The organism is Desulfogranum aggregans (assembly GCF_055398265.1).
The window spans coordinates 4,747,828-4,805,498 of record NZ_AP042447.1; the positions used below are offsets into that span (position 1 = coordinate 4,747,828).

At 52.9% G+C, this 57,671-nt stretch carries 42 protein-coding genes (1 of these 42 running past the window's edge); 22 read left to right on the top strand and 20 right to left on the bottom strand.

Going from position 1 to position 57,671, the window contains the following annotated elements:
- Positions 1 to 554 precede the first annotated feature (554 nt).
- From ACZ52Z_RS20760 to ACZ52Z_RS20795, 8 genes are all read left to right on the top strand, one after another.
- On the top strand, positions 555 to 2,390 hold the full coding sequence (locus tag ACZ52Z_RS20760) for an extracellular solute-binding protein (protein ID WP_464268680.1): 1,836 nt from the start codon (positions 555 to 557) through the stop codon (positions 2,388 to 2,390).
- Between the two features lie 143 nt (positions 2,391 to 2,533).
- Positions 2,534 to 3,505, top strand: coding sequence for a nucleoside/nucleotide kinase family protein (locus ACZ52Z_RS20765; protein ID WP_464268681.1), 972 nt, complete (start codon positions 2,534 to 2,536; stop codon positions 3,503 to 3,505).
- Between the two features lie 845 nt (positions 3,506 to 4,350).
- Entirely contained in the window at positions 4,351 to 5,508 is a 1,158-nt protein-coding gene (gene sucC / locus ACZ52Z_RS20770; RefSeq protein WP_464268682.1) for an ADP-forming succinate--CoA ligase subunit beta, read from the top strand.
- 107 nt (positions 5,509 to 5,615) lie between these two features.
- The gene (gene sucD, locus ACZ52Z_RS20775) at positions 5,616 to 6,485 is read left to right on the top strand and encodes a succinate--CoA ligase subunit alpha (protein WP_464268683.1); all 870 of its coding nucleotides are present in this window, start codon (positions 5,616 to 5,618) and stop codon (positions 6,483 to 6,485) included.
- Positions 6,486 to 6,595: 110 nt separating this feature from the next.
- Positions 6,596 to 8,152: an acyl-CoA carboxylase subunit beta gene (locus ACZ52Z_RS20780; protein WP_464268684.1), complete on the top strand. Its 1,557-nt coding sequence runs from the start codon at positions 6,596 to 6,598 to the stop codon at positions 8,150 to 8,152.
- A gap of 72 nt (positions 8,153 to 8,224) precedes the next feature.
- The gene (locus ACZ52Z_RS20785; protein WP_464268685.1) at positions 8,225 to 8,425 is read left to right on the top strand and encodes a hypothetical protein; all 201 of its coding nucleotides are present in this window, start codon (positions 8,225 to 8,227) and stop codon (positions 8,423 to 8,425) included.
- 64 nt (positions 8,426 to 8,489) lie between these two features.
- Entirely contained in the window at positions 8,490 to 10,469 is a 1,980-nt protein-coding gene (locus ACZ52Z_RS20790; RefSeq protein WP_464268686.1) for a pyruvate carboxylase subunit B, read from the top strand.
- 350 nt (positions 10,470 to 10,819) lie between these two features.
- Positions 10,820 to 10,981 carry a hypothetical protein gene (locus ACZ52Z_RS20795; protein ID WP_464268687.1) on the top strand — a complete coding sequence of 54 codons (162 nt, stop codon included), beginning with the start codon at positions 10,820 to 10,822 and terminating at the stop codon, positions 10,979 to 10,981.
- A gap of 8 nt (positions 10,982 to 10,989) precedes the next feature.
- Here ACZ52Z_RS20795 and ACZ52Z_RS20800 read toward each other — a convergent pair whose 3' ends face one another.
- A complete protein-coding gene (locus ACZ52Z_RS20800; protein WP_464268688.1) occupies positions 10,990 to 12,396 on the bottom strand; it encodes an NAD(P)/FAD-dependent oxidoreductase in 1,407 nt (468 codons plus the stop codon).
- 340 nt (positions 12,397 to 12,736) lie between these two features.
- On the opposite strand from ACZ52Z_RS20800, the gene ACZ52Z_RS20805 reads away from it, so the two are divergent.
- A complete protein-coding gene (locus ACZ52Z_RS20805; RefSeq protein WP_464268689.1) occupies positions 12,737 to 14,185 on the top strand; it encodes a sigma-54 interaction domain-containing protein in 1,449 nt (482 codons plus the stop codon).
- A 29-nt stretch (positions 14,186 to 14,214) separates the two neighbouring features.
- Here the strand turns inward: ACZ52Z_RS20805 and ACZ52Z_RS20810 are convergent, their stop codons facing one another.
- The 8 genes from ACZ52Z_RS20810 to ACZ52Z_RS20845 form a co-directional block, all read right to left on the bottom strand.
- Positions 14,215 to 15,009: an alpha/beta hydrolase gene (locus tag ACZ52Z_RS20810; RefSeq protein WP_464268690.1), complete on the bottom strand. Its 795-nt coding sequence runs from the start codon at positions 15,007 to 15,009 to the stop codon at positions 14,215 to 14,217.
- A gap of 283 nt (positions 15,010 to 15,292) precedes the next feature.
- Positions 15,293 to 16,681, bottom strand: a complete 1,389-nt coding sequence (locus ACZ52Z_RS20815; RefSeq protein WP_464268691.1) for an MmgE/PrpD family protein — start codon at positions 16,679 to 16,681, stop codon at positions 15,293 to 15,295.
- Between the two features lie 48 nt (positions 16,682 to 16,729).
- On the bottom strand, positions 16,730 to 17,494 hold the full coding sequence (locus ACZ52Z_RS20820; RefSeq protein ID WP_464270832.1) for an amino acid ABC transporter ATP-binding protein: 765 nt from the start codon (positions 17,492 to 17,494) through the stop codon (positions 16,730 to 16,732).
- A 39-nt stretch (positions 17,495 to 17,533) separates the two neighbouring features.
- Entirely contained in the window at positions 17,534 to 18,970 is a 1,437-nt protein-coding gene (locus ACZ52Z_RS20825) for an amino acid ABC transporter permease (RefSeq protein WP_464268692.1), read from the bottom strand.
- 2 nt (positions 18,971 to 18,972) lie between these two features.
- The gene (locus ACZ52Z_RS20830; RefSeq protein ID WP_464268693.1) at positions 18,973 to 20,172 is read right to left on the bottom strand and encodes an amino acid ABC transporter permease; all 1,200 of its coding nucleotides are present in this window, start codon (positions 20,170 to 20,172) and stop codon (positions 18,973 to 18,975) included.
- Positions 20,173 to 20,432: 260 nt separating this feature from the next.
- Positions 20,433 to 21,449, bottom strand: coding sequence for an amino acid ABC transporter substrate-binding protein (locus ACZ52Z_RS20835; protein ID WP_464268694.1), 1,017 nt, complete (start codon positions 21,447 to 21,449; stop codon positions 20,433 to 20,435).
- A 118-nt stretch (positions 21,450 to 21,567) separates the two neighbouring features.
- Entirely contained in the window at positions 21,568 to 22,782 is a 1,215-nt protein-coding gene (locus ACZ52Z_RS20840; protein ID WP_464268695.1) for an NAD(P)-dependent oxidoreductase, read from the bottom strand.
- A 494-nt stretch (positions 22,783 to 23,276) separates the two neighbouring features.
- Positions 23,277 to 24,224, bottom strand: a complete 948-nt coding sequence (locus tag ACZ52Z_RS20845) for a toll/interleukin-1 receptor domain-containing protein (RefSeq protein ID WP_464268696.1) — start codon at positions 24,222 to 24,224, stop codon at positions 23,277 to 23,279.
- A gap of 553 nt (positions 24,225 to 24,777) precedes the next feature.
- Between ACZ52Z_RS20845 and ACZ52Z_RS20850 the strand changes: the two genes are divergently transcribed.
- Positions 24,778 to 25,074, top strand: coding sequence for a hypothetical protein (locus ACZ52Z_RS20850; RefSeq protein ID WP_464268697.1), 297 nt, complete (start codon positions 24,778 to 24,780; stop codon positions 25,072 to 25,074).
- Between the two features lie 324 nt (positions 25,075 to 25,398).
- Here the strand turns inward: ACZ52Z_RS20850 and ACZ52Z_RS20855 are convergent, their stop codons facing one another.
- Together ACZ52Z_RS20855 and ACZ52Z_RS20860 are read right to left on the bottom strand one after the other, a co-directional pair.
- On the bottom strand, positions 25,399 to 29,493 hold the full coding sequence (locus ACZ52Z_RS20855; protein WP_464268698.1) for a hypothetical protein: 4,095 nt from the start codon (positions 29,491 to 29,493) through the stop codon (positions 25,399 to 25,401).
- A 288-nt stretch (positions 29,494 to 29,781) separates the two neighbouring features.
- Complete coding sequence (locus tag ACZ52Z_RS20860) at positions 29,782 to 30,579, bottom strand: hypothetical protein (protein WP_464268699.1); 798 nt, start codon at positions 30,577 to 30,579, stop codon at positions 29,782 to 29,784.
- 156 nt (positions 30,580 to 30,735) lie between these two features.
- Here ACZ52Z_RS20860 and ACZ52Z_RS20865 point away from each other — a divergent pair, with 156 nt between their 5' ends.
- From ACZ52Z_RS20865 to ACZ52Z_RS20880, 4 genes are all read left to right on the top strand, one after another.
- Complete coding sequence (locus ACZ52Z_RS20865) at positions 30,736 to 32,358, top strand: ABC-F family ATP-binding cassette domain-containing protein (RefSeq protein WP_464268700.1); 1,623 nt, start codon at positions 30,736 to 30,738, stop codon at positions 32,356 to 32,358.
- A gap of 91 nt (positions 32,359 to 32,449) precedes the next feature.
- A complete protein-coding gene (locus tag ACZ52Z_RS20870) occupies positions 32,450 to 34,069 on the top strand; it encodes an ABC-F family ATP-binding cassette domain-containing protein (RefSeq protein WP_464268701.1) in 1,620 nt (539 codons plus the stop codon).
- Positions 34,070 to 34,223: 154 nt separating this feature from the next.
- Entirely contained in the window at positions 34,224 to 34,385 is a 162-nt protein-coding gene (locus ACZ52Z_RS20875) for a hypothetical protein (protein ID WP_464268702.1), read from the top strand.
- Positions 34,386 to 34,491: 106 nt separating this feature from the next.
- A complete protein-coding gene (locus ACZ52Z_RS20880) occupies positions 34,492 to 35,043 on the top strand; it encodes a class I SAM-dependent methyltransferase (RefSeq protein WP_464268703.1) in 552 nt (183 codons plus the stop codon).
- A 20-nt stretch (positions 35,044 to 35,063) separates the two neighbouring features.
- Here ACZ52Z_RS20880 and ACZ52Z_RS20885 read toward each other — a convergent pair whose 3' ends face one another.
- Positions 35,064 to 36,002 (bottom strand): alpha/beta hydrolase, encoded by a 939-nt coding sequence (locus ACZ52Z_RS20885; protein WP_464268704.1) that lies wholly within the window; start codon positions 36,000 to 36,002, stop codon positions 35,064 to 35,066.
- A gap of 382 nt (positions 36,003 to 36,384) precedes the next feature.
- Here ACZ52Z_RS20885 and ACZ52Z_RS20890 point away from each other — a divergent pair, with 382 nt between their 5' ends.
- Entirely contained in the window at positions 36,385 to 37,395 is a 1,011-nt protein-coding gene (locus ACZ52Z_RS20890) for an asparaginase (protein WP_464268705.1), read from the top strand.
- Positions 37,396 to 37,580: 185 nt separating this feature from the next.
- On the opposite strand, the gene ACZ52Z_RS20895 is transcribed toward ACZ52Z_RS20890, so the two are convergent.
- The 3 genes from ACZ52Z_RS20895 to ACZ52Z_RS20905 all read right to left on the bottom strand — a co-directional run bounded on the left by ACZ52Z_RS20895 (position 37,581) and on the right by ACZ52Z_RS20905 (position 41,538).
- Positions 37,581 to 38,495 (bottom strand): HpcH/HpaI aldolase/citrate lyase family protein, encoded by a 915-nt coding sequence (locus ACZ52Z_RS20895; RefSeq protein WP_464268706.1) that lies wholly within the window; start codon positions 38,493 to 38,495, stop codon positions 37,581 to 37,583.
- A gap of 263 nt (positions 38,496 to 38,758) precedes the next feature.
- Positions 38,759 to 40,318, bottom strand: a complete 1,560-nt coding sequence (locus tag ACZ52Z_RS20900; RefSeq protein ID WP_464268707.1) for a sensor domain-containing diguanylate cyclase — start codon at positions 40,316 to 40,318, stop codon at positions 38,759 to 38,761.
- A 173-nt stretch (positions 40,319 to 40,491) separates the two neighbouring features.
- Positions 40,492 to 41,538, bottom strand: a complete 1,047-nt coding sequence (locus tag ACZ52Z_RS20905; RefSeq protein ID WP_464268708.1) for a KamA family radical SAM protein — start codon at positions 41,536 to 41,538, stop codon at positions 40,492 to 40,494.
- Positions 41,539 to 41,711: 173 nt separating this feature from the next.
- On the opposite strand from ACZ52Z_RS20905, the gene ACZ52Z_RS20910 reads away from it, so the two are divergent.
- From ACZ52Z_RS20910 to ACZ52Z_RS20935, 6 genes are all read left to right on the top strand, one after another.
- Positions 41,712 to 43,538 carry an ATP-binding protein gene (locus tag ACZ52Z_RS20910; protein WP_464268709.1) on the top strand — a complete coding sequence of 609 codons (1,827 nt, stop codon included), beginning with the start codon at positions 41,712 to 41,714 and terminating at the stop codon, positions 43,536 to 43,538.
- A 9-nt stretch (positions 43,539 to 43,547) separates the two neighbouring features.
- Positions 43,548 to 44,903, top strand: coding sequence for a sigma-54-dependent transcriptional regulator (locus ACZ52Z_RS20915; RefSeq protein WP_464268710.1), 1,356 nt, complete (start codon positions 43,548 to 43,550; stop codon positions 44,901 to 44,903).
- Positions 44,904 to 45,202: 299 nt separating this feature from the next.
- The gene (locus ACZ52Z_RS20920; RefSeq protein ID WP_464268711.1) at positions 45,203 to 46,195 is read left to right on the top strand and encodes a TRAP transporter substrate-binding protein; all 993 of its coding nucleotides are present in this window, start codon (positions 45,203 to 45,205) and stop codon (positions 46,193 to 46,195) included.
- Between the two features lie 91 nt (positions 46,196 to 46,286).
- Positions 46,287 to 46,832 carry a TRAP transporter small permease gene (locus ACZ52Z_RS20925; RefSeq protein ID WP_464268712.1) on the top strand — a complete coding sequence of 182 codons (546 nt, stop codon included), beginning with the start codon at positions 46,287 to 46,289 and terminating at the stop codon, positions 46,830 to 46,832.
- Positions 46,829 to 48,226 (top strand): TRAP transporter large permease, encoded by a 1,398-nt coding sequence (locus ACZ52Z_RS20930; RefSeq protein ID WP_464268713.1) that lies wholly within the window; start codon positions 46,829 to 46,831, stop codon positions 48,224 to 48,226. The genes ACZ52Z_RS20925 and ACZ52Z_RS20930 overlap by 4 nt, the downstream gene beginning before the upstream one ends.
- A 79-nt stretch (positions 48,227 to 48,305) precedes the next feature.
- Positions 48,306 to 48,794, top strand: coding sequence for a universal stress protein (locus tag ACZ52Z_RS20935; protein WP_464268714.1), 489 nt, complete (start codon positions 48,306 to 48,308; stop codon positions 48,792 to 48,794).
- Between the two features lie 246 nt (positions 48,795 to 49,040).
- Here ACZ52Z_RS20935 and ACZ52Z_RS20940 read toward each other — a convergent pair whose 3' ends face one another.
- From ACZ52Z_RS20940 to ACZ52Z_RS20960, 5 genes are all read right to left on the bottom strand, one after another.
- The gene (locus ACZ52Z_RS20940; RefSeq protein WP_464268715.1) at positions 49,041 to 50,636 is read right to left on the bottom strand and encodes a L,D-transpeptidase family protein; all 1,596 of its coding nucleotides are present in this window, start codon (positions 50,634 to 50,636) and stop codon (positions 49,041 to 49,043) included.
- 124 nt (positions 50,637 to 50,760) lie between these two features.
- Positions 50,761 to 51,981, bottom strand: coding sequence for an L-serine ammonia-lyase, iron-sulfur-dependent, subunit alpha (locus tag ACZ52Z_RS20945; protein ID WP_464268716.1), 1,221 nt, complete (start codon positions 51,979 to 51,981; stop codon positions 50,761 to 50,763).
- Between the two features lie 184 nt (positions 51,982 to 52,165).
- Entirely contained in the window at positions 52,166 to 52,930 is a 765-nt protein-coding gene (locus tag ACZ52Z_RS20950) for a succinate dehydrogenase/fumarate reductase iron-sulfur subunit (protein ID WP_464268717.1), read from the bottom strand.
- A 77-nt stretch (positions 52,931 to 53,007) separates the two neighbouring features.
- A complete protein-coding gene (locus ACZ52Z_RS20955; protein WP_464268718.1) occupies positions 53,008 to 54,936 on the bottom strand; it encodes a fumarate reductase/succinate dehydrogenase flavoprotein subunit in 1,929 nt (642 codons plus the stop codon).
- 140 nt (positions 54,937 to 55,076) lie between these two features.
- Positions 55,077 to 55,739 (bottom strand): succinate dehydrogenase cytochrome b subunit, encoded by a 663-nt coding sequence (locus ACZ52Z_RS20960; protein WP_464268719.1) that lies wholly within the window; start codon positions 55,737 to 55,739, stop codon positions 55,077 to 55,079.
- A 704-nt stretch (positions 55,740 to 56,443) separates the two neighbouring features.
- Between ACZ52Z_RS20960 and ACZ52Z_RS20965 the strand changes: the two genes are divergently transcribed.
- Positions 56,444 to 57,671 carry the 5' portion of a hypothetical protein gene (locus ACZ52Z_RS20965; protein WP_464268720.1) on the top strand. 311 nt of this gene lie beyond the right edge of the window, so the window shows 1,228 of its 1,539 coding nt (coding positions 1-1,228); its start codon is at positions 56,444 to 56,446; the stop codon falls past the right edge of the window.

Here is a 57,671-nt window from a genome sequence, read left to right on the forward strand (position 1 = left end):
TGCAGGCCGGGCCCAGTGGATGTTGCGTAATAGAGCAACAGTAATTACACAGAGACTGAAAATTCGTCAATTTTTTCCTGTAAAACAACCATGCCTTACGGTGAGCTGTCTGTACAGAAACCGTCTGATTGCGTATACTGTGTAACAGATAAAGACCTGCATCAGAAAGCGTTCACCAGCGGAGCAGGCGTGAGGTAAAGACAGACGGCGCTGTCGGTACCATTGGAGGGTGCCGTGAGTAATCGGACGGTTCACAATGATCGGGACTATATTGAAGGAATGCCCTCTGGGCAGGTGCGCCGATGCGGGGTCGCTGCCCAGGGCAGGTAGGGGAGTATGCGTTTTATCGTTAGGTACATTTGTCTCGCGAAAGAACAGACAATAAGTTTAAGGCAGACTCCATGTTGTCAATGATTCAGGGGTAAGGTAGGAGGTGTGGCACCTCCGCCGGTGGAAGTGGTAAAGAGAGGCAATGGAAGGGCAACAACGGGCTGCGGCAGCCCCCGCAAGCCCAGTCAACAGAACAGAATGCAATTGAACTCAGGGAGTACGTAATGTCTCATTCCCCTATTCGTCAGTCTGTATGCCCGAGGAGTGCCCTGGGGTGTGCGGTGCTGCTGTGGTATTTGCTTGTAGCAGGAACCGGGACCGGTTTGGCCGAGCATGGTATGAGCCTTGACGGTGAACTCAAATATCCTCCTGATTTTCAACGATTTGATTATACTTCTCCTGAAGCACGCCAGGGTGGTCACCTGATCCTCCATGACCTGGGGAGTTTTGATAAGCTCAACCCGTTCACCCTCAAGGGTGCGGCCCCTCTGGGGCTTTCATCCTATGTTTTTGAGACCCTTACCGTTTCCAGTCTGGATGAACCCTTTGCCGGATATGGACTTGTTGCCAAAGATATTTTCCTGGCCGAGGACAGGAAATCGGTGACCTTCACCCTTGATGAACGTGCGCGGTTTTCCGACGGTACCCCGATCACTGCAGAAGATGTGGCTTTTTCGCTGCAGACCTTGAAAAGTGATGCTGCCCACCCATTCTACCAAATGTATCTGCGCGACATAAGCGGGGCTGAGATTCTGGAGCCTGGGAAAATTCGTTTCACCTTTTCACAGGTCAACAGGGAGTTGCACATGATAGCCGGCCAGCTGCCTGTGTTAAATAAGCGTTTTTATGAACAGCATCCATTCAACAGGATGGAGGGAAAAGGGGGGCTGGTGGCGCCGATCGGTTCCGGGCCGTATGTAATTGCTGAGATCAATCCAGGGAAATCCATTCGTTACCAGAAAAACCCCGATTATTGGGCCCGTAACCATCCAACCAGGGTTGGAATGTTTAACTTTGACTCCATAACCGTCAAGTACTTCAAAGATCAGGTGGTCAGTGTAGAGGCGTTCAAGGCAGGAGAATTTGACGTGATGTATGTCAATATTGCCAAGCAATGGGCAAGGGACCTGGTCGGTCGACGGTTTTCCAGTGGGGAGCTGGTGAAAAAAACCTTTCCTCATAAGAATAATGCCGGCATGCAGGGGTTCGTATTCAACACGAGAAAGGAGCTTTTCTCCGAACGCGAGGTCCGACAGGCGCTTGGATTGGCGTTTGATTTTGAGTGGACCAACAAGGCGCTCTTTTATGATCAGTACACCCGCAATACCTCCTATTTCTCTAATTCAAACCTGGCAGCCACTGGGCTGCCGAGTCAAGCGGAGCGTGCATTGCTGGAACCCTTTCGCGAGGTATTGCCGCCGGAGGTGTTCACGACGCCACTGAGCTCCCCCTCTACCGCTCCGCCAGACAGCCTGCGCAACAACCTGCGCAAAGCCAAAAAGATGCTTGTCGACGTGGGGTGGCGTGTGGAAAATGGAGTGTTGGTCAATGCAGACAATCAGCCTTTCCGCTTTGAAATACTGCTTGCCAGCTCGGCTTTTGAACGGGTTATGGCGGCCTATGTCAATAATTTGAAAAAACTCGGTATCGATGCGGTTTATCGTACCATCGATCCTGCGCTATATACTGACAGGATAAAAAATTTCGACTTTGATATGACCGTTGCGGTGTTCGGTCAATCGCAATCACCGGGAAACGAGCAGCGTGATTTCTGGTCATCTGCGGCAGCCGAGCACAAAGGGTCGAGAAACATTGCCGGGGTGAATAATCGGGTTGTTGACCACCTGGTCGATAAAGTAATCTATGCCGGGAGCCGCGAGCAATTGACTGCTGCGTGTCGGGCTCTTGACAGGGTCCTCTGGTATGGATACTATGTGGTGCCTAACTGGTATTTAGCCAATCACCGGCTTGCCTTTGATGCACGGCTGCGTTTTCCGCAAACCCTTCCTTTGTATTACAGTTATGAGCAATTTCTCCATACCTGGTGGGTGGAGGAGTAAAAACACGAGGAATTGGCACCTATTTTGATAGATAAGGTATATGCAGGAAGCATGTCTCCTGCCGCATCAGCATTCTCTGCACAACGCATGGCCACTGTCGGCCCTGCAGGATATATAAGCTCGGACCTTGAAAAGAGAGGCCCATGACTGTTTCAGCCCAGAAAGAAAATAAAGAACAAGAGCAGTGGATATACCTTACCGGCAAGGAGATATATCAATTTTTCCATAAGGTGAAGGGACGGCTTCAGGGGATTTCCGTGTATGCGCTGGTCGGTAAAAGCGGTACCGGAAAAAGTTTCCGTGCCAAGCTGTTGGCTGAGAAAATCGGCATCCCCTACATCGTTGACGACGGTCTGCTGATTCATGACACGACCATACTCGCCGGCAGGTCCGCCAAGCAGGAGAAGAACTATATAAGTGCCATCAAAACAGCCCTTTTTACCGATTCGGTGCATCGCGACCAGGTGGTGGAGGCCATTCAGAAACACCGAGTGAAAAAAATCCTTCTGCTGGGCACTTCCGATAAAATGGTTGCGCGAATGGCCAAACGCCTTGAACTGCCTCCTATCAGTCAGATTATCAAAATAGAGGAGATTGCCAGCAAGGAGGATATCGAGAACGCCATCAAATCGCGGTTCGAAGAGGGCAAGCATGTAATTCCCGTGCCGGCTATTGAAATCAAAAGGGACTACGCGCAGATCCTCTCTGACTCCATTCGCATTTTTTTCAAAGGGGGCAGGAGTTCCGCTGGAGTGAAAAAGGCCCGTTTTTTTGATAAATCTGTGGTCCAGCCAGACTTCCATACAGATGAAAAAGAAAAAACGCCGGGCAGGGTGCGAATTTCAGAAGCAGCGCTTACGCAAATGATCCTTCATTGCATTGACGAATACGACAGTGAAGTCGAAGTGCGCAAAATAAAGGTGAAAAGTTCCCGCTTAGGCTATGGGATACAACTTTCTGTTTCCGTCCCGTATGGGAAAACCCTTGCCGGTGGCCTTCACGAGCTGCGCAGCTACATTCAGGGCAGACTGCAGCGCTATACCGGCATTATTCTCGACTCACTCGAGATCTCCATCGATAATGTCTCCCAGAGAAAAAAGGAGTCTGAGGAGTAGACAGCATTTTATACCGATGGGCTGAGGAATATCTCTCCCGTATCTCCAGCGCTTTCAGCTCCATTGCCTTATAAGGAGTCTCTTCCGTTATTTAACCCTTGACTGGCACTTCGGAATGTTGTTATAAAACTTGAGTTTTGAGTGATTTTGGTAAGGATTGTGCTGGGCGTAATATTCGATCTTGAGGGGTGAAGACGGGGTTCAGCGTACTGGATACGTCCGATACAAAACGTTATAAGGGTAAGGAGACGTTTTGTTGATTCTCTTCGCTTGCCATAAGGTCTCTGTTTTTTTTCTCCCACGTCATTCTTTAATGATCGCTTGACTCGGAACACGTTCGCCCTGTGCGGTGAGCGTTTTTGAGTGGTTTTTTCGGATATGGCAGCGGTACAATGAGCGTTTGTGTAGGGGGAGGCACTCTGTCGTAAGGAGCCTCTACAGACGTGGGATTCCCCGGGTTTCTGCATCATGCAGAGATCTTCACTGTTTTTCTCGCATCCAATATTTTCTGAAAAAACAGTTAGTTACGGAGTTGATCCGCTTTTTTGACCACTATGTGGTGGTGCGCATTGATGCGCTACCGCAAACGGCCGCAAAGGCGTTGTCATCGCCTGCAAACTGTTGGGAAAATGTTGCATCTTTTTGAGAACCTGCTGCACAGGAAGTTAATGGCGGTTCGTTGTCATGATCGCAGGCTTGTGCATCGTAGCACGCCGCATCCATCCCCGAAAAAGCGAGTGATCGTCACTCGAGACATGGTGTAGTGGTTTTAGTAGTTGAACAACTTTACTTCTCTAGGAGACCGCCGTCGTATTACGAACGGTACTCCGCAAAAGGATGCGTCTATGAAAATTCATGAGTATCAGGCCAAGGAATTATTCCGAAAATACAATGTACCGACCCCTAATGGCAAGGTCGCTTACACAACAGAAGAAGTTGACAAAATTGCGGACGAATTTGGACTCCCGGTAGTCGTAAAAGCTCAGGTCCATGCTGGTGGGCGTGGCAAGGGCGGCGGCGTTAAGCTTGCGAAAACTAAAGAAGAAGTCAAAGAAGTAGCAGATGCCATTATCGGCATGACCCTTGTCACCAAGCAGACCGGTGCAGAAGGCAAAAAAGTAAACAAGGTGTTGGTTGAGCAGGGTGTCACCATCAAGAAGGAACTCTACCTCTCAGTTATTCCAGATCGTGAGACCGCATCTGTTGCCATCGTCTGCAGTCAGGACGGCGGTATGGATATCGAGGAAGTGGCAGAGAAAACTCCCGAGCGCATCATCACCGTGAATATAAGCCCGGCAACCGGTATTCAACCGTTCCATATGCGTCAGGTATGTTTCGGCCTCGAACTGCCTAAGGAACTGATGAAGCCGATGTCCGCGCTGGTGAAAAACCTCTATAACCTGTTTGTTGATTACGATTGCTCCATGCTGGAAATCAATCCGTTGATCATCACCGAAGAAGACGACATCATTGCTCTTGACGCCAAAATCGACGTGGACGGCAACTCCATGTATCGTCATGCTGACGTAAAAGAAATGCACGATCCGGACGAAGAGGATCCGATTGAACTCGAAGCAAGCGAGTATGGCCTCAATTACATCAACCTTGACGGCAACGTTGGCAACATCGTCAACGGTGCAGGTCTTGCCATGGCCACCATGGATATCGTCAAGATGGCGGGTGCCTCTCCTGCCAACTTCTTGGATGTAGGAGGCGGAGCAAATGCCGAAGCCATTGAAAACGGTTTTCGTCTCATCATGAGCGATGATAACGTCAAAGGTATTCTGATTAACGTTTTTGGTGGTATCCTTCGCTGTGATATCCTGGCACAGGGTGTGGTTCAGGCCGCTACCAAACTGGGGCTTTCCGTACCTGTTGTTGTCCGTATGGAAGGAACCAACGTTGAAGAAGGTCGCAAGATCCTTGCAGACTCCGGTCTTGACCTTGTCAACGCTGTTGACCTTGCTGACGCAGCTGAGAAGGTTGCGGCACTTGTAGCCTGATATCGCGAGCGCTCTTCGTTATCTCTCCAACCGAACAATGAGCAGTCGGAGAGTGAAGAAAAACTCGAGTTCAGCGGAATTAACAACCAGATTCATAGAGGAATACAATGAGCGTTTTCGTAAATAAAGACACCCGATTACTAGTACAAGGTATTACCGGCCAGGAAGGCCAGTTTCATGCAAGATCCTGTATTGCGTACGGAACCAATGTCGTTGCCGGTGTTACGCCAGGCAAAGGCGGTCAGAAGATGGACGATGTGCCCATCTACAACTCCGTAAAGGCAGCCAAAGCAGCATCCGATGCCAATGCATCCATGATTCTCGTTCCACCTCCATTCGCAGCCGACGCCATCATGGAAGCGGCCGATGCCGGCATCGAGCTCGTCGTCTGCATCACCGAAGGTATCCCGGTTATGGATATGATGCGGGTGAAAAACTATCTCGCAACCAAAACCGGCACCCGTCTGATCGGTCCCAACTGTCCGGGTATCATGACCCCTGGAGAGTGTAAAATCGGCATTATGCCCAACACCATGGGTAAGCCTGGCAATGTTGGTGTTGTTTCCCGTTCCGGAACCCTGACATACGAAGCGGTTCATCAGCTGACCTCCGTCGGCTTTGGTCAGACAACCTGTATCGGTATCGGTGGTGACCCCATCAACGGCACCAACTTCATTGACTGTCTGGAAGCGTTCGAGGCGGATCCTGAAACCAAAGCCATCGTCATGATCGGTGAGATCGGTGGAAATGCGGAAGAGGATGCCTGCGAATGGATCCAGAAGAACACCGATAAGCCTGTTGTCGGCTTTATTGCTGGACTTACAGCTCCTCCGGGTCGTCGTATGGGACATGCCGGTGCGATCGTAAGTGGTGGTAAAGGTACTGCTGAAGCCAAGATCGAAGCGATGAAGGCCAGTGGTGTACATCATTGCGAGAACCTTGGCAAAATGGGTGAGCTTTGTAAAAAAGTTTTCTGATCCTTTCATTTACCTTTTAGGCGAGGGGAGTGGCCGGTATACCGGTCGCTACCCTTGTGCTCATAGTTGAAGCACGGAATCATCACTGAATTCTGCAGCAAGGAGACAGCATGAGTAGTACAACAAAAGAAAAATTAGAAGAGCTGAAAAAGCGCAGAGCGGAAGCCCTTCTCGGCGGCGGCCAAGACAAGATTGATAAAATTCATGCCAAGGGAAAGAAAACGGCGCGTGAACGTATCAATCAACTCGTAGATCCCGGTTCTTTCGAGGAGTACGATTGCTTTAAACTGCACCGATGTGTCAACTTCGGTATGGAAAAAATCAAGTTTGCCGGTGATGGTATCGTGACCGGTTGCGGTAAGATCAATGGTCGCCCTGTGTATATCTATGCACAGGATTTCTCCGTTCTTGCCGGTTCCCTGTCCGAGACCCTTGCCGAAAAGATTGTCAAGGTCATGGAACTCGGGATGAAGAATGGTATCCCGGTTATCGGTCTCAACGATTCAGGTGGCGCCCGTATCCAGGAAGGTATTGAAGCTCTTCGCGGGTATACCGATATTTTCCTGAGAAACATTCTAGCTTCCGGTGTTGTACCGCAGATTTCAGGTGTATTCGGTCCCTGTGCTGGTGGTGCGGTATATTCTCCGGCGCTTACCGACTTTATCATCCAGGTCAAGTTACAGTCTTACATGTTCCTTACCGGTCCAAAGGTTGTTAAGACGGTGCTCAATGAAGATGTAACGGTTGAACAGCTTGGTGGTGCATCCATGCATACCACCAAATCCGGTGTTACTGACCATGGTGCGGAAAATGAAGATGATGCAATCTGGTATATCAAGACCCTGCTCTCTTACCTGCCGCAGAATAACATGGAAGATCCACCAGAAGAAGAGTGTGATGATCCAGTAACTCGTCGCTGTGAAGCGCTCAATGAGATTATCCCTGATAATCCGAATGCAGCGTACGACATGAAGAAAGTTATCAAAGAATCCGTTGATAACGGTGTGTTCTTTGAAATCAAAGAAAATTTTGCAGCAAATATTATTGTCGGTTTCGCCCGCTATGGTGGCAAGTCTGTCGGTATCGTAGCCAATCAGCCTGCTCACTACGCTGGCGTACTGGATATCGATGCATCAAAGAAAGGTGCTCGTTTTGTTCGTTTCTGTGACTGTTTTAATATTCCTGTCATTACCTTTGTCGACGTGCCCGGCTTCCTGCCTGGAACCGATCAGGAATTTGGCGGGGTTATTACAAATGGTGCTAAGCTGATGTATGCATTTGGTGAAGCAACAGTACCTAAGATCACCATTATTACCCGTAAAGCCTATGGTGGAGCCTACTGTGTTATGTCCTCCAAGCACCTCCGGTGTGACATTAACTACTCCTGGCCTACCGGTGAGATTGCGGTAATGGGTAGTAAAGGGGCCGTTGAAGTGCTTTACGCAAGAGGGGCCAAGAACGAAGAAGATCCGGCAGCATTTTTGGCGGAAAAAGAGCAGGAATACAACACCAACTTCTCGAATCCTTACTGTGCCGCTCAGCGTGGTTACATTGATGATGTTATTGAGCCGGCTGAAACCCGCTCTCGTATTATCAATGCTTTAAATACCATCAGTACCAAGCGTGACACCAACCCGGCGAAAAAACACGGCAACATTCCTCTGTAAAAGGTATCCACTTAATGGAACTCTTTTGTTCGATGGGAAATGCAGTGCTAAATCTAATCATCAAAGGGTGATATGATGGGAAAAAAAAGCAAGAAAATGGCAGCGGCTCTGGCCGCAGTAAACGCCTACCTGCAGCAGGAAGCTGAAGCAGCATATCTGGAACAACAGGCTGCAGCAGCAGCGGCGGCAAAAGCCGGTCCCAGCATGTGGGCTATCAGCGGTCGTCAGGAAATGATGACCTTCCGTAGAATGTTGCAACTCAGAGCGTTTTAATTGCTTCACTATAGATTTCTAGATTTCGAAATTTAACGACCAAGAAATAGAGGAGAAACGAACAATGAGCGACCAAGTAAAAATGACCGCCATGAATTACGATGCTGACAGGCCTGCAGCTGAGAATCCTGTTAAAGTCATGGATCTCAGTCTTCGTGACGGACATCAATCCCTGTTTGCTACCCGCGGCCGCACCGAAGATATGATCCCGGTGGCGGAACTGATGGATGAGGTTGGCTTCTGGGCAATCGAGACTTGGGGTGGTGCAACCTTCGACACCATGCACCGCTTCCTCAACGAAGATCCATGGGAGCGTCTGCGGACCCTGAAGCGCTACATCAAGAAAACCCCGTTTTCCATGCTTCTTCGGGCCCAGAACCTGGTTGGTTACCGGAACTACGCCGACGACCTGGCATTGAAGTTTGTTGAGCGTGCCGCAGAAAACGGCATGGACATCTTCCGTACCTTTGACGCACTCAACGATTATCGTAACTTTGAGACCGTTGTCAAGCAGATCAAGGCTTCCGGCAAGCATTTCCAGGGCTGTATCTGCTACACCCTGACCGAGCCCCGTCTCGGCGGCGATGTGTACAACCTTGACTACTATGTGAACAAGGCCAAGGATCTTGATTCCATGGGTGCAGACTCCATCTGTATCAAAGACATGGCCGGCCTGATTGCTCCGTATGATGCCTATGCCATCGTTAAGGCAATCAAGGAAGTGACCGATACACCGGTACATCTGCACAGCCACTTTACTTCCGGTATGTCTCCGCTGTCTCACCTCAAGGCCATTGAAGCCGGCGTTGACATCATCGATACCTGCATGTCTCCGTACGCGTATCGTACAGCCCATGCTGCAGTTGAGCCGTTTGTTATGGCCCTGCTCGGCACCAACCGCGACACCGGTTTTGATATCAAGAAGCTCGCGGAAATCAATACGATTCTGGAAAAAGAAGTCATGCCTAAATACAAGCACCTGGCTGACGATTCCAAATTCTCCATCATCGATATTAACGTTCTGCTCCACCAGACACCTGGCGGCATGTTGTCCAACCTGGTCAACCAGCTCCGCGAAATGGATGCCCTGGATAAGATTGACAACGTCTACAAAGAACTGCCGATCGTTCGTAAAGAACTTGGTCAGATTCCGCTGGTTACCCCGACCAGTCAGATTGTTGGTATCCAGACCGTGAATAACGTCCTCTTTGACGATGAAAATGAGCGCTACAAGATGATCACCGCTCAGGTAAAAGACCTGTGCTACGGTCTCTACGGTAAGACCGCTGTACCGATCGATGCTGAGGTACAGAAGAAGGCGCTGAAAGGTTACTCTCGTGGTGAGGAACCCATCACCTGCCGTCCTGCCGACGTACTTGAGCCGGAACTGGAAAAAGCTAAAGAGGAAATCGGCGATCTCGCTAAAGATATCGACGATCTCGTACTCTATGCCATCTATCCCACAACCGGTAAGAAGTTCCTCGAGTGGAAATACGGTGTGTCCGAGCCGCCGCCAGAAGTTATGCCGCTTACCATGGAGCAAGTCAAAGCCAAGGAAGCACTGGTTGCCAAGGCCAAAGCCGGAGAAGCTCTCGCTATTAAGGCCGATGCCCCTGAGAAGTCTGCAAACGTCCGCACCTTCAACGTGTTTGTTGATGGCGAATACTTCAACGTAGAAGTAGATCCGACCGGTGATATGCCTGTCATGGCTGCACCTGCTGCGGCTCCTGCTGCACCTGCTGCCAAGCCTGCTGCTGCTCCGGCCGCTGCTCCGGCAGCCGCACCTGCTGCAGCCCCGGCCGCAGCCCCGGCACCAGTTGCCGTTGAAGGCGGCACCCCGCTGACCGCTCCTATGCCTGGCCTGGTCATTCGCTACGAAGTACAGGTCGGCGATACTGTTGCTGCCGGCGACACCGTTGTCATCCTCGAAGCAATGAAGATGGAAAATGCGCTTGCCGCACCGTGTGACGGTGAAGTGAAAGCCCTTGGTTTTGCTTCCGGTGATACCGTGGTCAAAGACGCTGTTCTTGCTGTAATCGGCTAAATTGTAGCTGTGTAACACCAAAGGGGTATCCCGCGTGAGGGATACCCCTTTTTTTGGTCGGGATGACGCTCTGTCGCCTTCCTCCTCTCCGACCCGTCTATACCTCGAACTTAGTCCTCCCTCCCCCTCTCCCCACCTGTAAGCCGTCACTGCAGGATGGTGGTGGTCGCCTGCCTTTTGCACAAAGAACCGCAGCAGCGCATATGGAGAAAAGCTCTCAAGAGGGAACTTCTGGCAATCTCCTGTGTTGGCTTTACACTGGGAATTAATCGCTCAACGACCTTTGCTATACACAACAGGCGGGTACTCTTTACACGGAAGTTTGATGCCTATTTGGGCAGTGCAACAAGTTGAAATACGATTATTTTATCGTGATAAGGGCGCGGATAGCGCGTGGATTGGAGCGCATCCTGGGATGCTGCGCAGCTCCGGTGGGAAGAATCATCGACGTGTACACCCTGATGTGCTGGGTCAACGCCTTTATCCGAAAGTCGGATAAAGGCGTTGGGTAGATCTCCACTTAAGCAACCAGCAATGTTGATTGTTCACGCATGGAATGTGGAGCGAGATGCACAGCCGCATTCTCGGCTGCCAGCATGATATGGTAGGTGAGGGGAGAGGCGGTCAAAAGGGGATGGGTTGCATACTGCATGGTGGCCAGGTCTTCAGCGGTGGCCCCTGTCTGTATGGCAACGGCAATTTCATTAACCATGTCGGCTGAAGAGTCGCCTCCAAGGATATGGCCACCAATTATTCTGCCATTATCTTTTCGAAACAGGAGTTTTGCTTTCATTTCAGCTGTACATTCGGGGAGGGAAGCCGGGTGCCGATTAGGGCTTATTGCCTCTCCAACCACAACCTCAATACCTTCTTCGGCAGCAGCTTTTAGCGTCAATCCGGCAGCAGCAATGGAGGTGTTTCCCACCTTGGTGGCAAATGCCCCAAGGGCACCGCGATTTTTTCGTTTGCCAGCACTATAAAGGTTGCTGGCGGCAATCATCCCTTCACTGCTGGCCACTGAGGCAAGCCTGATGCCGCTGGGCTTTCCAGTGATAAATGAAGCTTTTGCAGCACAGTCGCCGGAGGCAAAAATATTCGGATCCTTGGTCTGCATGTATTCATCGACCAGCACCCCTTGACGGGAATCAGTCTCAAGACCGCATTTCTTCGCCAGTTCAACATTTGGGACCGCCCCGATACAGACCAGCACCAGGTCAGCATCCAATTGGGCACCATTGGTCAGTTGGACAGCTGTAACCTTGTCCTGTCCACTGATTGCCTGCACGCCGTGATTGACCATGACCTTGACGCCAAGTGTCTTCAACTCATTTTCTGCCTGGATGCAAAATTCCTCTTCACATGCCATCATCAGGCAGTGAGGGAGCATTTCAACGATGGTAACGCTGGTATCCTCAACGCCTGGCCTGGATTTGGACATCAGGGCGATCTGTTCAGCCATTTCAACCCCGATAAAACCACCGCCGATGACAACGACGTTTTTGGCTGACAGCAAAGCGCTATGCAGGGCCTGCAACCGAAGAGGATCTTTTTCAACCACAAAAACATTCTCTTTGTCGATACCCTCTATAGGCGGTACAAAAGGTTTTGATCCGGTAGCAAGAACAAGTTTTTCATATCCAAGTACAGATCCGTCTGCAAAAGAGACGGTTTTGCTGTTGCGGTGAATGTCCTCTACTTGCTGGTAGAGGATTCTAATCCCCATGCTGATGAACATCTGGTCCGGGATGATATTTTTCTCTATTTTTTTCAGCGTTCCGTAAATATAGGGGATTCCGCACGGAACAGGCGTTTGCTGTACGTTGCGAATGACAGTGACGGACTTGTCCGGGGTTCGTTTTCGCAGGGTAAGAGCAGCCATCAGGCCAGCAGCGGAACCGCCGATAATTGCAACATCTGTTTTTTTCATTGTTTACTCCCAACATTCTGTAATTGTTTTCAAAGGATATTGCTATGCATACAGATGGCACCAGGTAGTCTCTCTTTCAGATACGGCGAGAAACTTGACTTGAACAAGGAGGCCATTTGCTGCACTTCTGGTTCTCTGGAAGAAGTTTTCCTTTTTGTGTCTATCAGGAACAAACAATTTTTGTTCCATATTTGTTCACTTTATTTTATGCCGTATATCGTATCGTTTATATTGGGGAAAATAATCGGTTGACCATTGTCGCATGTGTTGCAATAGTAATTGGTTAATCAAGTAACGTTACCTTCGGTAACGGAAACGTTCCCTTGAACAGAGGGCTAGAATGTCACTCAGCAAACCGGATTTATGGGATAATAGGTTTTTCAGCCGAATCGTCGATTCCATGGCGGACGGTGTCTTTATCATGGACAAAAACGGCCGTATAGCGTCGTGGAATGGAGCCATGGAACAGATCAGCGGGTATACCGCTGAAGAAGCCATCGGGAAGACATGTGCCCTGCTTAACTGCAGCCGTTGTTTTGGTAAGAACTGCCCTGCGGATATACACAAATGCAAAGTCGTTGAACAGGGGTCCTCCGGGGCTAAGGAATGTCATCTGCAGCATAAAGAAGGGCATGACGTGCCGGTCATCAAGCACGCCAGTGTGGTTAAGGACGATGAGGGGAACGTTCTTGGCGTTGTTGAAACGGTTACCGATGTCAGTGAATTGAACCGGGCCCGTAGGAAAGCGGAAGAGGCTTCCTTGAAATTGGGAGCGATCCACCGGCTGGATAATATCATCGGGAGAAGCAGGGTTATGTCGGATGTCTTCAGGGCCGTGCGCATGGCAGCTGCCAGTGATGCCACCGTGCTGATCCATGGAGAAAGTGGCACCGGCAAGGAACTGATCGCCGGGGCAATTCATTATAACAGTGAACGGAAGGAATATCCCCTGGTGACCATGAACTGCAGCGCCCTTCCGGAAAGCCTCCTGGAGGCTGAGCTTTTTGGCCACGTTAAGGGCGCCTTTACCGGTGCAATTCATGCCCGTGCAGGAAGATTTGAGGAGGCTCAGAACGGGACCCTTTTTCTTGATGAAATAGGTGAACTCAGTCCCTTTATTCAGGTGAAACTCCTCCGGGTTGTTCAGGAACGGGAGATCGAGCGGATTGGTGAGTCGAAAAAACGGAAAATCAACCTCCGTATCGTTACGGCAACCCATAAAGATCTTCAATCCATGGTGAAGCAAGGCACCTTCAGGGAAGACCTTTACTACCGGCTGAATGTTTTTCCGATTCGAATACCTCCACTACGTGAGCGGAAGGAGGATATCCCCTTGTTGGTGAGTCATTTCATCAGGTCACTTAATACGCGAACCGGAAAACGGGTGATGGATTCCTCGCGAGAGGTGATGCGTATCTTCATGAATCACCATTGGCCGGGAAATGTGAGGGAGCTGGAGAATGCATTGGAGCACGCGTTTGTCCTCTGCAGCGGCGATAGAATTGAAAAGGAGGATCTGCCGGAGAGTCTTCGCCAGCCAAACCAAAGCACCCGTCACCCCCAGGTACCGCTATCCTCCAAGGCCAGCCGACAGCACACTCTCTCCAAGGAACAGCTGGTCGCGCTGCTGGAGGAGTGCGGCTGGAACAAGGCGGAAGTTGCTCGACGACTGGGAGTCAGCCACACCTCGGTGTGGAAATATATGAAGAAATGGCAGATTCCCCTTAGGCGACCAGAGCAGACTGCACCCAATCCCGAAGCTGGGGAGATCAATGACAGAGACGAATAGGCTCTCACCATCATGCTTGGCAGGCAGATTCATGTACCGTCCTCCAGAAACGATTGCATCTGGCTCATTAACCACAGCCACTGGTGTTCACTTAATCCCTGTCTGTCGATGATCAGGTGGTTATAGGGCGGCAAGAACGCTTTTTGACTGTTGACCGGTACGGTCCGTATCTGGTAGGCATGTACTTGTTTCTTCAGTAGTAAGCGTTTCAGGCCTCTGTAACTGATGAATTCATCGTTACTGCGCATGAAGATGCGCGTGGGGCATGGGGGGAAGGTATACTGCTGTTCTTTTCGCAGCGTTTGTTCAAGTTCAAAAAGTGCCCGGTAACCTGCGGCGGAAACACCGTTTTTATTTGCTCGGTAATATTCGGGTGAGCTTGAGGGTATGACCGGAAGGAATTTGGAGATGAGCAGAACAAGTCGTGTGTAGGGTTTGGTAACAATCGCCGGAGCAAGCAGCACCTGACGTTCAAACAGTGGTCTGGCTAGCTTGCCCTGGGCAACAATGGCTACCAGAGCGCCCAACGAGTAGGCAACAAGCAGCTGCGGGAGCAGGGGAAAGCGGGAGGAGGCCTCATGGTAACCATCAAGGAAATTCTGCAGCCATATTTCTGCATTGACATGGAACATACCATTTTTGGTTAACCCGCGATGACCCTTGAGGCAGAGCAGGTAGACATGGTACCCCCAGCTGTTTAAGGCGGGGAGCATATCTTTCCAGGAGGCAGGATGCTGGTTCAAACCGTGGACGAGCACCACCACCCCCCGAGCCGTTGCCGACGGCGTGCAATACCATTTGTTTGCGGCTGTCGGATGCTCCATGAAGGCCGACTCAACAATGGTGGGGAGTGGAACAGAGTGATTTCATACCAGGGCCTTTACTTCTTTTTTTGTAGTTGCGTTGTTGGCTGCTCAGCACCACTTGCGTTTTTTACCTGTTGTCGATCAACATAACCCATGCTGATAAGGGGCGTTACTGGCGATTTCAGCGGGCGGGGTTGACTGTCTGTGGTATGCCTCCCCTTGCCCTGTTTCCTTTTGGAACGGGTAGTCGATAATTGGTAACCTGTGGGTTGCCCCTGATTCAGGGGCTAACCCGTGGCGATCAAATGCGTTGCAGGCAGGCTGTCAGCGACCGGACATCCTTTAGCTTTTCCACCTCCAGAACAGCGGCTTTGAGCTGTTTACATTGATCTGGCGGAAGGCACCTGGAAGCCAGCGCATCGAATTTACCGATAATTCTCTCCTGGGAGAGTGGGTTCTGCGGGGCTCCTGAGGCAAAATCCACATGCCCCTCTATAACCTGGCCGTCGGTGGTGATGATACACAGGTAGGGTTCCGAGTCAAAGGGTAGTTCCGGACTTTCTATCAGCTCCACCTTGGCTGCTGCCTGGGCAATCGCTGGTGAGTGGAGGAAGGGAGGCTCGTATTCAGCGATAAAGGCTCGTCCCGTGACCAGAGCAACCGCGATGCTGTAGGGGAGGTTAAGTTGGGCCTCAAAACGGTTTGTCGGCAGGGAGGTACTCCCGATCATCTGCAGCATTTCCGGGATCAGTTTCACCTGCACTGCTGCTACCTTTTCAGGAGTGAGATCGTGGCGTGCTTTTGCCTCCAGGATAACGTCAAGGCTGCTATGGATATCCCTACAGGCAGCATAGGGTTTGATACCGCTGCGCATGATCCTGAAGAGAGTGCCAAGATTGGCGACAAGGGCTTCGGGGCGACACACTTCACGCGCATAGGTGCCCAGGAAACCACCCCATTGGGCCTCGAATACCCGGGCAGGACCAGTGAAACCGCTCTGTGCCAGGAGGGCGGCCGTAATTCCTGTTTCAGCGGCACGACCGACGGTGAACCGTTTAGACATGGCTCCGTCTTCGGTAAAGGCCCAGGTTCCGCCAGTGAAACCGCCGGCAAGGCCCAGTGCCCAGGTGGTCTGCCGGGCCGGCAGGTCAAGCAGTTTTGCCACCGCTGCAGCCGCACCGAAACTGCCGCAGGTGCCGGTGGAGTGAAAACCGTCACCATGATTGTGGGGACGGTAGCCGCCAGCGCTGTCCAGAACCCTGCGTGCCACATCAAAGCCGACGATGATGGCTTCAAGCAATGTTTTTCCCGATACCGCAGGAAAGGCCTCTGCGGCCGCCAGGGCAGCAGGTATGACCACGGCCCCACTGTGGTCGGCTCCGCCGAAATCATCCAGCTCGCGGGCATGGGCTATTATACCGTTATAGAGAGCGGCTCCATTGACCGTTCCGGTTTGCCCGGTTCCCCAGAGCGTACAGCTGCCGCGGCCCGGCGCCATATGCTCCACAGCGGTAAGCGCGGCCTTGGCCTCCGGGGTGTCAACTCCCGCCAGGGCGGCCCCCAGAAGATCCAGGAGCAGGTTGCGTGCATGGTTGACCACCTTGGAGGGTATCGTCGACAGATCAAAACCGGTGATATACTCGGCTAACTGTTCGGCATAGCTGGGGGAGTGTATTTTTCGGGGTTCCATGGCGTGCAGCAGGGGGGGCGCTCGGATTGGCGACCACAATCGGTCCGGTTAATGGGAAATGATCTGGCTGAGGAAGGCGATGGTCCGGTCGTATTGCGGATGCTTAAAAAAAGTTTCCGGGTCGTTTTCTTCGACTATTTCCCCCTCGTCCATAAACACGACTCGGTCAGCAACGGTCCGGGCAAAGCCCATCTCATGGGTTACGCAGAGCATGGTCATGCCGGAATTGGCCAGGTCAGTCATTACCTCTAACACTTCCTTAATCATTTCCGGATCCAATGCCGAGGTCGGTTCATCAAAGAGCATCACCTTGGGGTTCATGCACAGGCACCGGGCAATGGCGATCCGCTGCTGCTGACCGCCGGAACATTGATTTGGGTACTTATCCGCCAGCTGGGGAATCTTTACCCGCTCAAGGTAGTGGAAAGCCAACTCCCGGGCTTTATGCAGCGGCATCTTCAGAATCCACATCGGGGAGACGGTGAGGTTTTCCAGGACGGTCATATGGGGGAAGAGGTTAAAATTCTGAAACAGCATTCCTACATCCCTTCTCACCTGGTCAATGCGTTTGACATCATTGGTCAACTCTACTCCGCCAACAAAAATCTGTCCTTTCTGGTGGGTCTCCAGGCGATTGATGCAACGGATCAGGGTGGATTTACCGGAGCCGGAAGGCCCGCAGATGACCAGCTTTTCTCCTTTTTTTACAGATAAGCTGATATCCCGGAGCACATGAAACTCGCCAAACCACTTGTTGACCTTATCCATTACGATGATCGGATCATCGTTTTTTTGTTCACTGTTATGTTCCATAATAGCCATTTGGGACCTACGCAGAAAATAAGGAATAAATTAATGGTAACTGGTGTGGTACTTCTTCTCCAGGTGGACACTGTAGCGCGAGATGGCAAAGCAGAAGACCCAGAACACCAAAGCGGCGAAAACGTACGACTCCTTGGTAAAGCCGAGCCAGTCGGAGTCGGCCATGGCGGCTTTGGCAATGCCCAGGAGATCAAGCAGGCCGATAACCGCCACCAAGGTGGTATCTTTGAGCAGGGAAAGGAAGTTGTTTGCCAGCCCGGGGATGACCAGGCGCAGGGTCTGGGGCAGGATGATCACTGACATCATTTTCCAGTAAGGCCAGCCAAGTGCTCTGGCAGCCTCGTACTGTCCTTTGGGGATAGCCTGGAGCCCGCCGCGTATCACCTCTGCCATATAGGCGGCATAGAAAAAGGCGACTCCGACAAGTGCGCGCAACAGTTTGTCGAAGGTGACGTTTTCCGGGAGAAATAAGGGGAACATCACGCTTGCCATGAACAGAACGGAAACGAGCGGAACCCCACGGACAAATTCGATAAAGGTAATACAGAGTGTTTTAACCACCGGCAATTCGGAACGCCTGCCCAGCGCCAGCACGATGCCGATGGGCAGTGCGGTGGCCATGCCGGTCCCGGCAACCACCAGGGTGAGAAAGAGACCGCCCCAGTAGTGGGTCTCCACATGGGGCAGGCCAAGTACGCCGCCGACCAGCAGATAGAAGCAGCAGACCGGGTAAACGGTAAAGAGCAGCAGCCAGCGCCAACCGATAGTGGACAGGCGACGGATAAACAACAGTGCCAGGGTCAGCAGGCTGGCAAGGAGTCCGGCTGCGAGTGCAATATCCGTACTGATAAGGAGAGTGAACACCCCAAAGGTGAGGACGCCTGCCAGCACTCCTCCCATGGCGCGCACTGCAAGGGTCTGCAGGGCGGCTCCTGCCGGCGCCACCATGGATTGGTGGCTGGAAAGCGCGCCCAGTGCCAGAGGGGTGAAATAATAGAGCGCCATGAACACGCCCGGCACCATGCCATACAGCCAGAAAACGAGCGCTGTCCCTATGATGCCAGAGAGGCTTTGACGCACAGTCCCTTTCAATATACCGGAGGCCAGAATCGGAATGAGGTTAAAAGCCAGCACCAGCAGTGCCAGGTTTATCCGCCAGCGTTCGGGCTCCGGATAAAACCCATAAAGAAAAACTCCCATGCGGACGTTGATAAAGGTCCAGCATGCCCCTGCCTGGCCGTCTGCGGCTGCTGCATCGCAGACCGCGCGGGAATCCCCGAGCCACGTCGCTTCAATGAGCGTCCAGCGAAGGAATGGGGGAATGGTCAGGTAGAGGGCTGCACAGCCGAGAAGAGTCAGGCAGGTGTTGAACCAGTTGGAGAAAAGATTTTCCCTCAGCCAGCCGATAATTCCTGTGGTGCCTTCGGGCGCGGGTTGGGCGACCTTTGGTGTCCACTTCTGTGCCATGTTCACCTCTCCTGGCCGCGAAGGGCAATCTTGTTATTGTACCAGTTCATGAGAAAGGAAATCGCCAGGCTAATGCTCAGGTAGACCGCCATGGTAAGGGTGATGATCTCCACCGCCTGGCCTGATTGATTGAGCGCCGTCCCGGCAAAGACGTGCACCAACTCCGGGTAGCCGATGACCACGGCCAGGGAAGAATTTTTGATCAGGGTGAGGTACTGGCTGATCAGCGGCGGGGTAACGACACGCATTGCCTGGGGAATGATGATGAGCCGATACATCAGGCCGGGCCGATAGCCAAGGGCAAATGCTGCCTCGCGTTGCCCTTTGTCCACCGCTAAAATGCCGGAGCGGACATACTCTCCGATAAAGGTAGCTGAGTAGAGGGTGAGAGCGAGCCACAGGGCGATCAGCTCGGGCAGCACCGTGATGCCCCCGGAAAAGTTAAAGCCGCGAAGAGTCGGTATCTCCCAGTGCAGGGGTGACCCGGTCAGGAGAAAGGTGATGAGCGGGCACCCCAGGGTAATGGCGCAGCCAAGCAGATAGGCGGGAATGCGTTTTCCGGTTTTTTTCTGTCGCTGCCGATTCCAGACGATCAGCATGCAGGAGACCAGAAGGCCGATAGCGGCGGCGAGCAGGGTGAGGCCAAATCCCGGCTCAAGCTGGGGTTTGGGGATCTGCAAGCCGCGATTACACAGAAAAAAAAGGCCATTGAATTGAAGCGCCTGTCGGGGACCGGGCAGAGGAGCGAGAATGGCCAGATACCAGAACAGGACCTGCAGGAGCAGCGGGATGTTACGGATGATCTCGGTATAAGCCGCAGCCATACGAGATACCAGCCAGTTGTGGGAGAGACGGATAACACCGAGAAAAAAACCGAGAATGGTGGAGAAAAAGATGCCCAGAACCGAGACCAACAGGGTATTGAGAATACCCACTACCAATGCGTCGGCATAGGTGCTCTTGCTGGAATATGGAATCAGGGTCTGGCTGATGTCAAAGCCCGATGGTTCTCCCAAAAAACCGAAACCAGTGGTAATGCCTGCCTTGTTGAGATTCTGCCCGATATTGAAGAGAGCATAGCCAGCTACGATGAGCAGGAGGAGCAGCACCAGGGCCTGGGCCATCCAGGCACGAACCCGGGTGTTGTGAAAAAAACGTACAGCGGCACTGGTTTGCCCGCGCTCCTTGTCAGTCTGTTGCATTGGTGTCCAGTCTGCGGTTTTTAGTTAGGCCTGCATCCGAGGAGGCCAGGGGCCGGAAGTGTATGCGCTGTCTGTTGTCAGCAAATACCGATGTGCTTGAAGCTGCAACTCAGACTGCTCCGGCTGCCCTGGACTGTCGTGAGCGGATGCTGGCTGTGATTGGTGGAAACGGCGTACGTACAGGAGGAACCCTCCACCACCGCAATAAGACGGCTGCGGTGATGGAGGGTATGCACTACCACACGCTGAACCGTATACAGTCAGCGAATGGGCGGAGCATAGAGCAGGCCGCCTTTGCTCCACAAGGCGTTAACGCCTCGTTCCAGCCCCAGGGCGGTATTTGGCCCCACATTGCGTTCATACATTTCGCCGTAGTTGCCCACGTGCTTGATAATTCTGTAGGCCCAGTCTTTGGTGAGGCCAGTATACTGACCGTAGTCTGCGGAAACACCGAGCAAACGTTTTATTGCAGGATTCTCTGACTTGAGCATTTCGTCAACATTTTTCGAGGTGACTCCCAATTCCTCAGCATTGATAAGAGCAAACAGGGTCCAGCGAACGATATCGCTCCACTGCTGGTCACCCTGGCGTACCGCCGGTCCCAGAGGTTCCTTGGAGATGACTTCCGGCAGAATAAGATGGGCATCGGGGTTGCCAAGGGTGGTACGGCGGGCGGCAAGACCAGAGGTATCTGTGGTGTAGACATCGCAGCGGCCGGAATCGTAGATAACGGTCGCCTCATCGGCGCTCTCGTAAACCACTGGTTTGTAGGACATCTTGTTGGCGGTAAAATAATCCGACAGGTTTAACTCGGTCGTCGTACCGGACTGGGTACAGACGCTGGCGCCGTCAAGTTCGCGCGCGCTTTTGACGCCCAGCTCTTTTTTGACCATAAAGCCCTGGCCATCGTAGAAGAGGACGCCGACAAACTCGAGGCCGAGCTTGGTGTCGCGCTGGTACGTCCAGGTGGTATTCCGGGTGAGGATATCGATCTCCCCCGACTGGAGGGCGGTAAAGGCTTCTTTAAAGGCCACCGGGGTAAAACGTGCCTTAGTGGGGTCATCAAAGATGGCTGCGGCCACGGCTCGGGCAAAGTCCACATCCATGCCTGTCCAATGCCCTTTCGCATCCGGAGCGGAAAAGCCGATAACTTTCCCGGAGACACCGGCATTAACATACCCTTTTTCCTTCACTGCATCCAGGGTGCCGGCCCAACTGGTGGACACCATTGTAGCAACGGCTGCAGTAATAACAGCAAGTGATCTCAATGATTTCATATTTCTCCTCTTATTATGGTTGTGATTACCGGTACCCGGAACGGACACCGCACAAGTCGCCGAAGTCATCCTTCGGCAAAACAGCTGAGGTCTCCCACTCCCTCTGCAGTGCTTCAGCCTATTCACCATCAACATAGTCCTGCAGGTAGCGGAAGTGGGTGGTAAGCTCACCGCCATCAGCGATGGTGGCACGGGCGATGATCGATTCCTCATCCTTGCCAAGCAGTGGCGGCATCACGCTGGCGACAAACTGGTCGCCAAAGCTGATGGAGGCATCGCGGGCCAGCTCACAGGGGAGGTTGTCCACGGCCATGACTGTTATATTGCCTTCATCGGACAAGGGGGGCTCCACCTCGTCATCGCAGGGGTTATAATCATACAGCGGCTCATCAATGGTGCTCGGTCGCTTGGTCGAGGGAATCGACCCCTCGATATCGCAGGTGATATCAGCGATGACGCTGATTTTGAAGTCGTCCTCCAGTATATCCTTTCGCTCAAACAGTACCGGCGCCTGGGGATCCCAGAAGGCGGAGGCCAGCAGGATATCGGCAGTGCGGCAATAGTTCAAAAAGTTGCCTTCGTACAATTGGGGTGTCTGATAGAATTGTCTTCTGCTGAACTCGGCGCCATCGGCACGTTGATTGTAATTCCTCGCGTTCAGCTGGCAGAAGACCGGGAAATCAAAGAATTCATCAAGAAACTGGCGCGGCGTCACTTTGCGGATGCCCATTCCTATAAGAACCTCCATGGCCCCCTTGGCAACCCGGCCACCGCCGGTTAACACTATCTTTACCGGCGGCAAACGCACTTTGGTGAACTCTGTTTTAAGGTCCTCAAGGTCAAAACACGTATGAGCCCTTCGCAGGTGAAAAAGGTTATACCGTTTGCCGTATGCCCAGATGCCGTTGTAGGCACCGACAATACCGGCCCACCTGCCAAAGGCGATAATTCGTTTACGGTCAGGCGTGGTCAGTGCTTCATAATCGATCAACCGTATTTTTTTCCGGAGAATATCTTGGAGCAGTCCCCGGTTGTAGGGTTGCTTCTTGATGGTATGGCTGAAAAAGAAATAGGTTTTCTCCGGGAGCAAGGCATCCAGCGGCACCTCTTTGACCCCGATGATGACCTGGCAGTCCTCCAGGGAGTCCGCCACAGGTATACCTTCATTGATATAGTCCTGATTACTGAAGCATCTGATGTCGCTTTGTTGAGCAACAATTTCCACCCCAGGAAAGCGTTCCATAACCTGCCGGGCATGTGCCGGGGGCAGGGCAACCCGTCTGTCGATCGGTACTTTGCCTTCCCGAATCAGGCCGATTTTTACAGTTGTCATAAGTTGTATCTAGTAAACGGTGTTGGTAAAAAAGTCTCGGTTATTGGTTGAAGTGCGGCCTCTGTTGCGTTTACCGTGGCTACGGATGAGGTCGGCCCTGCATGCGCAGCACTGTACACGCAAGGGCGGGATCGCTCAGGGCATCGCTAAACCCCCCAGCGGGTTTGACGCATCAGGTAATCCCGCATCTGCTGGCGTCCCAATTTTTCACCGTCACAGATGGGGGCACGTTTTCCGATCTATCCGGCTGCATCCCTGGTCGCTCTCTAGCGCCGGCAAAGGCTTGTCTTTTCCATGAAGCTTAGTGCACTTTCTCCGCTGGAATGTATACCCTGCACGGTCAGCAATCAAGTAATATATTGGATGCATTAGCGATTATACCCGCATCTGTGCGCGTCGAAGACCATAAAGAAGCACAGCAGGGAGGGGGAGGGAATGAGGCTGGCAATCAGGGTTGTTCACGGTTGAATGATTGAGCAACGAAAAAGTGCTGGTCAGGGTTTAATGCCGGTAATGCCCCATTCCAGTCTGTCCATGCTCTCATCGGTGAGGCCGTTGCGCAGGTCCACCCACGTCAATTCCTGCAGGAAGAGGGGCAGCGGAGGGCGGACAGGAGCGCCGGGCAGCAACACCGGGATCACCGCCATATCCCGTTTGATAAACTGGGAAAGACAGGCCCGCATTTCAGGAACTTCCCACGGCCCCAGGCCATCTCTGCCAACCAGGACAACAGCCGTGCGTGAAGTTTGGATAATCTTTTCCAGTTCCTGCTGCCAGGGCCGGCCTGGCACCAGCTGGTCCTCGTCCAGCCAAACTCGTATTCCTCTGGCCTGTAATGCAGCGGCTAATTGACGGACCGTTGCCTTGTCGTTGCTGTTGTGACTGAGGAAAGCGTCAAACCGCTGCACATCAGGGGTGACAAGAGGGCTGGGTGTTTTTTTGGGTTGTCGTCGTGCTGCGTACCCAGCCACTCCTTTGGCCAACTTGACCGTGGCCGGTCCTGTCAATGCTCCCAGCATGCCGCCAAAGAGCATGAACAAACCGAACCACGCCAGTGGCGGAGCCATTTCCTGCATCTGGGGATTGGAGGAAATGTAGAACAGGGAGAGCGCGGCCAGGGGCACGCTGCCGCCGATGAACCCGCCCACCATGGGTGTTTTGGTGGTGATCGCTCCGATAACGGTAAACCCTCCGAGCACAAAGAAGAGCGGGGTGAGGAGCATGGAAAAGGGAAAACGCATGGAAAAGGCCAGCAGCGCCCACGGTACGCTGTACACAATCCACCCTGTGATCAGGAGCGTGAGGGCCTGGGCAATCCGCACTGGTATGCCTGCCGACCGTGCACCGAGTACGTCCGGGGTGTAGGCCACCGTAAACCCGATCTGAAGCAGAGCGATGAGCGCCAAAATGCCCATATGTTCCATTTGATCGAGCCATACCATGGTGTCTGCGTAGCTCCTCTGCAGGTAGAGCGGTGGATTGCAAAAAAACAAAGCTGTTTACAGGGTGTTTGTTTTTTGGCCCTTTGCTTACAGCAAATGGTAGTACATGCCCCACCAAATACCACGAAAAACTTTGTCTTACGCTTTTTAGCGTTCAGTTGGTTGCTATGTGAAGGAGGATTTTCCCGCTTGGGGAAAAGATCGTGTGGGAGAGAGGAAAAGTGTAGGTAATACTGAGCAGCTATTGGTGCATATTCACCAGGGTGATAGTTTATATTTGAAGCTGCGGCGGTGGGCATGGGAGAACGGTATGCGCGAAACAAAGCAGCGAACCGAAAAGAACTGTTGCGCGACTGGCGTGTCGTCAGTCCATTATTTTCAACGCTCAAAAATACAGGTGTTCCAAAACGAGAAAAGGCGAGATTCTGGCTGCAGCAAACATTGGAGGTTTGATATGGTATGAAAAACCAATGAACTGCTCAAGGCTCATTTTCAACCTCCATAAAATTGCCCTCCTTAAAACAGAGGGCGAGAACCCTTTTTGAGGTGCTGTATGAATGCGTATTTCTTTATTTTTGAAGTTGAACCACAAACTGAAAATCCTTTGATTGCCCACGTCTCCAGGGCTGCTGTTCATATGTGGGTGATGTCCACCGGATTAAATGAAGCAAGAGACAGTGCCCTTGGTTTTCTTCAATCCGAAGGCTGGGAGTTAACAGGGGAGAAAGAGGGGTACTTGGCAACTCCAGAGCAGGTAGCAGGCTTGGAAGGTGAAGCATTGTCGAATTATGAGACAGCTCAATCAGAGGGAACCCACGCGAAGTATTATTACTGGCACCGGTCTGAATGATCACGTAGAGCGAATGTGTGTGCCGGTTTCGTTTTCTCAGGCGAAGCCAGGTTCTGCAATGGTCCAGGATCAAACAGTCGGGATTTCCTGGATGAGCGGGGGGCACAAAGAGGGATACTTCCAAAGGGCATCACTGCTGGAAGTTTATTTATCTCCCCCGCTGCTGTTGACTATTCTCTTTATGCCCCCTGTATTGAATAGTGAAAAAAAAGTACGTAGCGGCTGCCTTTTTTCGCCGGTACCAGAGGACCGAGAGAGGTGAGCAACGCTTGAAACGAGTATCATCTCCCGTACGGTACTGGTGGCAGGGCAATTGCCTATCGCTTACGGTGATACCGCATCTTTCTTCTGTTTATCGGTTTGTACAGGCCCCCTGCGCCAGATCGTTGGTTCTGTATAACGTTGCCAGCCCCACTTCATGATGGAGACAAGGCCAAAGGAAATCCAGAGTGCCCAGCCGAGCATGGCAATTCGATACCCAACCATTGGCACAGAGACAACCCAGGCAGTGGGAAGGCTGTTGTCGCTCACATCCTGATACCACCGGAGCAGACTGCTGGTTGAACCGTTTCCGGTGATGTTCATGTCCGGGTGGCCAAGCAATCCCTGGGAAATGGCAAAGACCAGGGAGGCCATAGCCACCAGGGTGAGCACGCCGATACTGACCTGGATCAGGTTAAAACTCCTCCTGCCAAGGGGGGCAGCTTTGGTTCGGAGATCAAGGGCAATCAGCCAGCCGACCACGAGTAGGCAGGCGGCAATGTTGCTCATCGACATCCCTATGCCGAGCAGGATCCAGTGGTACCACCTCAGCGGCGTCAGGCCGGTCCTTGCAAGGCCGATTGCCACCAGGACGATGACCACCAGGACGGACCAGAAGAGCACCGCAGGCCCAGCCAGTTGGTCGCCGCCGACAAACAGGGGCCAGCGGCTGCCTGGCAGCGCGAGATCAACACTTGCATTGACGCTCGGGATGCCGAGATCGATCTCCGGAGTTCTAAACAGCCAACGCATCCCCGAAGGTTCGCGCCATTGTAGGGCAATCTCCTGCACACCCGGCGTAATCGGCAGAACTACATTGCGTCCCTCCTGGCGAATCGGCTGGAGCCTCCCCCCTATGTTAACTTCGTAGAGTTCAGCGTCAGGCGGTAAGGCAATGGTGTGCTGCCCGCCCTGACTACTTGTAACGCTAAACTGTAATTGCCCATTGGTTGTTCGTCGGCCCGGTCGCAGCTGCAGGTGGCTTTTTTCAATGGTCATGGTTTGGCCGCCAATCCCGGCAGGGCGGGTGATCGTTAAGGCCACTTCCTCACCTGGCCAAGGATGCCAGGTCGGGTACCATCGGTTGCCGGTTGTATGCAGGATGACCGGAATGCCCTCGGTTTCCACGTGGTAGATCGGGCTGGCATCGACTTTCCAGATTTCCTTCCAGGCATCGGTCGCTGCATGGCGCAGTACGATGGAACCGGTGGGGTCGAGGAAGGATTCCCACCGCATTTCCGCCTGGTCGGCTCGCAGGCTGACCAGGGCCTGGCCGTCGCTTACGCGGACGCCTTCCGTGGTAACTGATTCTCCGGGCAGGAGGGGGATATTCATGACCATTGCCGAGCCTTCAGGGCTTATCCGCTTGACCCTGGTTTCCACCTTCCAGACTAGGCCCAGCAGAATATTTCGCTCCACCAGTGCAAATGAGGGGAGCACCCCGGTTTCAAGGATTTCCGTCTGCCGGTCCTCCCGGTCGACTATGCGTTTGAACTGTAACTGGGCATCAAAGGTGCCATCAGAATGGACGCCTTCCACCGACCAGCCGTTTGCGGTGATGGTCGCGTGGTGCGGTTGCAGCGGGAAGGGCAGCTGCAGGGTATTCTGCTTGCGGATGGAGCCGCTGAGTTCCACGGTGTGTCTGCCGGACGGCACCAGCGCCCATAGAATGTCATCTGCACGGAAGAGCCATTCCGCAGGGTTGCCATCCACCGAAACCTGCTGGGGAAGCCAGTGGTCGGCGTGGCCTGGGAGGGGAACCGCCGAATCAACGTGGGTGTCCACCTCGGCAACCAGGGACAGCTTTTCCGGGGCGATCGCGATGGCCACCTCCGAGATTCCCGCGCAGGCGGGAAAGCATTCGTTGGTTTCCAGGAGCCGCTTTTGCAGCGCATCGAGCATTTCCGGGGAGGGGATGTCGCCCGCCTGCACTTTGCCTGGATGTACAAGTGCAAACACCAGGAGGAGGCAGGCAAAAAACGAGTGCAAGCCCGGGGTTCGAAACCCCTTTCCGCGTTGGTAGCCGACACCGCACATCCCAAAGGCCAGCAGGAGAATCAAAACCACGCGCATGCACGACAGTACAAGGTTGGTTGTCGGTCCGATGAGGGTGAAGGAGATGGTCTGCTCGCGGGTCACCGGTCCGGACCAACTGAAACCAATGGTCTCGAACGGTCGCCACCTGGGAATTCCCGGGCCCGTCTGGGTGAGGGCCTTGGGATCATACTGCACCACCTGGCTGGAATACGGGGATGAAGCGACGCTTGCCATCGGGGCTGCAACGCGCCCGGCAATTTTCCTGGCCGCGCCGGCTGTCTGCTTGGCAACCTGTTGGTCCGTGAGGGCTTCCTGTGCAACATCCGGGTGCACGGGGTGAGCCGCTCTTTGCCGGTGCGCGGCATAATCGGTCATGGATGCCCGGGGAATTGCCAGTTGCGGGTAAATGCCCACCCTGAGTGCCTGGATGGAAAAAGGTATGGCTATGGTCACAAGCGCAAGCAGGGCCGTCAGCTGATAGAGCTTGACCGTTGTGCGGAATTTGCCTTCAGGCAGATGCTTGAGCAGGGCAAAACCAACCAACAGGGCCAACCACACATATCTGGGCGCGTTGGGCTCATGGTAGATAAGCACCAGGGTGACAAAGCCGATGCCTGCCAGCGGCACTGAAAAAAGCCGTGCCAGGGAAATGGTGAAAATCAGCACGATGAAAAAATCCAGAAGGGTCCAGCGCTTCATCCAGGTGCGCGGCATATTGTCAATCCCTCCTGCATTGAGCAGCTTCCAGCCGGGGGGCAGGTGCAGTTTCCCGCGAACCTGCTGGAAATCATGATCCCAACCGGTTGCAGGGAGACTCGAGATATCCCCCTGGTAAGTGCTGTCTGCCGTGAGATGGACAATGCCCTCTCGAAGCTCGACTCCGCTTTTGTCCGTCCCCTGGCGCCGGGTAATGAACTGTTCCTTGCCGTCAACAGCAACTCGGCCCAGGCCAATGGATGGATCGATTTCAAGGCGCCAGTTGGTATTTTTTTCCCCCTTGATGGTATCCTGGATCGTGTAGCCCGACCCGTCAAAGCGTAACCAGAGACTCCGATTGAGGGTCAGCTGGTCGGGTGCCGGGAGTGGATCGCCACGCTTGATTGCGTTCAACCGCATGGTGTCGCCGGGGACCAGCCGGTAGGCAGGGTAATTGCGCCAGCCTTGCGGCATGGACGTCTGCAGGGGATCAATCGGCGTCACCCCTTCAACCTCAACAACCCGCAAGTCGGCACGGGCATGGAATGACCATATTTCCTGCTCCGGCCAAAGGCCGTCGCCCGGGTGGTCAAAGGTGAGTGTTTCCACAGGCCCGAGATGGCGAACAACGAGGGTGAACTGATATTGTCCCGGGCGGACCTGGAGCCGTATGCGTGCGTCATGCTCCAGTCTGGCCGGGAGTGAGCTCTGCAGGGAGACCGGGACAAATCGCTCACGGGAATAGATCGGTCCAAGGGTGATCTCCCGCCCCGAACCGGCAACGTCCAGGGTGACATGGGTCACCAGTCGGGCAGGGATCTGATCGTCTATGAGCCGGAAACTCTCAATCTGCAGCCTGTTTTCTATGGTTTCTTCCTTTTGCGCGGTTCGCAGCCACAACACCCCTGCGTCATCGATATTCGGGAAGGCAATCTGCTTGTCGTTCACTGAGAGGGAGATGAGGGCGGCCTGCGGCGGGACCTGCACAAACTCGGGCAGTTTCGGCCAGGTGAACTTTCCGGTAATGGTGTACGCCCCTGGCTGGAGGTGAATGCTGGGGCGGTTTTGCTGTTCGAGGACAACGGCGGGGGTGCCGTTTACCCGTACCTCCCGAGGCCATTGCGTGCTGTTTCCCGGCAAGGTGATCCAGCTCTCGTGAAGGACCTGCCAGGATTGGCTGAAATCGCCCCCGCCGTCGTGTAACTGCACACGGAGTTGGCTCGGCCAGTTGCACTGCAGTTTCTTGGGGTTGTTATAGTGAGGAATGCATGCCAGTTGCTCTTGCTTGTCGTGCAATACCCAGTCAACCCATGGCTGAAGCGGCTCGGGAATGGCGGGCGCACCGATGACGGCGCACGGTCGGAGGAGAGAAACCAAAAGGAAAAGGGGCAAAAAATACTTGGCTGCTGCGCTCAAATTCTGCATGGATATTTTCATTCTTCGTTTCTTGTTTATCTCCGTGGAAATCGTCTTCGGCTCATTTCATTAATTCAGTGTTCGAACGCACAGGGTAACCATATTCAAGGGGTAGAGGAGGTTAACTTCCTCAACCACAACTTTCAAACCCTGATTAGTGAATTCACTGCATAATGCGTCTAGGCGCTTATGGAATTGATCATGCCAGAGGAATTGGATATCGGAGCTAAGATTAATGGCTAAGAAAACTGTTCGTTTCTGTTCCTCATCTGATTGGCCTAGCTGTCTTAAGGCCTTTTAAAGAGTTGTCTGTCGCTTTGTGAAAAGGGGGTTCCTGTTTACTTGGCTAAAATTTGCTTGAACGTCAAGAGGTAAAACAACCGGGGGATGTCTGCAGCCAGGAAGATATATTAGGACGATACGTCCGCTCGAGAGCTCACGTGCTTGATCAGGTTGTTGGTAAACTACTGCGAAGAAATCCTTGATCTCTGAGATTTCCTTTCGGGAAAGTTGATTGCGTGATTCGACACGGCTCCACTCGAAATTCAGATGAGGAAGCACGCCTTGTGGCAGCGGTGGCGCCAGTTCCTTTTTTGCCTGCCACCAGCGCATAAGGTATTCTTCCAGCTTGTCAGGAGGTCGGATGTATTTGGCTTCCACCAAGTGTGTCTGTCCCTCTTTTTCGGCGCTGAAGTCCTGGATTTTTCTGTTTGATTGACGCGGCATCAAATTTATCGTATGGCCATCAGAGGAATACCGCAGGATTGAACGAATTTCAGTCAATGCCGACAAGATGCGATTGTGAGCAAAATTCTCAATCGAATGGTTGGATAAGTCCTTGAGCAGTATTTTCTGAAAGCTTTTAAACTGAGAGGCTCCGAGTGTAGACTCTAGTGCACCGAGTTGGTTCTCGAATGCCCACAGCTTGTCTAAACGGTTGAGGAACGTCCACCGAAACAAGGGGTTTAATAGAAGGTCCTCAAGTGTTGTTTGGTCTAATTTGGCAGGTGCGCTGGGGAGGGCAAAGCATGGCTGGGGCAAGGGCATAGAGCGTGGCGCAGTAGCAGAGGTGGGGCCAAGTACATTGCAGAGCATAAGCAGCAGAGCCTGTATTCAATGGAGTGTGCTGGCCTCTGGTTGGACAGTCGTTTGCTCCGTCTAACAGCTATATAGGCAGGTGTATTCTCTGCTTGCATACCATTGTGTGCTGTGGTACCCTCCCCACTTTTTTCCCAAGAGACGCCCCCTTCGATGATACACCTCCACAATATATACAAGCAGTACGGTTCCCATATCCTGTTTCAGGACGCGAGCCTGCAGGTACTCCCCAACAGTCGTACCGGGCTGGTCGGCCCCAATGGTGCCGGAAAAACCTCGGTTTTTCGCCTGATCACCGGTGAAGAGGAACCGGATAAGGGAGATATTGTCTGCTCCAAGAAGACCGTCATCGGCTACTTCTCCCAGGATGTAGGAGAGATGTCGGGCCGGTCGGTCCTGGACGAGGTGATGGCCGCCGCCGGAGAGGTGGTAGCGCTCGGCCGTCGGATGCGCGAAATGGAAGCGCAGATGAGCCAACCCATGGAGGATGACGCCCTGGCCGAGCTGCTGGAAGAGTACGGGACGGTGACCGCGCTCTTCGAACATCGCGGTGGCTACGATCTTGATGCCCGGGCCAAGACGATCCTGGGCGGCCTCGGTTTTGCTACGGAGGAGTTCTCGCTTCCGGTGGAGACCTACAGTGGTGGCTGGAAGATGCGTATTGCCCTGGCACGGATACTCATCATCAATCCGGATGTGCTCCTCCTGGATGAGCCGACCAACCACCTGGATATGGAATCTATCCTGTGGCTTGAGGAGTGGCTGGCCTGCGAATATCAAGGCGCGCTGCTCATGACCTGTCATGACCGGGAGTTCATGAACCGGATTGTTTCGCGGGTTATAGAAATTGCCGATGGCGGGGCTACAACCTATAACGGCAATTATGATTTTTACCTGCGGGAGCGGGAAATCAGACGTCAGCAGCTCCAGGCCAGCTATCGCCGCCAGCAGGAGATGCTGGCCAAGGAAGAGGAGTTCATCGCCAAATTCGCGGCCCGTGTCTCCCATGCTGCCCAGGTCCAATCGCGGATCAAAAAATTGGAAAAGATAGAACGCATCGTCCTGCCGCCGGAACAGAAAGTGATGAAATTCAATTTTCCGGATCCCCCGCGCAGCGGTGAAGATGTCCTTCACCTCAAAGAGCTGGGCAAAGAGTGGCACACGGCCAACGATACCATCAAACCCGTTTTCAGCGGACTCACCGGAACCATCAGGAGGCTGGAGAAAATTGCCCTGGTGGGGGTGAACGGTGCCGGTAAATCCACTCTGCTGCAGGTCATCACCGGGCGGACAGCAGCGAGCGCCGGTGCGGTGATCATGGGAGCAGGGGTGAATGTCGGCTATTTCAGCCAGCACGCCATGGATACTCTCAACCCCGAGCACACGGTTTTTGAAGCGGTCCAGGAAGTTTTGCCCATGGATAATATCGGGGTTATCCGCAACCTCTGTGCTGCTTTTCTGTTCCAGGGCGATGAGGTCGACAAACGCATCGCTACGCTTTCCGGCGGGGAGAAGAGCAGGGTGGTCCTGGCCAAACTCCTGGCTCGGCCGCTGAACTTCTTGGTGCTCGATGAGCCCACCAACCACCTGGATATCCTCTCGCGAGACGTCCTGCTCGACGCGCTCCAGACCTTTACCGGGACCATCCTGCTGGTCAGCCATGATCGCCATTTTCTGCGTTCCCTGGTGAACAGGGTCTTTGAAATCGATCATGGGGAAATGCGCATCTACGAGGGCGATTACGACTACTACCTCAGTCAAGTTGTGGCTTGTTGACACTCACCGCAAACAGCACCCACCCTCGCCCAATTCAATCCATTTTTTCGCGGGTATAAACCCCGCGGTATCCTATATTTACGAGACTATTATGATCGAAGCTTCCAACATCAGCCTTGCCTACGGCAAACGCGTTATTTTCAAGGATGTAAATATTAAATTTACACCCGGTAACTGTTACGGCCTTATCGGCGCCAACGGGGCTGGTAAATCCACCTTTCTGAAAATTCTCTCCGGCGACAAGCAGCCAGACAGCGGCGAGGTGTTTGTCAGCGGCAAGCAGCGGATCGCGGTCTTGAGTCAGGACCAGTTCGCCTTTGATGCGTACACGGTTGCCGAAACCGTAATCATGGGCCATACGCGCCTGCACCAGGTGATGGCCGAGCGGGAGGCGCTGTACACCAAGACTGAATTTACCGAGGAGGACGGTATCCGCAGCAGCGAACTCGAAACCGAATTTGCTGAAATGAACGGCTATGAGGTTGAGTCCGAGGCAGCGGTGCTGCTCAGCGGGCTGGGCATCGGGGAGGAGCTCCGTGATAAACGGATGAAAGAGCTGGAGGGCGGTGAAAAAGTACGGGTACTGCTGGCCCAGGCGCTGTTCGGCAACCCGGATATCCTGCTGCTCGACGAACCGACCAACAACCTTGACCGGCAATCCGCTCTGTGGCTGGAGAGTTTTCTTGAGCGTTTCCAGAATACGGTCATCATTGTCTCTCATGACCGTCATTTCCTCAACCAGGTCTGCACCCATATGGCGGATATCGATTATGGTCAGATCAAGGTGTATGCCGGCAATTACGACTTCTGGTATCAGTGCAGCGAGTTAATGAAACAGCAGCGGCAGGACGCGGGGCGCAAGGCCGATGCCAAGGCCAAAGAGCTGAAAGCCTTTATCGCCCGGTTCTCGTCCAACGCCTCCAAGGCCAGGCAGGCGACGTCGCGAAAAAAGCTGCTGGACAAGCTCGAATTGGAGGACCTGCCGGCATCATCACGCAAGTACCCGTTTGTGCATTTTAAGCCTGGGCGAAGCTGTGGGAATGTCATCCTGGAAGTCAATAACCTCACCAAGGATATTGACGGCACCCGGGTACTGGATAACTTTTCTCTGGAAGTGCGCAAAGGGGATAAGATCGGTTTTGTGGGCACCAATAGCCTGGCCATCACCACCCTTTTCCAGATCCTGGCCGGTGAGCTGGAGCCGGACAGCGGCGGCTTTCGTTGGGGGCTCACCATGTCCACTGCCTACTTTCCCAAGGAAAACAGTGCGTTCTTTCAAACGGATACCACCCTGGTTGATTGGCTGAGCGAATATACGCCCCCTACGGAAGAAGAGAGTTATGCCAGGGGGTTCCTGGGAAAAATGCTGTTCTCAGGAGAGGAGGCTCTGAAAAAGACCAGTGTGCTCTCCGGTGGTGAACGAGTGCGCTGCATGCTCTCCAGGATGATGCTGAGCGATGCCAATGCCCTGATCCTGGATGAGCCGACCAACCATCTTGACCTGGAGTCGATCACTTCGCTCAATAATGGAATGAAGGCCTTTCCGGAGATTATCCTGTTTTCCTCCCATGACCATGAACTGATGGCCACCGTGGCAACGAGAATAATTGAGATTGCGCCCAATGGGGTGATCGACAAGATGCTCTCCTATGGTGATTACCTGGATGACCCGGAAGTGCAGCAACAGCGGGAAATGCTGTGTGCCGGGTGAACCAGGAAGAGCTGAGTATTGCTGGGAGGGAAAAGATCCTGCCGCATCGTGTCGAGGATTTCGCCTATGCAGGCCATTCCCTGTTGACGAGGGTGTTGATGGTATGCTTGTATTGCAGGAGGTCTCTAACTTATTCTTTGAATGGAGGTATGCCATGCAAAAAGATGCAGTTATCACCGTTACCTGCCCCAAGTGCGGCTCCAAGATCACCGAGAAACTCAGTTACTTCCAAACTCCGGGAAAATCCTGCACTGCCTGTTGTCGTCCTTTCTCCTCACCCCGGTTCAAGCTGGCTATAGAAAAGGCACTGGAGTAGCTGTCGTCAATGCTGAAGAGCGGCTGAAAATTAGGGATGATTCTTCGCGTCGATCACTGCCATCATCCGCACATTGCTCAGGAGTTTGAGCCACAAGGGGGTGACCATGACTGATGTGGATCGGGAAAAGTGGGACGCGAAGTATGAGGCGACCCTGGGCAGCAAAGTGCCTTCCGAGCTGCTCAGGGAGTTTGCTCATTTGGCACCCACCGGCAGGGCGCTGGATATTGCCTGCGGCAACGGCAGGAACAGCCTCTTTCTTGCCCAACAGGGGTTTACGGTGGATGCAGTGGATATTTCCACCGTGGCCACCGGGCACCTGGCAAACCGTGATTTCAATATTCATGTGCTCTGCCAGGACCTGGACCACTGGACCATCCCTCCGCAACAATACGAGCTGATTGTCAACATTCGTTTTCTCGATCGGCGACTCTTTCCCATGATCATCGACGGCTTGAAACCCGGCGGGGTGCTGGTATTCCAATCCTTTGTTGATGAGCAGAGGGAAACCTACTGCCTCCGGCCCAATGAATTGCTGCAATGGTTTAGGGCGCTACGGATCGTCTATTACCGGGAGGAGAAGGCGGCCGAGTCGGAGAAATTTGATCAGCTTGTCTCCATGGTGGCAGTCAAGGCTCCGGAAGCAATCGCTCTTTAGGGGTGAGCCAACTTCCCCGTCTATTCCTGCGGGAACTCTCTTACAGTAGGGGTGGTGGACTGCTCCCTGATCCACTGCACGATATCGTTTAACACCTGGTCCGCCTGAAGGTCCCGCAGGAGCATATGATAGCCGTTATCGTAAACAATGAGTTGCGGTCCACCCGGCTTTTCCTTTCCGGGAAGCCGATCATATACCCGTTCAACCGGTACGCGGGGGATGATTTCATCTTTTGCCCCATACAGGACCAGGGTCTTCCCCTGCAGCAATTCTGCGTTCTGATAGGCTGTATCCATGAGGTTCGACAGGCCGTAGAGGGTATCGATGCGTGATTCCTTGATTACCAAAGGGTCTCTGCCCAAGGCCTGAAGCATCTCCCTGTTGTCGGACGGGGTAATGTTCAGGGGGCTGCCACTCACTTTTTTCCAGGGCAGGGTGCGTGCAGCAATCCACAAGAGCCATCGCTGGTAGAACGGCATTTCGCTACGGGCCCACACTGCAGGCGCGACCAGGATTACTCCGTCTGCCTGGGGCGGATTGTCGCCGGTCATGGCCACAATGGTGACCGCACCGCCCATGCTGTCGCCCAGGATGTACAACGGCAATCCAGGGTGGGTGCGGGCAACCAGCTGAATGAAGAGTTCAAGATCCCCGGTCATGGCCCGGGTACCGCTCCATCTCCCCCGGGAATTGGTTGCGCCAAAGCCACGCTGGTCATAAGCATACACGGCCAGATGGTGGTCGTTGAAAAAGCCGGCAGCATCGCTGATAAAGGCGGAATAATCATTGAACCCGTGTACGGCAACGATCACTCCGTCCGGAGTAGCGGACGGCAGCCATGCCCGCATGGGCAGTTCAGTCCCGTCGCTGGAGAGGAAGCGCTGTTGGTCGACAAGACGCGGCTCGGAAGGAGGACCTGCTGGATAGGGGGAAAAACCTGGAGCGCAGGCTGTGAGCACAGCGAATATCCCCGCAGTCAGCAGCAGGGCCGAAAGATGTTGAAGCGATAGGCGGGAACACATGGCAAAAGAATGAGTTGAATGCCTGCCCTTCGCGGCAGGTGACGGTTACCTGGCTAGAATGGGGAGTATGATAGTACACCTTACCCCGAAAGGATAGCCTAATCCTCTCATTTTTGAAGGGAGGAGCGTTTTGGTTTGGAGGTGCATGAACCGCTAACACCGCACAGGTGAAGGGGAGTTGGTGGTAAGCACTCGACAGCGCACCGGTCAGTGGACCAGAGAGAAGGGTTTGCGCTTTTTTTTCTTCAGCAGTAGTATGGCTGCATTTTTTTATGCGGTCATTGGACCACTTTTGTAGAAGCGCAAAGGGAGCAAGGCGATGGCAGAAGTGCTGTTAGAAATAACCCGGGGAGAAGTAGTGGAGTGTATCCATCGCGGTGACGTGGCGGTGGTCAACAGTCGTGGCGAGCTGCTTCACTTCTTCGGTGATCCGGAAAAGGTCACTTACTTCCGGTCCGCTGCAAAACCAATCCAGGCCCTGCATCTGTTCACTTCCGGTGCTGCAGAGCGATATAATTTATCGGATAAAGAAATCGCTGTTATCTGTTCCTCCCACTACGCGGAACCATTCCATCGACAGACCGTCCGATCGATTCTGGACAAAACAGGATTGACGGAGGAGAATATCCTGGGAGGTACGGTGACCTCTCTCAACAACGAGTATGCGCTGCAACTCGCCCGTGAGGGGGTTGCGCTCTCCCCCCTTTTCAGTGACTGCTCAGGCAAACACAGTGGTATGCTGGCCGCATGCGTCCATATGGGCTATGACCTGAGCACCTATCTTTCTCCGGAACACCCCTGCCAGCAGAATATTCTCAGGATTCTGGCCCAGGTCTGTGCACTGGCCCCGGAGGAGATAGGGGTCGGTATCGACGGCTGCAGTGCGCCTGTGCATGCGCTGCCTTTACGGAACATGGCCCTGGGGTTCGCCCGAATTGCCAATCCGCGCTCTCTGCCCTCCGAACTGACTTTTGCTGCAGAAAAGATTTTTGCCGCCATGAATACCTATCCGGAGATGATATCCGGCACCGGCGGGTTTTGTACGGAACTGATCAGGCATACAGGTGGAATGCTCATCGGCAAGATCGGCGCCGAAGGGGTCTACTGTGTCGGTCTTCGAGGAGTGGATATGGGGATTGCGGTGAAGGTGGAAAACGGCTCCATGGACGTCCTGCCGCCGATCGTCATGCACATCCTCGACTCGCTCGGGTGCCTGGATGATGCAATGAAGACCTCCCTGGTTCGCTTTGCCCGCAAAGCCAACACCAATGACCTGGAGACGGTAGTCGGGGCCTATCGGCCTGTGTGTACACTCACCCCGAATTCGTAACCACCGACCAATCCAGGCACATGGTTGGCGGTGCATGCCGTCTTCGGTCTGTGACTGGAATCACCACTGTGCTCTGACGGGGGGCTCAATCCGGAGGGCGCGAGGGGTTTTCAAGCACGGTGTGTAAAGGGGAGGTCGTGCATATCCGGCTTCCTCCCCTGAATTGCCACTGGCTGGAAAGGCAGTTATACCAGGCCGAGATGCTCGGCCTGGTTCCAGAGTTGTTTGGCCAGCCTGACTGTGGCCTGGTCTACCATCCTCCCTTCCACGGCAATTGCACCTTTGCCTGATGCCTTGGCATCGGCATCGGCATCCAGCACCTTTTTTGCCAGAGCGATATCTTCCGCTGCCGGGGTAAAGACCTCATTGATTACCTCCACCTGGCCGGGATGGATTGCCCATTTCCCATCACATCCGAGGGCACAGGCCATAACCGCTGACCGGCGCAGCCCCTCACTATCCTTGAAGTTGCCGTATGGCGCATCAATGGCCAGGGTTCGGTTGGCTTTGGCAGCCATGACCATTCTGCTGAGCGGGAAGTGCCAGCGATGACCGGGGTAGAGTTCCTCTTCCTTTTCCCCATGGCCGGAAATGGAAACCAGTCTGGCGCCTACGGATGCGGAATAATCGGCAATGCCGAAAACCAGGCTCGTTGTCCTGTCACTCGCTGCGGCAATGGCTGCTGCCTGCTGCAACCCTTCCGCGGTCTCAATGGAGGCTTCAATGCCAATGGTTCGTTCAAGGTTTTTTTCCATTTCAATCCCGTTGAGCAGGTGATGGGCAAAGTGCATATCACTGGGGTGATTCACCTTGGGAATGACAATGGCATCGATGATATGACCGCAGTGCTCTGCGACCTCCAGGAGATCGCGATAGGCAAACGGGGTATCCAGGCTGTTAATACGTACCGTGACGGTGCTGTTACTCCAGTCCAGCGTGTTGAGCGATTCGATAACCTGCTCCCTGGCCTGTATTTTACTGTCCACCGGTACGCTGTCTTCAAGGTCGAGCATGATCACATCGGCAGGACTGGCAGCAGCTTTGGTGTGCATTTTTGCGACATGTCCCGGCACCGAAAGGTTGGATCGTCTTGGTTTCATAAATTCCTCACACAGTAGAGGTTATGGGAAAGGATCAATCAATTCCAACTGGGCGAACTTATTGAACAGAATACCATATCAGGACAGCCGGCCGGTGTTAAGCAATTTATCCGCACCAAAAAACAATGGTGTCGGTGCCGACCGGTGGTTTACACCATTAAGGGGCCTCGGGGCAGGAGGGGAAGTCTGAACAGTGGGAGGTGTTTTTTTGGGGGATGGAGCAAACGAACTTTTGTAAGGAGGAGAACCACAACGAAACTATATTACAGCTTATACCATTTTTTCTTTTTCTCGCTGAACAAAACGGCTCGGTTACGACCGTTGGCCTTTGCCTCGTACAGGGCTTTATCGGCATTGTTGATAAAACTGTTTTTTGAAAAGTCCCGTGATTCGGGCGCCGCCGTTGCCACTCCGATGCTGATGGTCAGATGATAGGTTTGTTGACTATCGTCAAAGGTGTAGTCATCAACGGTCTTGCGAATTTTTTCGGCAACAAGCATTGCCTCCTCGGCTTCGGTTTCCGGGAGGACAAAGACAAACTCTTCTCCGCCATATCGAGCTATGAGGTCGTATTCCCTGATAATTTCCTGCGTGACCCGGCAAAACTCCTTAAGGATGAAATCGCCAACCTGGTGGCCGTAGGTATCGTTAAACTGTTTGAATAGGTCGATATCAGCCAGCAGGAGGGAAATGGTGCTCTCGTTTCGGATGGAGCGGTTGATTTCACTGTCGAGAAAGGTATGGAAGTAGCGATGGTTATGGATTTCGGTCAGCCCGTCGATGTTCGCCAGATTCTCAAGGAGCGCATTTTTCTGAGCCAGCTCGTCGGCGAGTTTTTCCAGCTCGATTTTTGTCTTGATCAGTTCCCTGTTCATCTCTTCGTAGGAGAGATTGAGCAGGCTTAAACGAAGGTTGGCTTCCTGGAGGATTTCTGCCACTGATTTGACGTTGCCGATTTTGATGTTGAAGAATTCGGCTGCCTGATCGATTTTCTGGTCGATTTGCTGCAGGATGGAATTCACGGCGTCCTGCGATAAGGCCAGCAGCCGTTCCGCTTCTTCGCGAAAACGTTGATGATAAAATTCGGGTTTGGCAGAGTAGTAGATGTTGACGATCAGCTGAGCCAGGTGGACTGCGCGCACATATTGAGCGAGTAGAGGGGAGTCCTGGTGAAACTCCTCCGGTGCATGGCTGAACTTGATTGGAACAAGCAGAATTTCGGGCAACCCCCATCGCTGGGCTACCGCATAACCCGCCTCTGCTTCCGATATACCGAGAATTTCTTCTTGAATACTCCTCTCCTCCCTGTCGGGAGTGTTTTCCATTGCAGCGAGGACCTTGTCGTATTCCTCCGGCAAGGCGGTGGCGAAAATCAGTTTACCGATGTTGTTGAGCAGCCCGGCGATGAAGATTTCCTCTGCCGAGGCCTCGCCGCACTGCTCAAGGATTAATTTGGCTGCGGTGGCACAGACGAGCGATTGCCGCCAGAACTGGTTGAAGTCAAATCGAGGACTGCTCTTTTTGGTGTGCAGGCTTAAAAAGGAGAAGGAAAGAATCAGGCTGCGGACAGCATTGGTACCCAGAATCGATACAGCCTGGTTAATAGTGGCGATCTGCTGGGGAAAACTGTAAAAGGAAGAGTTGGATACCCGCAGCACCTTGGTAGACAGCGCCACATCGCGGGAGATAAGGTTGGCGATGTCAGTGAGGGTTGTCTCCTCCTTTGAGGTGAGAGTGAGCAGCTTTGAGGCAACCACCGGCAGGGTGGGAAGCTCCTGTGACTGGAATATTCGATCCAACATCATATCTGCTGCAGTGGTCATTGGCTGCACCTGCCCATATTTGGTGACCCTCTTTACATTTTTGTTGTAAAAAAAACAGGAAAAGAAGAAAGACGGAAGTGGTACCCTTCGAGAAAACCGACCTCTGTACGAAGTATACAACGACGCCTGTACATGATTCAAGCCCGAATTGATAAAGAATGTGCAACTGGCACCTAGCCAGGGAGGGTGTTTGGATAATGGCAGGGATCGCCTGTAGCGGTCGTGAAATCCAGGTTCTCGCCGAGATGGTCTATGTATTGCGGCGTTAAGGGAATTTTGCCTCCGCCGCCGGGGGCATCCAGTGCATAGGTGGGGATGGCCATGCCGCTCACATGTTGTATCAGATGGCGCATAATGGTCATTCCGGTTTCGATCGGCGTGCGAAAGTGAGAGGTCCCGCGGGTAAGGTCGGCCTGAAAGAGGTAATAGGGGCGTACTCGGATCTGCAGCAACCGATACATCAGTTCGGTGATGGTTTCAGGCGTATCGTTGATGTCCCGCAGCAGGACGGTCTGGCATCCAAGCGGGATACCGGCATCGGCAAGCAGGCTGCAGGCATGTTCTGCTTCAGGGGTGATTTCACACGGATGATTGAAATGGGTGTTGATGTAGAGAGGGTGGTACTTCTTCAGCATCGCGGCCAATGGTGGCGTGACTCGTTCCGGCGACGTGCAGGGTACCCGGGTGCCAATGCGGATAGTGAGCACGTGGGGAATGGAATGCAGGCGCCGCAGGATAGATTCCAGGCGTTCAAGCGGCAGCATCAGGGGGTCTCCCCCTGACAGCAGGACATCCTTGATCACAGGGTTACTTCGGATGTACTTGATTCCCTTATCAATGGTTTCGTCGGTTATTGCCATCTCCGGCTTGCCCACTTTTCGTTTTCTGGTACAGAAGCGACAGAAAACCGGACACTGGTTACTCACCAGAAACAGGACTCGATCCCGGTATTTATGTACCAGGTTGGGAACCGGGCTGAGGTTCTCTTCGGCCAATGGATCGATCAATCCCTCCGGATCAGTGAGTTCTCGACTGTCCGGGATCGCCTGTTTGATCAGCGGTATTCCGTTTTTTTTGATAAGCTGGAAATAGTAGCGGCTGATGCGTAGCGGGTACTGCGCATGCACGGCGCGAACTGCCTCAAGATCGATATCAGGAAGGTCGATCAGTTGATCCGGGCAGGTGATATAGTCAGTGGTGGTTGTCGTTTTTCTGGGCATGGGAGGTGTTCTGCTAACATTTTCCGTTACTCTTGTTGGCCAGGAATATACGGGATTAAATGGGATTGCGCCAGCGTCATTCTCCCGGCGGTACAGAATATGGTGCTGTAGTTTTTTATTCGGAAAAACACCTGGCCCCGGAGTCGGGAGGAGCGAGAAGAGGAAAGAGGTTTATGGGACGTTCGCAGGTCATAGGATTGATGGCAGCAGTGGTTATCTTCGTGCTGGGCATAGCCGGTGCCGGCAGGTGGGCCTATCTGGAAGGGGTGTCGGAAAAAGCTGAAGAGGCAGCTACCAGGCTTGCTCTCTACATATCCTATTTGCAGGGAAAGCTGGAACGATATGAAATATTGCCTGAATTGCTTGCCCACGACCGAAGGCTGGTCAACTTTCTGTACAATCCGGGAGGCCGAGAACGGATAGAGGCTTTCAACCGCTACCTGGAGACGGTCAATCTGATCAGCGACGCTGCCGATACCTACCTGATGGACAGCTCCGGGCTCACTATTGCGGCCAGCAACTGGCAGGAGCCCCGGCCTTTTGTTGGAAGAAACTTCAGTTTCCGTCCTTATTTTCAGATGGCGATGCAAGGGCATTTAGGGCGGTATTTTGCCTTGGGAGCAGCGTCCAGCCAGCGGGGGTACTATTTTGCCTACCCGGTTCGCCAGGAAGAGACAATCCTCGGCGCCCTGGTCATGAAAATCAATATCGATGCGGTTGAGGAAAACTGGAAAAAACAGGGCGATACCTTTCTTGTTACCGATCCGGAGGGGGTTATTTTTATCACAACCAATCCCTCCTGGCGGTACCGAACCCTTTCCCCGTTGTCCGAATCGGTACTGTCAGGGATCATCGCAAGCAAACGATACCCAGAGGCCGCGCTGACTGCGCTACCGGTCGCTCATACACGGGTGGTCAAAGGCCATGATATGATATCAATCGTTGATGAGGATACCGGCGTTGTCCATCGATATCTGCGCATCAGCACGGTGATGCCTCAGGCAGGATGGGAGGTCCAGATCCTTTCCGATATCAGGGGAGTCGACCAGATGGTGGTACGGACCATCGTCTGGATCAGTTCGATCTTCGTCATCGTCATCATGTTTATTCTCCTGTTCTGGCAGCATGAACAACGACTGACAGAACGCCATCGGTATGAGGAGAAAACACGAAAAATGCTGGAAGACGCCAACGAGGAACTGGAATCGCGGGTGACATCACGCACAGCGGAATTGACCGAATCCAATGCGAAACTGCGATTGGAGATAGAAGAGCGGCAAAAGACCGAAGAGCAGTTGCGCAAGACACGCAAGGAATTGGTACATGCCGCTAAATTAGCAGCGCTTGGCCAGATGTCTGCCGGGATCACCCATGAACTTAATCAGCCCCTGGCCGCGATTCGGGTTTATTCGGATAATGCGGTTCAACTGTTGCAAAAGCAACGGTACGAGGACGCGTTATGGAACCTGGACCAGATCAGTGAATTGACCGAGAGGATGGCTGAGCTCGGTACCCAGCTGAAGTTGTTTGCCCGTAAAAACAGCGATACGTCCGACATTGTGCCACTGCATGGATGCCTTGATGGTGCATTGGAAATTCTCGGGCCTGCCTTGCGAAAGGCCGGTGTGGTGCCGGCGATCGACATTGTTCCTGATCAACTCAACGTTCGGGCCAATAATGTGCTGTTGCAACAGGTCCTGGTCAATCTGCTCTCCAATGCCTTGCATGCAGTGAAAGATCAGGATGATAAACGGATAACCATACGTGCCCGCCCTTCCGATGATCACGTGCAGCTTATGGTTGAGGATAACGGGATTGGCATCGACAGCAGCAGCGCAGAGCAGATTTTTGATCCGTTTTTTACCACCAAGGAGCCGGGGCATGGTCTCGGACTCGGCTTGACAATATCGGCCCGCATAGTAAGAGAGATGGGTGGCACCCTTGCCATCCTCGATAGGCAGAAAGGCGCCTGTTTTACAATCCAATTAAACGCATCTTGAGCAGCAGCGATGGAAGTACTGAACAAAGTTCTCTTTATTGATGACGAAAAGCACATTCGTCAGGCTAATCGACAGACCCTGGAACTTGCCGGCATGGAGGTTATTGCGCTGGAAAGTGCCGAAAAGGCATTGCAAATGATTACCAGGGAGTGGCCGGGGGTAGTGGTGTGCGACATACGGCTGCCGGAAATGAGCGGGATGGAGATGCAGCAGAAAGTATACGGCCTAGACCCCGACCTCCCGGTCATTCTGATCACCGGCCATGGCGATGTGTCCACCGCGGTACAGGCCATGCGTAATGGCGCCTATGATTTTCTGGAAAAGCCGTATGCTCCTGAACGGTTTGTCAAAACGGTAACCAGGGCGCTGGAAAAGCGGATGCTTACCCTGGAGAACCGGTCGCTGCGTTCCGAGCTGGAGGTGCATTCTGCACCGGGTCCCAGAATAATCGGGGTAACCCCGGCGACCAAGCAGCTGCGTGCGACTATCGCTCAGATTGCCGATACAGGTGCAGATGTGCTCATTGTCGGTGAGACCGGGACCGGAAAAGAGCTGGTTGCCCGTTCTCTCCATGAACACAGCAATCGCCGAAACAGCAATTTTGTTGCTGTGAATTGCGGAGCAATCGCTGATACGCTCATAGAAAGCGAATTGCTCGGTCATGAGGCCGGTGCGTTTACCGATGCCAAGACGCGAAGAATAGGGAAATTTGAGCACGCCAACGGCGGTACCCTAATGCTCGATGAAATTGAGAGCATGCCCCTGCAGATGCAGATTCACCTGCTTCGTGTACTCCAGGAGCGGATGGTGGAGCGCTTGGGCTCAAATACTTTGATTCCTCTTGATATTCGAGTGGTCGCCGCAGCCAAGGTGGACCTGAAGGAGGCTGCCGATCTGGGAACTTTTCGGGAAGATCTCTATTACCGATTGAATGTGGTCTGCATCGAAATTCCACCTCTGAGAAATCGCCGGGAGGATATCCCGTTGCTGTTTCACCATTACCTGCTTGTCGCCGGACATCGCTATCAGCGGGAGGTCCCTTCACCCAAGCCAGCGGAAGTCAATATGTTGATGACCTATGATTGGCCGGGCAATGTGCGGGAATTGCGTAATCTTGCTGAACGCTATGTTCTCCTTGGCAGCCAGGCTGGCTGGTCGGTGGAAAAGTTATTGTCCGGAGAGGTCACCGAGCTCTCGGGTAGTCTTCATCAACAGGTAGAAATGTTTGAGCGAGCGCTCCTTGAGCAGGCGCTCACGGCCCAGAAGGGCTCGCTCAAAAGGGTGATGGCCTCGCTCTCACTACCGAGAAAGACCCTCTATGATAAACTCCAGAAGTATGGTCTTGATAAAAACGACTTCAAATAGATTGCCATGCCTCCACTCTCCTTTCAGGACCAAAATGGGTTGATTTCCCCTGCCGTTCGCCGAGCAAATGGGTGGTTTTCCACCCGTTGGTCTATCGCATAGACCAATTGTTTTTTGCATAATTATATATTCTTTCAATAAGTTATTTCGCCTGCACCCAATCTGGTCTCAAGATTGCTAGGTAATGGGGTGTGCAGGCCATTGCGGCTTGTCATCCTACTCTGTCGATTTCAGCGGCAGGGTCCACAGACACTCGGAGGGTACCGAGTGTGTCATCAGAAAACAGATTGGAGGATTGTATGTTGCGTAAAGTTACAGTGGCATTTGCGGCATTGGCAGTTACCGCGGCACTTGCAGCCGGTCCGGTGTTGGCCGAGCCAGTGGTCATCAAATTTTCTCATGTTGTAGCTGAAAACACACCGAAAGGCCAGATGGCCAATAAGTTTAAAGACCTTATCGCTGAAAGACTCGGCGACAAGGTAGTGGTCGAAGTCTATCCCAACTCTCAGCTTTTTGGTGATAATAAGGTACTCGAGGCCATGCTGCTGGGTGATGTGCAGATGGCTGCGCCTTCATTGTCCAAGTTCGAACGATACACCAAGCAGGTCGCCCTCTTTGATCTGCCGTTTCTGTTCAAAGATATGGCGGCTGTTGACGCCTTCCAGTCCAGCAAAGAGGGACAGGATATGCTCAACGCCATGAAAAAACGTGGATTGATCGGGTTAGGCTACCTGCACAACGGCATGAAGCAGCTCTCCTCCTCCAAGCCGCTGAGAGTTCCCGCTGACGCTGCTGGCCTGAAATTCCGGATCATGGCCTCCGACGTTCTCGCTGCTCAGTTTCAAGCTGTAGATGCAACGCCTCTGAAGAAGCCGTTTTCCGAGGTATTTACGCTGCTTCAGACAAAAGCCATCGATGGCCAGGAAAACACTTGGTCCAATATTTATTCCAAGAAATTTTTTGAGGTTCAGCCCTACATCACTGAGTCCAACCATGGGCTGCTTGATTATATGGTTGTAACTTCTCTTGAATTCTGGATGGATTTGGATGATGGGCTGCGGACAGAAATCAAAAAAACCCTGGACGAAGCTATCGCCTTCGGGAACAAGGTTGCTGCCGACAAGGCCAAGTCCGACAAACAGAAGATTATTGACTCCAAACGCAGTGAAGTGCTGACTCTGACCCCGGAAGAGCGGGCCCAGTGGGTTGAAGTGATGCAGCCGGTGTGGAAGCAGTTTGAACATGAAATCGGTAAAGACCTGATTGACGCGGCGTATAACTCCAATAAGTAAGGGCGATTATCTCCATCCACGTTGTTGAGTGATACTGAAAAGAGCAGGGGTGTTCTCCACCCCTGCTTTCCCTTTGCATGAGGATGCTTTTATGTTTTTGCGGGTTGTTAATCATATCGAAGAAGCGATCATCAGTCTGCTGCTGATAGCGACCACAATACTGGTGTTCATGGATGTGGTGATGCGTTTCGGGTTTAATACCGGGTTTATCTGGACCCAGGAGCTGACGCTGCATATGTCGGCCTGGTTCGTCCTCTTCGGTACCTCTTATGGCGTAAAGGTCGGGTCTCATATCGGCGTTGATGCCTTTGTGAAGCTTTTTTCCCGCGGGGTGCGGCGACTGATCACCTTCTTCGCCTGTACGTTGGCTCTTTGCTATTGCGGGCTCATCTTGTACGGCAGCTGGATTTACCTGGCAAAGATGAAAAAGATCGGCATCGAACTTGAGGACCTGCCGATTCCCACCTGGCTGGCCCATGGCATGCTGCTGGTCGGTTTTATCTTTATTGCCATTCGGGTCCTGTTGCTCCTGTGGCAGGTAATCATCGGGGAAGCAGACGGATTCCGTCATGTGGATGAGGCGAAGGAAAGTATGGAAATAGTCGAAGAATTGAAGGAAGAGGAGGCCGGGTCATGACAACAGCAGCACTTTTTATCTTGCTTTTTGGGTGCATGCTGCTGGGCATGCCGATTGCCTTTGCCCTGGGGCTGTCCAGCATAACCACCATCCTCTTTTTTTCCAGCGACTCCCTCGCTTCCATTGCACTTAAGCTTTTTGAAGCCCTGTCGGAACATTATACCCTGCTGGCGATTCCGTTTTTTATTCTGTCCTCCGCCTTTCTCTCCACTGGTGGCGTTGCCAAGCGAATTATCCGCTTTGCACTCAGTCTTGTCGGGCATATTCGCGGTGGTTTGGCAATGGCATCAGTCATGGCATGTATGATTTTTGCGGCTGTTTCCGGTTCTTCTCCGGCAACGGTTGCGGCTATCGGTTCCATTGTCATCGTCGGCATGGTTCGGGCGGGGTATCCTGAAAGCTTTGCTGCGGGGGTTATTACCAATGCCGGTACCCTGGGCATTCTTATCCCGCCGTCCATCGTCATGCTGGTCTATGCTGCAGCAACCGAAGTTTCCGCTGCCAGGATGTTCATGGCGGGGTTTCTTCCCGGCCTGATGATGGGTGGGATCCTGATGCTGGCTATTTATATTGCGGCAAGGATAAAGCGGTTGCCGGCATTGCCGTGGAAAGGTTTTGGTGAAGTCCTGTCAGCCGGTGGCTCGGCTTTTGGAGGCCTGATGCTGATTATTATCGTTCTCGGATCGATTTACGGAGGTATTGCCAGCCCGACAGAGGCTGCGGCTGTTTCCGCTGTATACGCCTTTCTGGTTTCTATTTTCGGGTATCGCGATGTCGGTCCGCTGAAAAAGGTTGCCTGGCGAAACGAGGGGGAATCCACGGGTGCGGCAGTTGGCAGAAACCTTTCGCAGTGTGCGATCGCCTTTCCCCGGTGCCTGACTGATCCCGACGTTCGCAAGATTATTCTTGACGCCTGCAAGGTCAGCATCATGTTGTTGTTTATCATCGCCAATGCGATGCTTTTTGCCCATGTGCTCACCACCGAGCGTATTCCCCATCATCTTGCTGAACTGATCATCGGTTGGGGGTTATCGCCATGGATGTTCCTGATCGTTGTCAACCTGCTGCTACTTATGGCCGGCAACTTTATGGAACCGTCGGCGATTCTCCTCATCATGGCTCCCATCCTGTTCCCTATAGCGGTGCAATTGGGAATCGATCCCATCCATCTCGGGATTATCATGGTGGTGAATATGGAGATCGGTATGCTGACCCCGCCGGTGGGGCTCAACCTGTTTGTGACCGCAGGTATTACCGGCAACAGTATCGGCTGGGTCATCAGGGCCTGTCTGCCATGGTTGATGCTGTTGCTCATCTTCCTGGTCATCATCACCTATATCCCGCAGGTTTCGCTTTTCCTGCCCGAATTTCTGGATAAGCTCCACGGGTATTAAGCCCTCGGCATTCTTTTCCCCCTCCTGTACGATCAGGAGGGGGATCGTCTCGGTTCCATCCTTTTAAAGGGAGACCAACATGATTCCACCGATAAAGAAAGTACTCTATGCCACAGATTTAGGTGAGCATACCAGACCTGTATTTCGCCGGGCGGTAAGCCTGGCGCGCCGATATGACGCGCTGTTGCTGATGGTACATGTTGTTGAACCGCTTGGTGCAACAGGTAACGCCGTTGTCAAAACCTATCTTTCTGATGATGCTGCGGACAAGCTGTTAAAGGAAGACGGGATGCGGGAAATCCTTGATCGTATGAAACAGCGGCTCAAGCGTTTTGCTGAGGATGAATTGGCCAATGAAAGTGAGGACAGAATTCCCTCTACCGAGTTTCATGTTTCCACCGGTCGACCGAGCAGGGAACTGTTGCGGATCGCAGAGGAAAATAATGTTGATGTGATTGTCATGGGAAAGAGCGCCCATTCTTTTTTCGGCAATACCATGATGGGCACCTGTGCCCGAAGGGTTACCCGCTATAGCAATATTCCGGTATACTTGATTCCCAACAACTGAGAAGTATTACGGTACACCTTTTTTCTCTCCTGTGCGGAGGAAATCGATAAACTGTCCTGAAAAGGGCCCTGCCATGAGCAATCAGATGGCAGGGCCCTTTTTTTTACCGTGAATCCTCGAACATGACCAAGCCGTGCAGGTGCAACGCGGCTTGGTGTCCTGCAGGCCTCATCCAAAAAATGGGCAAAGCAGAATTTTACCCAACTTGGATGCACTTCGGGTAGTCGATAATAGCGGGTAAAGCGGTTATTGGGGTGGATAGTGACAGATGTTTTTATTGTTCTCGGTAAAAAAACTGGTCAAGAGCAGGGCATCTCGGCCATAGATGTCTTGCGAGAAATATACCTTTTCGGTTTTCGGGTCGACATATGTGGTACGGTAAAGAAGATGTACCGGAATCGGCTCATCCAGAACCACGGCCTTTCTCTTTCCTGAGCTGATTTGCTGCGCAATCTCGTCCTCGTTCCATGGACGAGCATTGGTTTGGAGGAGGTAACGGGCAAGCTTTTCCGGTTCGCTGACCCGTATGCAACCGTGACTGAACGCACGGTGATTCCGGCTGAAAAGATTTTGTGCAGGGGTGTCGTGGAGGTATATGTTGTAGCGGTTGGGAAAGATAAATTTTAAGCGGCCGAGTGCGTTGTTGACCCCGGGCTCCTGGCGAAGGCGGTACCTGCGTATACCGCTGCCCAGTGTAGACCAGTCAATGGATTCCGGAGCAATGGCCGGTGCCGACGAGTCCCAGCCTTCGAAAACCTTGATATTGTTTTCAGCAAGGTAGCGAGGGTTTTCGATCTGGCTGGGAACGATCTCATTGGCAGCTATGCTCAATGGAATGTTCCAGTAGGGGTTAAAGACAATATAGCGCATCTCATCGCTGAACACCGGGGTCTCGTGGTATACCTTGCCGACGATCACCGGCATGCGAAGCAGTTCATCGTAATTTTCCCGCAGAGACAGTTCAAAACTGGCAATATTGACCATGAGATGACGGCCGGTCATGGTGTGAGGCAACCACCGCCAGCGCTCCATGTTGATCAGGATGTTTTGAATAAGCCTGGAAACAGGAATATTCATGGTTGCAAGGGTCTTGCTGCCGACAATACCGTCTTCTTCAAGATTGAATCGGTGCTGAAAGGATTTTACTCCGTCAACGATGGCAGGGGTGTATTCCATTATCGCCCCAGCAATGATGGTATCCGGCAGGTCTCCTTCAGCCTGGAGACGTTTGACTATCAAGGGCAGACGAACATCACGCATACCGGGTTTGATTGTCTGCCCTTGGGGTATGCTGGGCCACTCTCTGCTGCCGGCAAGCTCACGGTATCGGGCTAATGCGCCCCTGAGGAGACGGTAGTCGATGTGCGAGGGGAGCAGGCTGTTGAGAAAAGAGGCCAGCCCCGTGGACGTGTGCGCCCGCTGCAGTAACTGGAGCAAGGGAACCTGCTTGCTGCGCGCAGCGGCAAAAAGCTGAGGATCAAGGAGGCAGGGATTAATCCTTCCTCCCTGGATATCCACAATATATCTGGCAAGTCCGCGGGAAAGCAGGAGGTCCAGCATGGCCTCATCGGATGGAAGTGTACTGTGCCACAAGCGGTGAATGGCTGGAAGCAGGTAATCATCGGGGTAGAGGCCTTGCAGCCAGGAATCGGCGAGCACATTGGCGATGATGCCGGCACGAACACGGCTACGTGGACTGTCCAGCCACAGCGGAGCGAAATTGTTCGCCTTGTAGAGCTGATGGACGATATCGTCAGTCGCTGTGGGAAAAAACTTCAATGCCTGATGAATGGGGATTGCCTGCGCAGCACTGCCGGTAAGTTGGTCGTGTTGTTTTTGCACGTTTGCTGTTGCTCCACGTGCCAGTACAAGGGAGAGAAAAAGGATGCAAAGGAAACGAGAGGGCATGGTGGAAAACATAGGTTTGCTGGTGCGTGGTGTGCACGGAGAAAAAACGGGTCGCTTTCTATTTTTCTTTGAGTATTTTGATCGTCTCCAACTCGAAACGAGCAATGAGCGGGTTATATTTTTCCAGATTTTCCAGGGTCTGTAAAAAGGATTCTCCAAGAAAACCGTCTCTGGAGGAGACGATAAAGCCTGCCTCTGCATGTTTGATAGCACTCATGGCCACAGAGACGGCTGTGCCGCCGCGCATGGAACAGCTTCCTTTGGCCCCATCACAGAATCCGCCGCTGATAGAGGAGACAAAATTGTTGTAGGCGCCATCAAACAGGTGCAGTTCGTCTCGAAGATAGAGAATACCGCCAATGATGCCGGCACCTGCAGCATATTGAGCACCGCAGACCGAGGAGACTTCCCCGAAACGGGCGGTAATGATCGTCGTCAGCAACACGGCGATTATAACCGCTTTAATTTCTGCCTCTTCTCCGCGTTGATGCTGTCGGGCATAGGTGACTACAGGTATAAAAGATGTCAGTCCCTTGTTGCCTGACCCGGCGCAGCTCATGACCGGGATCGGATCACCGTTCATGCGGGCATAAATAGCACCCATGACCAGGTCCTCACTACTGTGTGTAGCCGATGTGAGGTACCGCTGCCCGTGCAGAGCGGCCGCCATATTGTAGGCTATGCCTTGGCGAACAGCTGACTGCAGAGGTTCATCCATGTACAGGTCATCGGCAATGGTCGGCCACTGGGAGGCGGTAAACAACGTCTTGTCTTCGATTGATGCAGCAGGCGTTTGTTCCTGTCCTGTACCGGCTGCAGACATATCTAAATCAGTGCCGTTTTTACTCAGATGCGTGAGTCGGGTGTGTCCCCCAACCAGCGTGGCATGAACACTATTGGATTCTCCCTCCACGCGGAGATCAATGAGGAGTCCTTCGGAGTCCGATAGCTCGACCGTTATACAATCACGGGAAAAGAGCTGGTCAGCGCGTGTGAGCAGTTCTGGCGTCAGCTGGGAAAAGAGGGAAAGCCGTTTTTCAGGAGTACCAGTGACATACCCGAGGGTAAGTGCCCATTCGGTTCCCTTTCGGTCTCCGGCGTGAGGAATGCCTGCGGCAAAGGCATTCTTGTAGGTTCGCCTATCTATTGTGAGATGGAACTGTTGCGGCTCTTCCTGCAGGTGTTTCCCGGCAAAGCTTGCGCAGTAGGCAATTGCTGCTGGTTCAGTGCATCCGGATGTTCGTTCAAGTGCGCGGTAAAGGCGATCAGGGAGGCTCAATAGTATACCACTCAGGTAAAGGAAATTATGCAGACTACATTTACCTCAAGCATAGCAAGGCTCCAGGGGAATAACAAGGAGATCCGTAGGAAAAGGGGATTGGCAGCGGTGAGGACGTAAAAAAGAAAGGCCTGTCCGCCATATGGTCGAACAGGCCTGTTGAGGCTTGGTTTAGGAAAGAAGCTTATTCGTCATAAGCAAAGGATGCTTTCAGGTATTCCCTGTTCATCCGGGCAATGTGGCGAATGGAAATGCCTTTAGGGCAGACATTTTCACAGGCACGTTCATTACCGCAGTTGCCGAACCCTTCTGAATCCATGCATTCAACCATGCTGATCGCTCTTTTCTTGGCTTCATGCTGTCCTTGGGGCAGCAGCGCCAGTTGAGAAATCTTGGCACCGATGAACAGCATCGGTGAAGCATTCGGACAGGCCGCAGCGCAAGCACCGCAACCAATACAGGCTGCTGCATCCATGGCCTGCTCGGCCACATGCTGTGGGATGAGAATATTGTTGGCATCCTGGGGAGAGCCTGTGTTGACGGAAATAAAACCGCCTGCCTGGATAATGCGGTCCAGAGCGGATCGGTCAACAACCAGGTCCTTGATGATCGGAAACCCTGTAGCCCGCCACGGTTCAATGATGATGGTATCTCCATCCTTGAAGCTGCGCATGTGGAGCTGACAGAGGGTGGTTTCTTTTTCGGGGCCATGAGCGATTCCATTGACCACAGCGCCGCACATGCCGCAAATACCTTCACGACAGTCATGATCAAAAGCTACCGGCTCGTGTCCTTTTTGAGCCAGCCATTCGTTCATCACGTCGAGCATCTCAAGAAACGAACTGTCTGTACTAATATCCTTGAGAGCGTGATCTTCAAAGTAACCCTTAGCATGGGGCCCGTTCTGTCGCCAGATCTTAACTACTATATTTATCGTTTTCGATGACATGAGATATCTTCTGCGTTGTATTTTATGCTTCAGTGGTACTACACCCACAATTCCAATACGATGGTATATCTGTTCCGTTACTTGTAGCTTCGCTGGGAAGGTGTAACGTTTTCAAAGGTGAGTGGTTCCTTGTGCATGACGGGCTCCGCTCCTTCGCCTTTGTATTCCCATACGGCGGCATGGCTGAAGTTCTCATCATCACGCTTAGCTTCGTTTTCCTCTGTCTGGCTTTCCTCGCGGAAGTGACCACCGCAGGACTCTTCACGGGCAAGGGCGTCGCGTACCATCAGTTCACCGAATTCGAGGAAGTCGGCCACTCGGCCGGCGCGTTCAAGTGATTGGTTGAACCCGCTTCGATCACCGGGTACGGTGACGTTTTCGTAGAATTCTTCGCGAATTTCCGGAATCTCCTTGAGTGCTTTTTCCAGTCCTTCCTTGTTGCGCGCCATACCACAGTAATCCCACATCACGTGGCCAAGTTTTTTGTGGTAGTAGTCAACGGTCTGCAGGCCGGCCTTGTTGGAGCCCGTGTTCTTGAGCAGGCGGGTGGTTGTTTCCCTGACCGCATTCTCGGCTGCATCATAGGCTTCATGGTTGGTGGAGGTCGGCTCGGGGGCAACGTTGGCAAGATAGTTGCCAATGGTGTAAGGCAGAACAAAATAGCCGTCCGCCAGGCCCTGCATCAGTGCCGAGGCACCCAGCCGGTTGGCGCCATGGTCGGAGAAGTTGGCCTCGCCGGTGGCGTACAGACCCGGTACGGTGGTCATCAACTCATAATCAACCCACAGGCCGCCCATGGTGTAATGAACCGCAGGGTAGATCATCATTGGCTCTTTGGTCGGGTCGGAGTCGGCGATTTTCTGATACATATGGAACAGGTTGCCGTACTTTCTCAAGATGACATCCAGTCCGTCACGCTTGATGGCGTCGGCAAAATCAAGGTAGACACCGAGTTTGGTTTCACCGATTCCCAACCCGTCGTCGCATGCCTGCTTGGCATTTCGGGAGGCAACATCGCGAGGCACAAGGTTACCAAAGCTCGGGTATTTGCGTTCCAGGTAGTAATCACGCTCTGAATCCGGGATATCCCCAGGCCGACGGGTTTCGTTGGGATCCTTGGGTACCCATACTCGGCCATCGTTACGCAGACTCTCACTCATCAGGGTGAGCTTGGACTGGAATTCGCCGTGGACCGGGATACAGGTGGGATGGATCTGGACAAAACAGGGGTTCGCAAATCCAGCGCCACGTTTGTGTGCACGCCAGGCAGCGGTGACGTTGGATGCCATGGCGTTGGTGGACAGGAAGTAGACGTTACCGTACCCGCCGGTTGCCAGAACTACCGCATGGGCGGAGTAGCGTTCCAGTTCACCGGTCAGCAGGTTCCGAACGATGATACCTTTTGCCTCACCATCAACAACGACCAGGTCAACCATTTCGCGACGGGTGTACAATTTCACCTTACCGGTTGAAACCTGACGCATCATGGCGGAATAGGCGCCAAGAAGCAGCTGCTGTCCCGTTTGTCCCCGGGCATAGAAGGTTCGGGAAACCTGGGCGCCGCCAAAAGAACGGTTGGCAAGGGTTCCGCCATATTCACGGGCAAAGGGGATACCCTGGGCAACGCCCTGGTCGATGATGTTATTGGCGACTTGCGCCAGACGGTAGACGTTGGCCTCACGGGCACGAAAGTCGCCGCCTTTAACGGTGTCGTAGAAAAGACGGAAGATGGAGTCGCCGTCTCCCTGGTAATTTTTGGCGGCATTGATACCACCCTGGGCTGCAATGGAGTGCGCTCTTCTCGCACTGTCCTGGATACAGAAAGATTTTACGTTGTAGCCCAGCTCGCCGAGAGTGGCTGCAGCAGCAGCACCGGCAAGCCCTGTGCCAACGATAATGACTTCGTATTTTCTTTTGTTCGCCGGGTTGACGAGTTTGTAGTTAAAACGGGCCTTGTCCCATTTCTCTGCCAACGGTCCTTCAGGTATTTTCGAATCAAGCTGCATAATATTTATCTTCTGGCTATGGGTGAAAAGTGATGGCGCGACGTTTCAAGGTCGGCTCTATATTCCTCTATCGTTGCAAAGTGCCCGTTGCCTGGTGCGCTCTGCATCGGTATTGTACAGAATGGTACGCTGAAACCCAACTACCCAAGCAGGTGGTTTTGGGAAACAACGAGGAGCAGCGTGATCAGGACAAACACTGCAATCATAACCGCTGCAACGGCCCAGGTGACCACGCGAATACCGTCATTGTACCGTGGGTGATTGATGCCGAATGTTTGAAAGAGCGACCAGAATCCGTGGCTGATGTGTAAAGCCAGCACGGCCATGCCAATAATGTAAATAAGGGTAAAACCCGGATTGTTCAACTTTTGGGTGACGATGTCAGCAATGGTGATGACTTCGGTTTTTTCAGAGAAGGTGAAGTTGGAAAGATGAATAAGCAGAAAAACCAAAATTGCAGCCCCGGTGTAGATCATGGTCTGCGAACCCCAGGTGCGGCCACCTGGATTTGCCTGCACCTCGTACTTCTGCGAACCGCGAGCACTTCTATTCTGGAGCCATAAGAGTACACCCGTGATAACGTGAAGGAGGAAGATAGCAAGCAATCCAATATTAAAGATGGGGATAAATATACCCAGCGAGTGAAGATGGTGGGCATACGAATTGAACGCCTCTCTTCCCCAGAAGATGGTAGCGTTCCCAATGGTGTGGACAACAAGGAACCCCCCCAAGAGAAACCCTGTGAGGGCCATGATGTACTTTTTGCCTAGAGATGACCGACATGTTTGAATGAACCACGACATAATTGTTGACCTTCTGTTTTGGTTAGCGAAAAACAAATAATGTACTGCGTTTCAACCGGTTTTGGCAACGAGACCATATTCAACAATAAACACTGTTTATCCACTGAACGATCATTCATTAACAGGGGGTAGAATCCCTGTCAAGAAAAAAAGAAGAGCCATTTTTTTGGGCGGTTATACAGCGGTTTACAACTGAATGATTAATCATTATTGTGTGCAAGTTGTGCAAGTTGTAACGCTATGGAGGGCTTTTTTGCCCTGTGTATCCCTTGCAAGGGCTGATGAAATGAACCCGAAAGCGTGGAACATTCTGGTTTTCCCCTTTGTTGGGCAGCGCTCAAAGAGCCGATGGAGGCACTGCCCGGCTTCCTCCATGAGACAGTTTAGGTTGATCGCGAAAGCCTGCATATGTGCTCAACAGGGAAAAAATCGATCGGAACAGGCAACTGTGCTTGTGCTAATCGCATTTTTTGTCTATTTTCTAAGGGTCCTCCCGCAAAGTGGTCCCAGCAGCACGTGCTCCTGTAGCGTACGGCATGAACCTCGGTTCAATGCCAGTCTGCAGGTCTAGAGGAAAGTGCAGTCTGGAGATTTCATCGCCTCATGTCTATTCCTATGCTATCGCGTAACCCACAATTATGATACGGACTTCAATCGTTCCCGGTGGATCGTTCCGGGTTGGAATTCATACTCCCAGCTATGCTGTGGCAAACTTACGTCAGGGGGAGCATTTGCTCTGTCTGGGCGTATTTGAGGATGGGGCGCCGGTAAGCAATGAGGCTAATTTTACGCGTGGTGATGTCCAGGTGGCTTCAGCACGCACTATATATGAAATACCCAATCCTTTCCCCTTTCGCGGCTGTACGTATGTGGACTCAGAGTGGGCTGCAGCCAGGGCCACCAATCCCATGTCCATTGCCCGTTCACCCGGAGATAAAGGTTCCATGTTGTCTCTGTTGCAGGAAAATATTGCCGGCGAACAGGCGGAACGCATACTGGAGGCACTTCCTCGCCCGGTAAAACTGACTCTTGCCCAGACTTCCGATAATCCCGATGAACTGATGCTCCTTGCCCGGCAATGCTGCTCCATGACTTTTGATCAAGGTGGTATGCCCACCGGGCTCCTCTATGCGCGGCGCGGCGATAAGCCGGTGGCCAGGATAAGTGATCATGAATTGTTTGAAACCATCGCCAACAACCCTTTTCTTCCCGACATCTACAAAGAAGTCATGGTCCTGCGTCCCGGGGTGCAGGGCGGAAATGAGATTGTCGGCAATCACTGCGCCAACGATGGGGAGGTTTTCGAGTATCTGCGTGCCAACTCCTATATAGCAGGCGGCCACTATGCTGCCAATTTTGCTCATAACAGTATCCGTTACCGGATAAACGATCTTTCCTTTTCCGATATACGGGGCGTGCGGCACCTGTATTATCAACGGACGTATATGGTGGTTGCCGAAAAATTGGGTTTGACCTGCTCTGTCCGGGGCAGAGCGCTTACTGATGCCGAACTGGAAGCAATGCGGCAACAGATTGCCCACGAGCTTCGCGACCAACCTGCAGAAAAGTTGGCTACGCTTTGGGGGTGGAATTTCGGGTATGATTTTTCCGGATCAGGGTATAGGCTGCATGCTTCCCACCAGATGATTCATCAACAGTATGCCATGGTGCCTGAGCTGGTCGCGACAACCGAGGGGGGACAATATGCCTGTTTTGCATGTGGAGACATGGTCGCTGATACCGTCCTTCGTTATCGGGACACGTACCAGTCTGATTTCTTTGCTGATTATATTGCCGCCATACGTACAAACAGCCGTGTTGACCGGAAAGAGGGTGAGCACTCCCTTATAGTGTGGGAGGACGATCAGGTGCTCTTGTTTGTTCCCAAGGCCCAGGTATCTCAATGGGAGTTGCAACTGATGGTGATCGCAG

Bases quoted from the DNA above. Each gene is read 5' to 3' on its own strand.
- ACZ52Z_RS20760 (WP_464268680.1), top strand. From the start codon at position 555: ATGTCTCATTCCCCTATTCGTCAGTCTGTATGCCCGAGGAGTGCCCTG.
- ACZ52Z_RS20765 (WP_464268681.1), top strand. From the start codon at position 2,534: ATGACTGTTTCAGCCCAGAAAGAAAATAAAGAACAAGAGCAGTGGATA.
- sucC (WP_464268682.1), top strand. From the start codon at position 4,351: ATGAAAATTCATGAGTATCAGGCCAAGGAATTATTCCGAAAATACAAT.
- sucD (WP_464268683.1), top strand. From the start codon at position 5,616: ATGAGCGTTTTCGTAAATAAAGACACCCGATTACTAGTACAAGGTATT.
- ACZ52Z_RS20780 (WP_464268684.1), top strand. From the start codon at position 6,596: ATGAGTAGTACAACAAAAGAAAAATTAGAAGAGCTGAAAAAGCGCAGA.
- ACZ52Z_RS20785 (WP_464268685.1), top strand. From the start codon at position 8,225: ATGATGGGAAAAAAAAGCAAGAAAATGGCAGCGGCTCTGGCCGCAGTA.
- ACZ52Z_RS20790 (WP_464268686.1), top strand. From the start codon at position 8,490: ATGAGCGACCAAGTAAAAATGACCGCCATGAATTACGATGCTGACAGG.
- ACZ52Z_RS20800 (WP_464268688.1), bottom strand. From the start codon at position 12,396: ATGAAAAAAACAGATGTTGCAATTATCGGCGGTTCCGCTGCTGGCCTG.
- ACZ52Z_RS20805 (WP_464268689.1), top strand. From the start codon at position 12,737: ATGTCACTCAGCAAACCGGATTTATGGGATAATAGGTTTTTCAGCCGA.
- ACZ52Z_RS20810 (WP_464268690.1), bottom strand. From the start codon at position 15,009: ATGGAGCATCCGACAGCCGCAAACAAATGGTATTGCACGCCGTCGGCA.
- ACZ52Z_RS20815 (WP_464268691.1), bottom strand. From the start codon at position 16,681: ATGGAACCCCGAAAAATACACTCCCCCAGCTATGCCGAACAGTTAGCC.
- ACZ52Z_RS20820 (WP_464270832.1), bottom strand. From the start codon at position 17,494: ATGGAACATAACAGTGAACAAAAAAACGATGATCCGATCATCGTAATG.
- ACZ52Z_RS20825 (WP_464268692.1), bottom strand. From the start codon at position 18,970: ATGGCACAGAAGTGGACACCAAAGGTCGCCCAACCCGCGCCCGAAGGC.
- ACZ52Z_RS20830 (WP_464268693.1), bottom strand. From the start codon at position 20,172: ATGCAACAGACTGACAAGGAGCGCGGGCAAACCAGTGCCGCTGTACGT.
- ACZ52Z_RS20835 (WP_464268694.1), bottom strand. From the start codon at position 21,449: ATGAAATCATTGAGATCACTTGCTGTTATTACTGCAGCCGTTGCTACA.
- ACZ52Z_RS20840 (WP_464268695.1), bottom strand. From the start codon at position 22,782: ATGACAACTGTAAAAATCGGCCTGATTCGGGAAGGCAAAGTACCGATC.
- ACZ52Z_RS20845 (WP_464268696.1), bottom strand. From the start codon at position 24,224: ATGGTATGGCTCGATCAAATGGAACATATGGGCATTTTGGCGCTCATC.
- ACZ52Z_RS20850 (WP_464268697.1), top strand. From the start codon at position 24,778: ATGAATGCGTATTTCTTTATTTTTGAAGTTGAACCACAAACTGAAAAT.
- ACZ52Z_RS20855 (WP_464268698.1), bottom strand. From the start codon at position 29,493: ATGCAGAATTTGAGCGCAGCAGCCAAGTATTTTTTGCCCCTTTTCCTT.
- ACZ52Z_RS20860 (WP_464268699.1), bottom strand. From the start codon at position 30,579: ATGCTCTGCAATGTACTTGGCCCCACCTCTGCTACTGCGCCACGCTCT.
- ACZ52Z_RS20865 (WP_464268700.1), top strand. From the start codon at position 30,736: ATGATACACCTCCACAATATATACAAGCAGTACGGTTCCCATATCCTG.
- ACZ52Z_RS20870 (WP_464268701.1), top strand. From the start codon at position 32,450: ATGATCGAAGCTTCCAACATCAGCCTTGCCTACGGCAAACGCGTTATT.
- ACZ52Z_RS20875 (WP_464268702.1), top strand. From the start codon at position 34,224: ATGCAAAAAGATGCAGTTATCACCGTTACCTGCCCCAAGTGCGGCTCC.
- ACZ52Z_RS20880 (WP_464268703.1), top strand. From the start codon at position 34,492: ATGACTGATGTGGATCGGGAAAAGTGGGACGCGAAGTATGAGGCGACC.
- ACZ52Z_RS20890 (WP_464268705.1), top strand. From the start codon at position 36,385: ATGGCAGAAGTGCTGTTAGAAATAACCCGGGGAGAAGTAGTGGAGTGT.
- ACZ52Z_RS20895 (WP_464268706.1), bottom strand. From the start codon at position 38,495: ATGAAACCAAGACGATCCAACCTTTCGGTGCCGGGACATGTCGCAAAA.
- ACZ52Z_RS20900 (WP_464268707.1), bottom strand. From the start codon at position 40,318: ATGACCACTGCAGCAGATATGATGTTGGATCGAATATTCCAGTCACAG.
- ACZ52Z_RS20905 (WP_464268708.1), bottom strand. From the start codon at position 41,538: ATGCCCAGAAAAACGACAACCACCACTGACTATATCACCTGCCCGGAT.
- ACZ52Z_RS20910 (WP_464268709.1), top strand. From the start codon at position 41,712: ATGGGACGTTCGCAGGTCATAGGATTGATGGCAGCAGTGGTTATCTTC.
- ACZ52Z_RS20915 (WP_464268710.1), top strand. From the start codon at position 43,548: ATGGAAGTACTGAACAAAGTTCTCTTTATTGATGACGAAAAGCACATT.
- ACZ52Z_RS20920 (WP_464268711.1), top strand. From the start codon at position 45,203: ATGTTGCGTAAAGTTACAGTGGCATTTGCGGCATTGGCAGTTACCGCG.
- ACZ52Z_RS20925 (WP_464268712.1), top strand. From the start codon at position 46,287: ATGTTTTTGCGGGTTGTTAATCATATCGAAGAAGCGATCATCAGTCTG.
- ACZ52Z_RS20930 (WP_464268713.1), top strand. From the start codon at position 46,829: ATGACAACAGCAGCACTTTTTATCTTGCTTTTTGGGTGCATGCTGCTG.
- ACZ52Z_RS20935 (WP_464268714.1), top strand. From the start codon at position 48,306: ATGATTCCACCGATAAAGAAAGTACTCTATGCCACAGATTTAGGTGAG.
- ACZ52Z_RS20950 (WP_464268717.1), bottom strand. From the start codon at position 52,930: ATGTCATCGAAAACGATAAATATAGTAGTTAAGATCTGGCGACAGAAC.
- ACZ52Z_RS20955 (WP_464268718.1), bottom strand. From the start codon at position 54,936: ATGCAGCTTGATTCGAAAATACCTGAAGGACCGTTGGCAGAGAAATGG.
- ACZ52Z_RS20960 (WP_464268719.1), bottom strand. From the start codon at position 55,739: ATGTCGTGGTTCATTCAAACATGTCGGTCATCTCTAGGCAAAAAGTAC.